29 protein-coding genes (2 of these 29 running past the window's edge) are annotated in these 57,671 nt (G+C 70.6%); 25 read left to right on the top strand and 4 right to left on the bottom strand.

The window, feature by feature from the left end:
- The 5 genes in view from rfbA to AB5L52_RS21830 are tightly spaced (at most 8 nt apart) and all read left to right on the top strand, a layout consistent with a single transcriptional unit that may run on beyond the window.
- Positions 1–440: the 3' portion of a glucose-1-phosphate thymidylyltransferase RfbA gene (gene rfbA / locus AB5L52_RS21850; RefSeq protein WP_351577070.1), read on the top strand. 433 nt of this gene lie to the left of the window's left edge; only the last 440 of its 873 coding nucleotides appear in the window; its start codon lies beyond the left edge, outside the window; it ends in the stop codon at positions 438–440.
- A gap of 8 nt (positions 441–448) precedes the next feature.
- Positions 449–1,438, top strand: a complete 990-nt coding sequence (rfbB, locus tag AB5L52_RS21845) for a dTDP-glucose 4,6-dehydratase (protein WP_351577073.1) — start codon at positions 449–451, stop codon at positions 1,436–1,438.
- The gene (locus tag AB5L52_RS21840) at positions 1,435–2,814 is read left to right on the top strand and encodes an NDP-hexose 2,3-dehydratase family protein (RefSeq protein WP_351577076.1); all 1,380 of its coding nucleotides are present in this window, start codon (positions 1,435–1,437) and stop codon (positions 2,812–2,814) included. Before rfbB ends, AB5L52_RS21840 begins: the two co-directional genes overlap by 4 nt.
- Entirely contained in the window at positions 2,781–3,851 is a 1,071-nt protein-coding gene (locus AB5L52_RS21835) for a Gfo/Idh/MocA family oxidoreductase (RefSeq protein WP_351577079.1), read from the top strand. The genes AB5L52_RS21840 and AB5L52_RS21835 overlap by 34 nt, the downstream gene beginning before the upstream one ends.
- Complete coding sequence (locus AB5L52_RS21830; protein WP_351577082.1) at positions 3,839–4,585, top strand: NAD-dependent epimerase/dehydratase family protein; 747 nt, start codon at positions 3,839–3,841, stop codon at positions 4,583–4,585. Before AB5L52_RS21835 ends, AB5L52_RS21830 begins: the two co-directional genes overlap by 13 nt.
- A 110-nt stretch (positions 4,586–4,695) precedes the next feature.
- On the opposite strand, the gene AB5L52_RS21825 is transcribed toward AB5L52_RS21830, so the two are convergent.
- Positions 4,696–6,051 carry a macrolide family glycosyltransferase gene (locus AB5L52_RS21825; RefSeq protein WP_369365726.1) on the bottom strand — a complete coding sequence of 452 codons (1,356 nt, stop codon included), beginning with the start codon at positions 6,049–6,051 and terminating at the stop codon, positions 4,696–4,698.
- A 245-nt stretch (positions 6,052–6,296) separates the two neighbouring features.
- On the opposite strand from AB5L52_RS21825, the gene AB5L52_RS21820 reads away from it, so the two are divergent.
- The 3 genes from AB5L52_RS21820 to AB5L52_RS21810 all read left to right on the top strand — a co-directional run bounded on the left by AB5L52_RS21820 (position 6,297) and on the right by AB5L52_RS21810 (position 10,327).
- A complete protein-coding gene (locus tag AB5L52_RS21820; RefSeq protein ID WP_351577086.1) occupies positions 6,297–6,578 on the top strand; it encodes a hypothetical protein in 282 nt (93 codons plus the stop codon).
- Positions 6,579–6,918: 340 nt separating this feature from the next.
- Positions 6,919–9,597, top strand: a complete 2,679-nt coding sequence (locus AB5L52_RS21815; RefSeq protein WP_351577088.1) for an AAA family ATPase — start codon at positions 6,919–6,921, stop codon at positions 9,595–9,597.
- A 76-nt stretch (positions 9,598–9,673) separates the two neighbouring features.
- Positions 9,674–10,327: a DUF1707 domain-containing protein gene (locus AB5L52_RS21810; protein ID WP_351577091.1), complete on the top strand. Its 654-nt coding sequence runs from the start codon at positions 9,674–9,676 to the stop codon at positions 10,325–10,327.
- Between the two features lie 73 nt (positions 10,328–10,400).
- Here AB5L52_RS21810 and AB5L52_RS21805 read toward each other — a convergent pair whose 3' ends face one another.
- On the bottom strand, positions 10,401–11,174 hold the full coding sequence (locus AB5L52_RS21805) for a class I SAM-dependent methyltransferase (protein WP_351577094.1): 774 nt from the start codon (positions 11,172–11,174) through the stop codon (positions 10,401–10,403).
- A 52-nt stretch (positions 11,175–11,226) separates the two neighbouring features.
- Complete coding sequence (locus AB5L52_RS21800; RefSeq protein WP_351577097.1) at positions 11,227–12,075, bottom strand: mycofactocin-coupled SDR family oxidoreductase; 849 nt, start codon at positions 12,073–12,075, stop codon at positions 11,227–11,229.
- Positions 12,076–12,377: 302 nt separating this feature from the next.
- Here AB5L52_RS21800 and AB5L52_RS21795 point away from each other — a divergent pair, with 302 nt between their 5' ends.
- The 12 genes from AB5L52_RS21795 to AB5L52_RS21740 all read left to right on the top strand — a co-directional run bounded on the left by AB5L52_RS21795 (position 12,378) and on the right by AB5L52_RS21740 (position 39,774).
- On the top strand, positions 12,378–13,871 hold the full coding sequence (locus AB5L52_RS21795; protein ID WP_369368948.1) for an AMP-binding protein: 1,494 nt from the start codon (positions 12,378–12,380) through the stop codon (positions 13,869–13,871).
- On the top strand, positions 13,868–15,115 hold the full coding sequence (locus tag AB5L52_RS21790; RefSeq protein WP_351577099.1) for a type III PLP-dependent enzyme: 1,248 nt from the start codon (positions 13,868–13,870) through the stop codon (positions 15,113–15,115). The genes AB5L52_RS21795 and AB5L52_RS21790 overlap by 4 nt, the downstream gene beginning before the upstream one ends.
- Entirely contained in the window at positions 15,112–15,606 is a 495-nt protein-coding gene (locus AB5L52_RS21785; RefSeq protein ID WP_351577102.1) for a cobalamin B12-binding domain-containing protein, read from the top strand. The genes AB5L52_RS21790 and AB5L52_RS21785 overlap by 4 nt, the downstream gene beginning before the upstream one ends.
- Positions 15,603–16,940 carry a methylaspartate mutase gene (locus tag AB5L52_RS21780; RefSeq protein ID WP_351577105.1) on the top strand — a complete coding sequence of 446 codons (1,338 nt, stop codon included), beginning with the start codon at positions 15,603–15,605 and terminating at the stop codon, positions 16,938–16,940. The genes AB5L52_RS21785 and AB5L52_RS21780 overlap by 4 nt, the downstream gene beginning before the upstream one ends.
- Before the next feature lie 134 nt (positions 16,941–17,074).
- The gene (locus AB5L52_RS21775) at positions 17,075–33,073 is read left to right on the top strand and encodes an SDR family NAD(P)-dependent oxidoreductase (protein WP_369365725.1); all 15,999 of its coding nucleotides are present in this window, start codon (positions 17,075–17,077) and stop codon (positions 33,071–33,073) included.
- Positions 33,057–34,448: a beta-ketoacyl synthase N-terminal-like domain-containing protein gene (locus tag AB5L52_RS21770; RefSeq protein WP_351577111.1), complete on the top strand. Its 1,392-nt coding sequence runs from the start codon at positions 33,057–33,059 to the stop codon at positions 34,446–34,448. Before AB5L52_RS21775 ends, AB5L52_RS21770 begins: the two co-directional genes overlap by 17 nt.
- Complete coding sequence (locus tag AB5L52_RS21765) at positions 34,445–34,972, top strand: flavin reductase family protein (protein ID WP_351577113.1); 528 nt, start codon at positions 34,445–34,447, stop codon at positions 34,970–34,972. Before AB5L52_RS21770 ends, AB5L52_RS21765 begins: the two co-directional genes overlap by 4 nt.
- A 42-nt stretch (positions 34,973–35,014) precedes the next feature.
- Positions 35,015–36,277 carry an LLM class flavin-dependent oxidoreductase gene (locus tag AB5L52_RS21760; RefSeq protein WP_351577115.1) on the top strand — a complete coding sequence of 421 codons (1,263 nt, stop codon included), beginning with the start codon at positions 35,015–35,017 and terminating at the stop codon, positions 36,275–36,277.
- Between the two features lies 1 nt (position 36,278).
- The gene (locus tag AB5L52_RS21755) at positions 36,279–37,034 is read left to right on the top strand and encodes an alpha/beta fold hydrolase (RefSeq protein ID WP_351577118.1); all 756 of its coding nucleotides are present in this window, start codon (positions 36,279–36,281) and stop codon (positions 37,032–37,034) included.
- Positions 37,035–37,132: 98 nt separating this feature from the next.
- On the top strand, positions 37,133–38,257 hold the full coding sequence (locus AB5L52_RS21750) for an NADH:flavin oxidoreductase (RefSeq protein ID WP_351577121.1): 1,125 nt from the start codon (positions 37,133–37,135) through the stop codon (positions 38,255–38,257).
- Positions 38,258–38,297: 40 nt separating this feature from the next.
- A complete protein-coding gene (locus tag AB5L52_RS21745; RefSeq protein WP_351577124.1) occupies positions 38,298–39,566 on the top strand; it encodes a cytochrome P450 in 1,269 nt (422 codons plus the stop codon).
- A 10-nt stretch (positions 39,567–39,576) separates the two neighbouring features.
- Positions 39,577–39,774: a ferredoxin gene (locus tag AB5L52_RS21740; RefSeq protein ID WP_351577127.1), complete on the top strand. Its 198-nt coding sequence runs from the start codon at positions 39,577–39,579 to the stop codon at positions 39,772–39,774.
- 101 nt (positions 39,775–39,875) lie between these two features.
- Here the strand turns inward: AB5L52_RS21740 and AB5L52_RS21735 are convergent, their stop codons facing one another.
- The gene (locus tag AB5L52_RS21735; RefSeq protein ID WP_351577129.1) at positions 39,876–40,331 is read right to left on the bottom strand and encodes an SRPBCC family protein; all 456 of its coding nucleotides are present in this window, start codon (positions 40,329–40,331) and stop codon (positions 39,876–39,878) included.
- Between the two features lie 282 nt (positions 40,332–40,613).
- Between AB5L52_RS21735 and AB5L52_RS21730 the strand changes: the two genes are divergently transcribed.
- The 5 genes from AB5L52_RS21730 to AB5L52_RS21710 form a co-directional block, all read left to right on the top strand.
- Positions 40,614–41,804 carry a DUF993 family protein gene (locus AB5L52_RS21730; protein ID WP_351577132.1) on the top strand — a complete coding sequence of 397 codons (1,191 nt, stop codon included), beginning with the start codon at positions 40,614–40,616 and terminating at the stop codon, positions 41,802–41,804.
- A 38-nt stretch (positions 41,805–41,842) separates the two neighbouring features.
- Entirely contained in the window at positions 41,843–43,255 is a 1,413-nt protein-coding gene (locus AB5L52_RS21725; protein WP_369365720.1) for an FAD-dependent oxidoreductase, read from the top strand.
- A gap of 39 nt (positions 43,256–43,294) precedes the next feature.
- Positions 43,295–50,380: an SDR family NAD(P)-dependent oxidoreductase gene (locus AB5L52_RS21720; RefSeq protein WP_369365717.1), complete on the top strand. Its 7,086-nt coding sequence runs from the start codon at positions 43,295–43,297 to the stop codon at positions 50,378–50,380.
- Between the two features lie 3 nt (positions 50,381–50,383).
- Positions 50,384–55,228: a type I polyketide synthase gene (locus tag AB5L52_RS21715; protein WP_369365714.1), complete on the top strand. Its 4,845-nt coding sequence runs from the start codon at positions 50,384–50,386 to the stop codon at positions 55,226–55,228.
- 102 nt (positions 55,229–55,330) lie between these two features.
- Positions 55,331–57,671, top strand: partial view of an SDR family NAD(P)-dependent oxidoreductase gene (locus AB5L52_RS21710; RefSeq protein ID WP_369365712.1) — the start only. 4,292 nt of this gene lie beyond the right edge of the window; only the first 2,341 of its 6,633 coding nucleotides appear in the window; the start codon lies at positions 55,331–55,333; the stop codon falls past the right edge of the window.

Raw genomic sequence — 57,671 nt, 5'->3', positions numbered from 1 at the left:
TCGGCGAGGTCGACACCGAGGGGCGCCTCCTGCACATCGAGGAGAAACCGGCCCGGCCGCGCTCGAACCTGGCGATCACGGGTCTCTACATCTACGACAACGACGTCGTCGACATCACCAAGAACCTCAGTCCGTCCGCGCGCGGGGAACTTGAGATCACGGACGTCAACATGGCCTACCTGGAGCAGGGGCGGGCGCGGCTGGTCGACCTCGGCCGTGGGTTCGCGTGGCTCGACACCGGCACCCCGGAGTCGCTGTTGCAGGCAGGGCAGTACGTCCAGGTGCTCGAACAGCGCCAAGGCGTCCGGATCGCCTGCCTGGAGGAGATAGCCCTGCGTATGGGCTACATCGATGCCGGGGCGTGCTACCGCCTGGGCGTCGCCATGGGCAAGTCGGACTACGGCTTGTACCTGATGGACCTGGCGTCCGGCCGACAGTAGGGGGAGCGATGAGGATTCTTGTGACCGGGGGGGCCGGCTTCATCGGCTCCAACTTCGTGCGTCACCTTATGAGCGGCCGGTACCCGGAACTCGCGGACGCCTCGGTGGCCGTGCTGGACAGGTTCACCTATGCCGGAAACGAGGCCAACCTCGCACCGGTGGCGGACCACCCCCGCCTCACGGTGGTGCGCGGCGACATCTGTGACGGCCCGCTGGTGGCCAGCCTGATGAGAGGCACGGACCTGGTGGTCCACTTCGCCGCCGAGTCGCACGTCGACCGATCCATCGCCAGCGCCGCGGAGTTCGTTCGTACGAACGTCCTGGGGACCCAGACCCTGCTGCAGGCCGCGTTGGAGGCCGGCACCGGGCGTTTCGTCCATGTATCGACCGACGAGGTGTACGGCACCATCGACCGGGGTGCGTGGACGGAGGACGAGCCGCTTCTGCCCAACTCGCCCTATGCGGCGTCGAAGGCGGCGTCGGACCTGCTGAGTCTGGCCTTCCACCGCACGTACGGTCTCCCGGTGTGCGTGACGCGGTGCTCGAACAACTATGGTCCGTACCAGTACCCGGAAAAGGCCATTCCCCGCTTCGTCACCCGGCTGATGTCCGGACAGACCATCCCGCTGTACGGGGATGGCCTGCATGTACGGGACTGGCTGCATGTCGACGACCACTGCCAGGGCGTCGCCCTGGTCGCCCAGAGCGGAAAGCCCGGCGAGGCCTACAACATCGGCGGCGGCACCGAGTTGAGCAACCGTGCCCTGGTCGGCAAACTGCTCGAACTGTTCGGCGCCGACGAGAGCCGGATCGAGCGGGTGCCGGACCGACCGGGACACGATCGGCGTTACTGCGTCGACATCACCAAGATCTCCAAACAGCTGGGTTACGCCCCCGCGGTCCCCTTCGAGGAGGGACTTGCCCAGACCGTGCGTTGGTACGCCGACCACCGGGGCTGGTGGGAGCCGCTGCGCGCCCGGGCGGAGGCAGGGGTATGAGCCTGCCGCTCGCGCAGAGGGTCGCGCGGTCCTCCGCGACCCTCGCCACACCGACCTCCACCCTCGACGGATTCCGCGAGTGGTGGCACTGGCAGCAGGTGGCCGACGCCTCGCGCGTGCGGAGGATCGCGTTCGACCAGCTGCGCTCGTGGTCCTTCCACGCGGAAACCGGCAACCTCGTGCACGACAGCGGTGGCTTTTACACGATCGAGGGCCTGCGCGTGCACCGGGACTCCGGTCCGGTGCACGCCTGGACCCAGCCTGTCATCCATCAGCCGGAGATCGGGATCCTGGGCCTGGTCGCCAAGGAATTCGACGGGGTACTGCACTTCCTGATGCAGGCCAAGATGGAGCCGGGCAACTTCGGCGGCCTGCAGCTGTCACCGACGGTGCAGGCCACCCGCAGCAACTACCGTAGGCTGCACAGCGGCAGGGCCGTTTCCTACATCGACTACTTCACCGGCGCGCACCGCCCCAGCGTCCTGGCGGACGCCCGCCAGTCGGAACAGGGGTCGTGGTTCTACCGTAAGCGCAATCGCAACGTCATCGTCGAGGTCACCGACGCCGTCGATGTCCTCGACGGCTTCCGTTGGCTCACTCTCGGGCAGTTGCACCATCTGCTGGAATTCGACGACCTGGTCAACATGGACTCCCGCAGCGTGCTGGCATGTCTGCCCTTCGCCTTCGCCGGTGAGCCGGCGGGACAGCGGGAGGTGAGCACCGAGCTGCTCAGCTGGATCACCGAGGCCCGAAGCCGTCACGAGGTGACCGCGGAGCGGATCGCGCTGTCGGAGGTGACGGGCTGGAAGACGCTGCCGGACCGCATCACCCACGAGGACGGCGCCTTCTTCGACATCATCGCAGTCGACGTCACCACGGAGGGACGCGAGGTCCACAGCTGGACCCAGCCCCTGCTGGCTCCACGGGGCGTGGGAGTCGCCGCCTTTCTGGTCCGGCGGACCGAGTCCGGTCCGCACGTTCTCGTCGGCACCCGGGTCGAGGCCGGTGCCGCCGATGTTCTCGAACTGGGACCCACCGTGCAGTGCACGCCGGAGAACTACGTGGTCCTGCCCGGAGGCCCGGAGGTTCCGTTCCTGTCCCACGTGCTCCAGGCCCCGAAGGCGCGGGTGCTCTTCGACACGGTGCTCTCCGAGGAGGGCGGACGTTTCCACCACGCCCGCAACCGCTACATGCTCGTCGAGGTTCCCCCGGAAGCGGAGCTGCCCGAGTCCTCCGACCACCGCTGGGTCGCGATGAGCGAGCTTGCCGGTCTGATCCGGCACAGCCACTACCTCAACGTCGAGGCCCGCACCCTCATCACCTGCCTACAGAAGGTCCTCACGTGCTCGCCCACTCCGCCACAGTACGACCTCTGACCATCGGCGTCCTCGGAACGTCCTCCTTCGCCGGCCGGCGGATGGTGCCCGCGCTGCACGGCTGCCCGGACATCCGTCTCGGGGCTGTCGCGGGTCGGGACGCCGCGCGGGCGGAGCGGACCGCTGCCGCGTGGGGCTGCTCCTTCCACGCGAGCCATGAGGAGCTCTTGGCTCGGCCGGACGTCGACGCCGTCTACGTACCTCTGCCCAACTCCCTGCACGCCGCCTGGGTCCGCCGGGCCCTGCAGAGCGGCAAACACGTGCTGGCCGAGAAGCCGCTGACCACTGATCCCCACGCCACGGCAGAGCTGTTCGACCTCGCTGCCGACAGCGGACTCGTGCTGCGGGAGAACTATGCCTTCGAGCACCACGTCCGTCACCGGACGGCCAGGGACCTCGTCGCGCAGGGATGTATCGGACAGATCCGGCACTTCAGTAGTTCGTTCTGCATTCCCCCGTTGCTCGCTGACGACATCCGCTACCGCGCGGACCTCGGGGGAGGAGCGCTCCTGGACGCCGGGGTATATCCGATCCGGGCCGCCCAGTACTTTCTGGGCGACGATCTCACGGTGGCCGGTGGCGTCCTGCGGTGGGATTCCCATCATGGCGTCGATGTCGGGGGCAGCGCGTTGTTGCGCCGGGCGGACGGTGTCACCGCGGTGCTGACGTTCGGATTCCAGCACCGCTACGGAGCGGAGTACGAGGTGTGGGGCAGTGCCGGGCGCCTGGGCACCGAACGCGCCTTCGCGGTAGGCCCTACCGAGGTGCCGACCCTGCGAGTGGAGGACGGGGACGGGACGCGGCGTACCGAACTTGACGCGCAGGACCAGTACCTGGCCGGCCTGGCCGCGTTCGCTGCGGCCGTGCGTGTGACGGAGGAGTCCGGAGCGGACCCCGACCATGACGTCACGGCGGCGCGGGCACGGCGCACGGCGGAACTCGCCGCCGAAATCGCCCGCATGGCGCGCGCGGCGAGCGGAGAGCGGGAGCCCGGGCAGGTCGGGTCCGGCAGGGCGGTGGACCGATGGAGGTCGTAGGCCGCGGTTTCCTCGCCCGCAATCTCGCCGCCGTTGCGGACCGGCATGCGTACGTGACCGTTCTGGCAGCCGGCGTGTCGACGACTCACGCCACCGCGGAAACGGAGTTCGAGCGGGAACGGAAGCTTGTGGACGAAACGGCGCGCCGCTGCCACCGCACAGGCCGGACCGTGGTGCTCTTCTCCACCGCCTCCTCGTCGATGTACGGGACGACAGATGTGCCGGCGGGCGAGGACGCCGCCGAGCTGTCCGACTCCCGTTACGGTCGGCACAAGCGCCAGGTCGAGGAGGTCGTCGCGGAGTCCGGCGCCCGCTGGCTGGTACTGCGGCCCAGCCACCTGATGGGCGCCGGCCAGCGTCCGCACCAGTTGCTGCCGGCGCTGGTGGACCAGATCAGGTCCGGTCGGGTGCGGGTACACCGGGGAGCGCACCGGGATCTGCTGGACGTCGTGGATCTCGTGACCGTACTGGACGGCCTGCTGACCGCCAACGTGCGGGACGAGATCGTGAACGTCGCCAGCGGGACACCGTCCGCGGTCGAGGACATCGTGCGGGGCGTCGAACGGCGGCTGGGCCGCACCGCCGTGCACGAGACGGTCGACGGTGTCCGGCAGCGCACCCTGGTCTCCGTGGACAAGCTGCGCAAGCTGCTGCCCGAGTTGCCCCTGATCGACGGACTGGGCGGTGACGGCCATCTCGATCGTCTCCTTGACCGGTACGTGCCCTGCTACTGACCCCGGCTCGGGCCCGTCGGCCGGCTGCGCCGCACCCGTGCGCATGGACCCGTGGCCACCACCTGCTCCGGTGGTGGCCACAGGCCCTGTCGCGTGGGTGTGGCCCGATCTCAACCGCGTGAGGCGGCGGCGGACTGCTCCAGGACATCGGCTGCGCGAACGGCGCCGCCCGCCCGGCGAACGGGGTCCTGCATCCCACGCGCCCGCGCCGACGTCTCCGTGTCGGAGAGCAGCTTGACCACAGCGTCGCGCAGTCCCTCAGCGGTGAGGTCCTCCGGCGCGATCACCTCACCGAGCCCGAGGTCGGTCACCCGGCGCCCCGTGGGACGGTCCAGGGGGCTGTGCGGAACCATGACCATGGGCACTCCGGCGCTGAGCGAGTCCATCACGCTGCCCATGCCGCCATGCGTGACGAACGCCTTGGCGTGTTCGAGGACGGCGACGTGCGACACCCAGCGGTGCGCCTCGATGTTGGACGGCAAATCGCCCAGCGCCGCCGGGTCCATGCTGCTGCCCAGGGTGAGGACGACGTGAAAGGATGCGTCGGCGAAGGCCTTGATGCAGGCGTCGAAGAAGCCGGTCGCGTCGCTGAACGTTGCACCGAGCGACACCAGGACCACGGGCATCTCACTGGTCGGCGGCTGCCATTCCCCGAGGAAGCTCCGGTCGCTGATGCACGGGCCGACGAATGAGAACCGCCCGTCGAAGCTCTCGCCGTGAATCTGGAATTCCTTGGGCAGAAAGACGAGGTTCGATTTGGCGATGCTCAGGAAGAACTCGTGAAACGGGACGTCGAGTCCGTGCTCGGCCACCAGCTTGTTGATCGCCTCCACCATGACCGGCGGAGCCGCGTAGTCGGCCACACCACCCGTGTCCGACTCGTCGAAACCGGAGGCGAAGGAGAACTTCTCGTTCTGCGCGAAAGCGGGACAGAGCTGGACGGCCGGCAGCCCCCACTTCCGCTCCAGGATGCGGCCGGCGTGAGAGGTGGCGAAGTCATAGACGACCACATCCGGACGGTCGCCGTCCAAGGCTGCCTCGACGGTGCGGAGCATGGCCGCGCTCTCGTCGATGAGCAGGGTGAGCATGCGGGAGCCCAGGTCCTCGTTGACGCTCTCGAAGTGGTTCAGCGAGCGATATTCGGACGCGTACGGCAGCACAGTGGCCCCAGCGGCGCTGACGGGTGCGGACACCTCCTCGCCGGTGACGAAGGTGACCCGGTGTCCACGACGGGTCAGTTCTTCCACGACGGCCAGATTGGGAAGGATGTGCCCATGGTCGGGAATGACCAGGAAGAGAAAGTGCTGCGCCATGCGGTGTCCAATCTCGTGGATGGGGAAGTTCGGGAACGGCGCGTAACCTCTCGAAGATGCGCCGAATGACTTGGCCCGGACTTTGCGTCCGCCTCGGTGCGGAGTGCAAGATGAATACGCGGTGAAGCTACCGGTGGGGGCAGCCGTCGCCATACCCCTAGCATGCCTTTCTGGGGTGGGTGGACGGTGGGCGGGGGCCGGCGGCGAATTTCCCCGGGACACTGTCCGGAACTCGATGTTTGTGTCGGGCTGACCCGCTAAACCGAGGAACTTGCGGACGGATTAACTTGACTGCGGGGGTAATCAAAGGGTGAGGTATTGGGTACCCACCGTAACTAGTTGCGGATCGGCCTCTGGGGGGTGGCCTTCGGCGCTGTAGCCTCGATGGAAGATTGCATATGAAAAGCGACGATCTCTGGCGGAATGTCCGCCCTGCTCCCGGTGTCGTCGCTTCCGTGGAAAGCGATGGCTCGCTGACGCTGCGCCGCGGTGAGGTGGCTTTCATCTGCGGTCCTGGTGGTGCGGTGATGTGGATCACTCTGCAATGCAACGCTTGGCGGCTCGGTGCCACGGCGCATGAGTTGGGACGCCTGTGGTCGCAGGACGCGCTCTGGGTTCGCGTCAAGCTCGGCTGCTGGGTGGAGGACCTGCTCGAAGTGGGGCTCGTCGTGGAGGTCTGACCCTCGCCCCCTTTGCTTGTAGGGAGCATCGGCCCGCCGCGGAAGTAACTCTGAGTGCGCCATAAACTTGCTGCGTGTGATGTACACTCCCAGCCGTCTGGAGGCTAGGGGTTGCCTTCCTATCAGCGGTTGAAGTGCCTGCGGGACTCCTATAGCATCGCCAGCACGCCTGGTTGGCGTAGTTGAGGTTCCAGAACATCTCTCGACTGGGGGGCTGTGAGATGGCTGTGAGGTTTGATCGGTCGATGATCCGCTACCCCGTCGAGTCAGCCTGATCGGCCCTTCTGGGGGCATTCTGACCAGATTCCCCCTGTGGAGTCGCCGAATCGTGCTGTTCTGCATGAAGATTCGTATCGAATTAACGGGGAACGGTATGGCAATTCTTGAGTTCCGTACTGGAGGTAATAAAGTTGAGGCAGCCATGGTCGATTCCCTCGCCCGGCGGGCGGGGATCGTCCTTATCGAGGGGGCCGCCGGACATGGCAAGAGCGCGTTGCTGCAGCAGGCGGAGCGTGTCGCCGCCTCGCTCGACGCGCTGGTCCTCTCCACGGTCTGCTCGGCTGCTGAACGGGACATCCCCTTCAGTACTCTGCGGCAACTGCTGGTCGGTGTGCGCGAAGGCCTGCTGGACGACTTCGCGTCCGTGGCCTCCGATCCTCAGATCCTTGCGGGCGTGCATGAGTTCTGCGCACAGATCGACGTACTGAGCCGGCGACGGCCCGTGATCTTCTGCATCGACGATATGCACCATGCCGATGAGGCGTCGCTCCAGTACCTCGGCGCTCTGACGCGTGGCGGGCGGGAGCGAGTCCTCCTGGTGATGACCAGGTCGCCCTACTTCGACAGGCCGTACCCCGCATCGATCGACAGCGCGCTCTCCAGGAGCGACATCGAGCGGATCGTCCTGGAGCAGATGAACACCGACGAGGTCGACGATCTCCTGCGGCGGAACCCCGATCTCGCCGGAATCGGCGCCATGCCACGGGAGTTGCGCGAAGCCGCCGGCGGCAACCCGCTGTTGGTCAAGACCCTTCTGGACGAACTGTGCGACGCCGACCCGGCGGCCCACTCCGATCCCGTGCCCTGGGCGGGGACGAGATTCGCGAGGGCCGTGCTGACCTGTTTGCGGCGCAGTGGCTACGCGGCGAAGGAAGTGGCCTGCGCCTATGCCGTGCTGCAGGACGTTCCGGAGCCGGAGAACGTGGCCCATCTGCTGGGGTTGCCCGTCACCACGGTCACCCAAGCGCTCGATGCGTTGAACGCGACCGGCATCATCGTGGGCCTTCGATACCGCCACCCGCGCCTGGCCCGGTTCGTCCTCGAGGCCATGGATCCCGTAGCCCAGGCTCGGTTGCACAGGGACTACGCATCGCTGCTGCACCGGACCGGCGCGCCGATCGGCGATGTCGTACGGCACCTGGAGGCGTCCTACGCGGAAGACCAGGCCTGGCCGGATCTTCCCTGGGCAGCCGACCTGCTGCGCGAGCATGCGGAGCGGCTGGTCGACGAGGACAAGCCCCGGCAGGCGGCTCGTTTCTTCGAGCTGGCGCGGAAAGCCAGTCAGGACCCGGGTCTATGCGCGGCGATAGACCTCCGGCTCGCCGCCATCACCTGGCGGTTCGCGCCCAATATCGCCGAACGACACCTGGCGGCTCCGCTGCGCATGGTCGGCGAGGGCGTGCTGTCGACGGGTCGCATGGACGTACTGGCACGCCTGCTGAAGGCACAGGGTCGCATCGCCGAAGCACGTGACGTGAGCGATCAGCTGGCCGGTCGGCTCGGCGACGCGGACGGTGCCTACGACATCGCGGCACGGCACGACGGAGCCGTGCTATGGGGTATGCCGGAGCAGATCGGCGCGGACCCTGCCGCCCACGAACGCTTCCTCGAGGCCAGCACGCTGTCGGAGTACACCGTGCTGCCCATCGTCCAGGCACTGCGTGCCCTCATGCTGTCGGACCAGTTGGACCGGGTATCCGCCTGGTGCCTGCGGCTCTCCGAGACGGCCGAGGAGCGTGACGCGCCGGGCTGGGTCGCGTTGTTCGCCACACTGCACGGTGAGGCGCTGTTGCGCCTGGGCGACCTGCCCGGGGCCGAGCGATACGCGACCCAGGCCAAGGAAGCTCTGTCCGACGGCTGCCGGTCGGTGTTCGCCGGTGCCGCGCACACGCTCCTCATCCGGGCCCGCACCAGCATGGGCAGCCACGTCGAAGTCGCCCGGATGCTCGACGCACTCGCATCAGAACTGCTGTGCGACACGGTCTTCCGGCCGGGCTACCTGTACGCCCACGGGCAGCACCTGATGGCGCTGGGACAGACGGCAGCAGCCCTGCACGAGTTCCTCGACGCCGGTCGCCTCCTCAAGGCCTGGGACATGGACCGGCCGCTCGCTCTGCCCTGGCGCACCGACGCGGCCGAGGCGCTGATCAAGCTGGGCGAGACCGCGCAGGCCGAGAGACTGATCGAGCAGCAGCTCGCCATGCCCGACGGCTGCCACCCCCGACTGCGCGGGGAGTCCCTGCGCCTCCGCGCGGCCATGGCGGCCACCCCTGAGCAGCAGCAGTCCCTGCTCGAACAGGCCGTCGAGGAACTGCAGCGCGCGGGAGACCGGCTGCAACAGGCCAGGGCCATGGCCGACCTGGGGCGTCTTCTGCAGACGCGGGGGGAGCGGGGCCGGGCCGATTCCCTCAATCGAAGTGCCTGGAACCTTGCCCAGGCGTGCGGCGCCATGGGTTTACAGGAGGAGATTCTGCCCGCTCTGGCCGTGGCGTCCCAGCCCGGTGCGCTCGTTCCCCGTCAGGTCCGGCGCGACGACCGGGGAGCGAGGTTGAGCGAGTCCGAGCAGCGGGTGGCGACGCTCGCCGCACAGGGGTATACCAACCGGGAGATATCCGCTCAGCTGTGGGTGACCGTGAGTACGGTGGAGCAGCACCTGACGAGGGTGTACCGGAAGCTGAGAATCAGCAGAAGGCAGGATCTGCCGGCTGACCTGCAGTTGAAGTGCGTGGAAGGTGCCTGATCGGAGGCGCCGAAGAGCAGTCTCCGTAGCCCAGGAAGGTACGGCGACGGCCTATCCGAGCGATTGAGGTGTGGACATGACGGTGGAGTCGTCGAAGCCGGAGGGCGAGCGTGCCCTGCGGGTGTCGGATGCCGACCGGGAGCACGTGGCGGAGCTGCTGCGGGAGGCTGTTGCCGAGGGACGGCTGGGCATGGACGAATTCGAGGAGCGGCTGGAACGGGCCTACCAGGCTCGTGTCTATGCCGATCTGAACTCGCTCACCAGCGACCTGCCCGCGCCGTGCTCCGGGGTGGTGTCCCACCGTCCGGTGAACGAGTGGGGCTCCCGGATCGGGGGCCGGCGGACGTCGTCCGGCGCCCTCGGCTTCCTCGGCGGCTTCCGCCGTGTCGGACGGTGGACCGTGGGTCGGCGCTTTCGGGCTCTGGCGTTCTGCGGTGGCGGTCAGATCGACTTGCGGGACGCCGACTTCGAGAGCCGGGAGACTGTCTTGCGCTGCTTCGCGATCATGGGAGGCATGCAGGTCATCGTCCCTCCAGGGGTGGATGTGGTGTCCCGCGGTTTCTCACTGATGGGCGGCTTCGGTACCCCGGCGCCCGCTGCTGTGGATCCGACCGCTCCCCGCGTGATCGTCACCGGCTTCACGTTCTGGGGTGGTGTGGGGATCGCGCGTCGGGCCCCTCAGCCGATTCCCGCCGAGCCCGGTACGGACCAGCCGGCGCTCGAGGCCTGAGCCGGGGCGGGCGCCCGCGGGCATTCCCGCGCCGGCGCCCGCCCGCACCTCGAAGGCTCGTGGCGTTCCGGCCTCACTCACCCCACTTCATGTAGATCACCGGCGACTCACGGGGGGCCAGCTGGCGCAGGGACCCGTAGTCGAGGCCGAGCACCTCACGCAGAGCGGTGGTTTCGCCGGGCCACTTGGGGTGGCTCAGCTCGTCGAACGCCAGGATGCTGCCCTTGGTCAGGTACGGCTTGATGGCTTCGAGGAGTTCCTTGGTCGGCTGGTAGAGGTCGAGGTCGAAGTAGGCCATCGCGATGATGGTCTCCGGGTTCTCGGCCAGGTACTGCGGCACGGTCTCCCGCACGTCGCCCTGCACCACGAAGGTACGCTGCGTGTGGCCGAAGGGCTCACCGGCTTCGTGGGCAGCGAGCACCTGGCGCAGGTGGTCCACCTCGCCGTCGGGCACCGCGAACCGGCCCGGCACCGCGCTGGTACTGACGCGGTCCACGTCCTCGATATCGGGGAATCCGGTGAACGTGTCGAAGCCGACGATGCGGCGCAGGGAGTTGTACGGCTCGTAGATGGCGCGCAACGCCGTGAGAGTGGCCAGATGACGCCCGTGCAGGACACCGAACTCCATGATCGTGCCCGGGACCTCGGGCAGCATGCGGTACAGGGCGTCCATGCTGAGCAAATCGGCGAGCTGGTGACGCCGAAGATACACGGGCAAGTTGTCGATCAGGTATTTCGGGGGAATTGGGCTCTCCGAGAACAGCTTGGTGAGCTGCTCACGGACATAACGCTCCTGCTCCGACTCGTGCGGCACAATATTCGGGTCGGTGAACTGCTTCTCGCTCATGAGGTCCTTTTCTAAATTCCGCTCGGTTGCCCGCCGTTGACGTGCTGCGATGTCACAGGCCGAGTTTGACCTGGGCGCCGCCATCTATCTTGAGATGCAGGCCGGTGACATAGCGCGATTCGTCCGAGGCCAGGTACACCACGGCGTGCGAGACGTCGTCCGGGGCGACGTAGGGGATCGGCATCGCCTGGATCCCGGTGAAGACCGGCATCGCGTCCTGCAGCGTCGGGGACTCCTTGTCGGGCAGGAACGCCTGGTACACCGCGTCGTTGAGGAGCATCTCCGTCGCGACGTTCGTCGGGTGGACGGCGTTGACCCGGATGTGCTGGGCGGCGAGCAGCTGGGAGAGCGTGTTGACGTACTCGACGAGCGAGTGCTTCGCGAAGCGGTAGCCGGCGAAACCGGGTCCGGCCTGAGACACGTCGCCGTGCCCCGGCTGGAGCCCCACGATCGAGCCGATGACGACGACGGACGCACCTTCTCCGAGGTGAGGCAGCGCCGCGTGCATCGTGTTGATGGCGCCGGACAGGTTGATGTCGACGGTCTCGGCCCAAGCCGTGATGGGGCGGCCGGCACCGATGGGAAGAATACCGGCATTGGGGATGACGATGTCGAGCCGCCCGAGTTCCGCCACGCCCGCGTCGATGGCGGCGCGCAGCGCCGCACGGTCGCGTACGTCAGCCTTGTGCGTAACGACGCGACGCCCTGCCTTCTCCACGAGACGCGCGGTCTCCTGCAGATCGTCCGCACTGGCCAGCGAATATTCCACAACGGGTATGTCCTCGCAGAGGTCGATCGCGATGATGTCCGCGCCTTCCTCCGCGAGTCGCACGGCGTGGCTGCGACCTTGACCGCGCCCCGCACCGGTTATTACTGCTACTTTTCCTGTCAGTCGGCCCATCGGCCCCCCTTTTTTTGCAGGTGCGCAGTTCGTCGATTCAAATACGTGCTCTCATTATTGGGGAGGCGAGGTCGAATGCAACATGCATCTCACCCCTAATCGTGGGATCGCGGCACCCCTGAGTGGGAGATAGGGGTGGGGGTCGGGCAGGGACTCGCATACCGTGACGCCCGGAGTTTGCGGACCTTATTTTCCCAGGACCGGCCCATGGATTTCAATCGAGGCGGAGGGTGCGAGTGGTCGGCCACGTGCATCTGACAGATGAGAATGACGGAATACGTGTCGAGTCGCCTGTGCAACTCGTGCACCATCTCCTGGACGACGCCGAGGCGGCGGCACCCGACGCCACCGCCGTCCGCGACGCGGACGGCGTCTGGAGCTACCGGCAGCTGGCCTTGTACAGCCGAGCGTTCGCACGCTGGCTGAAGGAACGCGGCGTCCGCCGCGGGGATCGCGTCGCGCTGCAGGTGCCGACCGGCCGCAAGCTGGTCGCCATGTTCTACGGCGCCTCCAGGTGCGGTGCGGTCTTCGTACCGATCAATCCGGCGATGAAGGCATTCCATCTGCGGCATGTTCTGGACAACGCCCAACCCTCCTTGATCGTCGCTGACGAGGCGAGCGCGGACAAGCTGGGCGAAGCAGGCGCCGAGACCGTCGAACAGGTAAGCGATCTGTGGGCCCGTGTCGAGGAACTGAAGTCCCTCGGGGCCGACTTCACCGACCCGGACGTACGGCCCGACGACGTGGCCACGTTCGTCTACACCTCGGGTTCGACGGCGGTGCCCAAGGCCGTCGTCTGTCCGCACGCCCAGGTGACCTTCGCCACCCGCGCGCTGACCCGGGCTCTCGGCTATCGCAGCGACGACGTCGTGCTGTGCCGCTTTCCGATGTCGTGGGACTACGGGCTCTACAAGGTGCTGATGACCTGCGCCGTCCGCTGCGAGGTCGTCCTGGCCGAGAGGGATTCGGATCTGACGATCCTGCGCCGGATGCGGGAGCTGGGCGTCACTGTCGTCCCGCTCGTTCCCTCGTTCGCCACCATGATCGTCACCCTGGCCACGCGGGAAGGGGGCGAGCAGGCGCCGGTGCGGATGTTCACCAACACGGGTGCTGCCCTGCCCAAGGCCACCATGGAAGCGCTTCGCGCACACTTCCCCGGCGCCCGAGTGGTGCGCCAGTACGGCCAGACGGAGGCCAAACGCATCACCGTCATGCCACCTGAGGAGGACACGGAACGCCCGGGTTCCGTGGGACTGCCACTGCCGGGGACCCAGGTGGTGATTCTTGACGCCGAGGGGGATCCCGTTCCCGTCGGCGAGGTGGGTGAGATCGTCGCCGCCGGACCGCACGTCATGCCCGGCTACTGGAGGACACCGGAAGCCACCGCTGGCGCCTTCCGTCCTGACCCCGTCACAGGCCGGCTTCGCCTGCATACCGGTGACTACGGCCGGTTCGACACCGACGGCTACCTCTACTTCGAGGGACGCCGCGACGACATGTTCAAGCGCAAGGGAATCCGCATGAGTACGACGGAGATCGAGGCCGCCGCGCTCGACGTGCCCGGTGTCCGCGCGGCAGCCGCGGTTCCCCCCGGCGAGACGCACGACCTGGTGCTGTTCGCGGAGTGCGACCTGGATCCCGGGGCGCTGCGCAAGGAACTGGCCCGGCGCCTGGAGCCGGCGAAGGTGCCCGCCGTCTTCCGGGTCCTCGAGACCTTCCCGCTCACCCAGCACGGCAAGAACTCCCGGCAGGAACTCCTGCGGTTGCTCGACCTGCTCGACGGAGGGGCGAAGTGAGCGGTACGCCTTTCGACCCGGACCGACTGGCCTCGGTGTACGGCACTCCGCTGTACGTGTACGACCTCGACCGGGTCCGCGCCGCACGGCGGGACCTGTTCGCCTGGCTGCCGGACGGCTTCGAGGTGTTCTACGCCTTCAAGGCCAACCCGCATCCCGACCTCGCCCGCGCGCTGCGTGACGGTGACGGACCTGCCTGCAAGGCGGAGATCAGTTCGACCGGTGAGCTGGCCGCCGCGCGTGAGGCGGGCTTCGCGGGCGCCGACATGCTCTACACCGGTCCTGGTAAGACCCCCGGCGAGTTGGCCGAGGCCCTCGCCGCCGGCGTGGGCGCCTTCTCCGCGGAATCCCCGTCCGACCTGCGTCACATCGGTGCTGCCGCGCTGGCCCAAGGCAAGGTCGCCGACTGTCTGCTGCGGATCAACAGTGCCACGGCCAGCGCCACCACCAGCATCCGGATGACCGGCACACCCACCCAGTTCGGCATCGACAGCGAGACGGTCGCCGACCTCGCCGACGAAATACGGCGCACACCGGGCACCCGGGTGATCGGTCTGCACCTCTTCTCCCAAAGCAACGCCCGCGACGAGGACGCGCTGATCAGCGAGCTCTCCCACACCCTCGCCGTGGCCGCCGCCGTTCAGAACGACCTCCAAATCCCGCTTCGACTCCTCGACATCGGGGGCGGGTTCTCGGTCCCCTACGCCCAGCACGGGGAGCGGGCACGCTATCCGAAACTGAGGGGCGAACTCGAGGCCGCCCTGGACCTGCACTTCCCGCGGTGGCGCACCGGCACCCCCCGGCTGGCCGTGGAGTCGGGCCGCTACCTGGCCGGTGACAGCGGCACGCTCATCGCCCGCGTCAGCAATGTCAAGGTCAGCCGCGGCAAGAAGTTCGTCGTCCTTGACGCGGGCATCAACACCTTCGGCGGCATGTCCGGGCTGGGCCGCCTCCTGCCGGTCTCGGTCCAGGTCGCCGGTGGCACGGCGACCGAGACGGCCACGCTGGCCGGGCCGCTGTGCACCCCCGGCGACATCCTGGGCCGACAGATCGAGGTCCCGGCCGGCCTGGCGCCGGGTGACCTGGTGCGTGTGGCGAACGCCGGCGCCTACGGTCCCACGGCCAGCCTGCTGATGTTCCTGGGACGTCCGGCACCGGCCGAGGTCACCGTCAGCGGCGGAGCGGTAGTGTCCGCGACGCGCCTCGAGCACGTGCGGCAGCCCGTGACGGAAGCGGGCCGGTGAACGCGGAAGCGGTGCCCGTGCGCGGCACGCCACCCGAGCGGAGCCGAGGAACCGTGATCGTCTCCTCGCTGGCCTCCGACGCGCACACCTGGAATCTCGTCTACCTACAGCTTCTCATCGAGGAATGCGGGTACGACGTGGTCAATCTCGGTCCCTGTGTGCCCGATGAGCTGCTGGTCGCCGAGTGCGCCGCCCTCGCCCCCGAGATGGTGGTGATCAGCAGCGTGAACGGTCACGGCTATCAGGACGGGCTCCGCGCCATCCAGTTGCTGCGTGCCTGCGAGGAACTCACGCGGGTCCCCGTCGTGATCGGAGGCAAGCTCGGCACCAACGGCTCCGAGGGCGACAACCGGGTGCGGGAGCTCATCCGAGCCGGATTCGACGCGGTCTTCGAGGACGGTCAGGACCCCATCGCCGCCTTCCGCGGTTTCCTGGCCTCCATGCCACGGGCCGGACTGCCCGATCCGAGCCCGCTCAGGATCGGCGCATGACGGACGACCTTCCGTTGCCCGACACAGGTGCCGGGTTCCCGGTCCCGGTGGACTTCGGGGCGTTCGTACGTCACAGGGGAGTCCGCGACCGCCTTGTCGTCCAGCCGCGTATGGGTTTCGGCGATCCGGTCAGTATGCGGCGTGGGTTGCTCGCGACCAAGCACGCCGCTGCCACCACGGTCGGCACCCTCACCCTCGACAGCTACACGAGGGTGGGAAACCTGGCCGCGGCGGAGAAGGCCCTGCGGGACGGTACGGACCTCAATGGCTACCCCCTGGTCAACCATCCCCCCGCCACCACGGCCGCACTGCTCGACGGCGTCCGTGACGCCGGCTTCCCGGTCCAGGTGCGCCATGGTTCCGCCGTGCCCATGGACATCTTTCGCGCCCTGACCCGGCTGGGGTTGAACGCCACCGAGGGCGGCCCGGTGTCGTACTGCCTGCCGTACGGTCGCACACCCCTGGCCGATTCCGTGGGCAACTGGCGCCAGTGCTGCGAGATGTACTCCTGGCTGCGCGAGGCAGGCGTCGAGCCGCACTTGGAAACCTTCGGCGGCTGCATGATGGGCCAGCTGTGTCCCCCCTCGCAGCTCGTCGCGATCAGCCTGCTCGAAGCGCTCTTCTTCGCCCAGCACGGCATCCGCTCCCTGTCCCTGAGCTATGCACAGCAGACCGATCCCGCGCAGGACCACGAGGCCGTACTGGCGCTGCGCCGCCTGTGCGCCGAACTGCTGCCCACGTCGAACTGGCATATCGTCGTCTACGCCTATATGGGGGTCTATCCGCAGACACCCCAAGGCGCCCGGCGCCTGCTCGGACAGGCCGCCGCGCTCGCCGTCACCACCGGTGCGCCGCGCCTGATCGTCAAGACGGTCGTCGAAGCCCACCGCATTCCGACCGTCGCGGAGAACGTGCAGGCGCTCGAGTACGCGGGCGCCGTGGCCCGGACGGTGTCCCCGGAAGTCTCGCCCGGCTGTGAACGTGCCGAGTCACAGACCTACGCGGAGGCCCGGGCACTGGTCGAGAGGGTGCTCGACCTGCACGACGACCTCGGCGCGGCTCTGTTGGCGGCGTTTCGCCGCGGCTACCTCGACGTCCCCTATTGCGTCCACCCCGACAATGCCGGCCGGGCGCGCAGCCGTATCGACCCCGACGGCCGGCTGCGCTGGAGCGAACTGGGAAATCTGCCGCTACAGGGCATCGCCGAGCCGACCAGGACCCGCGGGACCAGCTCGGCCGACCTGCTCAGGGACCTCTACCACCTGCGCTCCGTCTACGACGACCCCGCCCAGCCATGGTCCGCGGAGCCGGCCCTGAATGAAGGGCCAGGGTAGGGGCGGAATAGGGGTCGGGGAGTCTTTGTGGAGCCTTTGTGCCCGACCTAGAGTCGCAAGTCCGGTCCTGTCACCGGTCATTCACCGAGCCCAGTTTTCTGTGACGTCACCAGAACAGAGTGTGGAGTATGCCGATGAGCGGGCATGAAAGCCTTGGTTCCCACCTCGGGAGTGCCCGACTTGAGTCGCTGCCGCCGAGCGAGCAGGTACGCCGCCTGCTCGACCTGGTGTGTTCCAGTGCCGGGCGGGTGCTCAGGGATGCCGCCGGACAGACGGACCAGGAGAAGGAGGCCGCGCCGTTCGTCGCGGACCGTGCCTTCCGGGAGCAGGGTCTGGACTCACTCGCACTGGTGGCGCTGCAACAGCACCTGAGCGCCGAGACCGGGCTCGCCCTGCCGCCCACCGTCGGCTTCGACCACGCCACCCCCGCCGAACTCGCCGAGCACCTGCGCAGCGAACTGCTCGGTCCGGAGTCGCCGTCCGACCGTGGCACTCCCTCCCCCGTGCGCCGCACCGACTCCGACGAGCCGATCGCCATCGTCGGCATCGGCTGCCGCTATCCCGGCGGCGTGCGTTCCCCCCAGCAGTTGTGGCAGCTGATCGCCGACGGGCGGCACATCGTCGATCCCTTCCCCACGGACCGGGGCTGGGACCTCGATGCCCTCTACGACCCGGACCCGCAGACCCCTGGCAGCACCTACGTACGGCACGGCGGATTCCTCGCCGACGCCGGCGACTTCGACGCCGACTTCTTCGGTATCTCGCCCCGCGAGGCGCTCGCCATGGACCCCCAGCAGCGCCTCGTTCTGGAGACGGCATGGGAAGCGCTGGAGCGCGCCGGTGTCGTCCCCGACAGCCTGCGGGGCAGCCGCACCGGCGTGTTCATCGGCGCCGAGGCGCAGGAGTACGGCATCCGGCTGCACGAGGCTCCCGACGGACTCGACGGCTATCTGCTGACCGGCAACGCGCCCAGCGTCATCTCCGGCCGGGTCGCCTACACACTCGATCTCGAGGGCCCGACCCTCACCGTCGACACCGCATGCTCCTCCTCCCTCGTCGCCCTGCACCTGGCCGCGCGGTCGCTGAGGGACGGGGAGTCGGATCTCGCGCTGGCAGGAGGCGTGGCCGTCATGGGCGGCCCCGGCACCTTCACCGCCTTCAGCCGACAGCGCGGCCTGGCCCCCGACGGAATCTGCAAGCCGTTCGCGGAGGCCGCCGACGGCACCGGCTTCTCCGAAGGCGTCGGCGTCTTCGTCCTCGAACGGCTTTCCGACGCGCGTCGCAACGGCCACCAGGTGCTTGCTCTCGTCAAGGGCACCGCGATCAACCAGGACGGTGCCAGTAACGGCATCACCGCCCCCAGCGGACCTGCCCAGCAGCAGGTGGTGCGCGCCGCACTCACCGAGGCGGGACTGAGCGCGGGGGACGTGGACCTGGTCGAGGCCCATGGCACGGGTACCACGCTGGGCGATCCGATCGAGGCAAGTGCCCTGATCGCCACGTACGGTCAAGAGCACCACCCCGACCGGCCACTGCGTCTGGGCTCGGTGAAGTCGAACATCGGCCACACTCAGGCCGCCGCAGGGGCGGCCGGAGTGATCAAGGTGATCATGGCGATGCGGGCCGGGATCATGCCCCGCACCCTGCATGTGGACAGGCCTTCGCCCAACGTCGACTGGTCGGCGGGGACTGTCCGGCTGCTCACCGAAGAGCTGCCGTGGCACAGCGAGTCCGGTCCTCGCCGAGCCGGTGTCTCCTCCTTCGGCGTCAGTGGCACCAACGCGCACGTCATCCTGGAGGAGCCGCCCCAGGATCCCGAGGAGACCACCGACGGCCCCGGGCACACCGTCTCCGACGGTGCCTGGTCATCCTTGGCGTTGTCGGCACGCAGCGAGAATGCCCTGCGTGTCCAGGCCGGCCTGCTGGCGGACCTGCTGCGCGAACGTGACGAGATCACTCCGGCCGCGCTCGGCAGGGCCCTGGCCACCACGCGGGCCGTGCATCGGCATCGCGTCGCCGTCGTGACCGAGAGCCGCGACGAGCTGGTGCGCGCCCTGACCGCCGTCGCCGACGACATCACCGACCGAGCGGTCACCCGGGGGACGGCGAACTCCGGCCGGCTCGCCCTGCTCTTCACCGGCCAGGGCAGCCAGTTCCCCGCCATGGCAAGCGCGCTGTACGAGACCTATCCGGTGTTCGCGCAGGCGCTGGACGCCGCCATCGGCCACCTGGACCTTCAGCTCGAACGTTCCCTGTGGCACGTGATGTTCGCGCCCGAGGGTTCCGAGGATGCCGCGCTCCTCGATCGGACGGCGTACGCGCAGAGCGCGCTGTTCGCTCTCGAGGTCGCCCTGTTCCGGTTGGTGGAGTCGTGGGGCCTGCGTCCCGACTTCGTGGCCGGACACTCCCTGGGCGAGCTGAGTGCCGCGCATGTCGCCGGCGTACTGTCCCTCGAGGACGCCGCTACCCTGGTCGCCGCGCGCGGGCGCCTCATGCAGGCACTGCCCGCCGACGGCGCAATGGTCGCCTTGCAGGCCACAGAGGACGAGGCATGCGAGCTGCTCGGCGAGCGGGTGAGTATCGCCGCCGTCAACGGGCCCGACGCCGTCGTCGTCTCCGGCGACCAAACAGAAGTCCTGCGCATCCAGGACCACTTCCGTCAACTGGGGCGCAGAACAAAGCGGCTGCGGGTCTCGCACGCGTTCCACTCCCCGCTCATGGAACCCATGCTCGCCGAGTTCGGCCGGGTGGCGAGCGTCATCGACTACCAGCTCCCCACGATCCCGGTCGTTTCTCACGTGACCGGCCGCGTCGCCGCCGCCGAGGAACTCTGCTCTCCCGAGTACTGGGTTCGCCACGTGCGGGAGACCGTGCGCTTCGCGGACGGGACACGTGCCCTGCGCGATGCCGGTGTGACCACCTTCCTCGAACTCGGCCCGGACGCCGTGCTCTCGGCGATGGCCCGTGCCGCCGTCGCCGACGAAGGCGACACCAGTGCTCTCGCCTTCGTCGCCGGGCAGCGGCGCGGCAGGGACGCCGTCCACGTACTGCTGTCGTCTCTCGGTGAGGTGCACGTACGGGGCGCCGCCGTCGACTTCGCCGCCCTGCACCCCGCGAGCCCGCTCCGCGTCGACCTGCCTACCTACCCCTTCCAGGGACGCCGCTACTGGCTCGTGTCGCCCGCCCGGACGGGCGACGCCGCTGCGCACGGGCAGCTCGCTCTCGATCACCCGATGCTTGCCGCGGCCGTTCCGCTGGCGGACGGGGGCGGCGTCGTGCTCACGGGCCGCCTGTCCACAGCCACTCAGCCCTGGCTGGCCGACCACCGTATCGTCGGCGCCACGCTGCTGCCCGGTACCGCGTTCGTGGAACTCGCCGTGCAGGCCGCGGACCAGGTCGGCTGCGCGCAGATCGACGAACTCAACCTGCTGGCCCCGCTCGTCCTCGACCGCCCCGGCGGCGTGGTGCTGCAGGCCGTCGTCTCCGCACCCGATGCCTCCGGCCGCCGCGACCTCTCCTTCCACTCCCGCGCCGAGTCGGCCCCGGAGGACGTGCCTTGGACCCGGCACGCCACCGCCGTCATCAGCCCCGACGCGGCACTCGCTCCGGCCCCGCTGCCCGACCACGGCCGGTGGCCGCCGGCCGGGGCCCAGCCGGTCGACCTCACGGGCCTGTACGAGCGGATGGCGGACGACGGCTACGCCTACGGCCCCGCCTTCCGCGGACTGCGCGCCGTGTGGCGCTCGGAGGAGGCCGCCTACGCCGAGGTGGAGCTGCCGGCCGACGTGGCCGCCGACGCTGCCGCGTTCACCCTGCACCCCGCGCTGCTCGACGCCGTACTGCAGTCCACCGATCTGGCCGCCGACCACCCCGACGCCGCTCCCAACCGGGTGCCCTTCAGCTGGAGCGGACTCTCCCTGTACGCCAGGGGAGCGTCCGTGCTGCGGGTGCGGATCCTGTCGGACGGACCCGATGCCGCCGCGCTGCACCTGTACGACGGGACCGGTGCGCCCGTCGCCCGCGTGGACAGCGTCGTGGCACGTCCGCTGGACCAGGACGCGCTGCGTTCCGGCGAGGCGCACACCGAACTGCCGATGCGCCTCGACTGGTACGAGGTCCCGTCGGCTGCCGCCGAGGACCGGCCGCCGGCCGTCGTCCTGGAACCGGTCCAGACGCCCAGGGATGCGCAGGACATGTCCGCCACGGTTCGCGCGGTTACCGGACGGGTCCTCGATCAACTGCGGAAGCTTCTCGCCGAGGACGACGAGTCCCGCGTTCTCGTCCTCACCCGTGGCGCCGTCGCCGCGGCCGGGTCGGACGTCCTGGACCTGGCCCAGGCCCCGGTGTGGGGTCTGGTGCGCTCAGCGCAGGCCGAGCACCCGGGCCGGATCGTGCTGGCGGACCTGGACGCCGGCTCCCGTCATGACGACCCGGAGCTGAGGGCCGTCCTGACCGCCGCCGGCGAGCCTGAACTCGCTGTCAGGGGCAGCCGCCTCTACGCCCCTCGACTGGTTCCCGTTGCCGACGGTGGGGGAGCGGAGCTGCCGTGGACGGGTGCGGGCTCGGTGCTGGTGACGGGCGGTACGGGTGGTCTGGGTGCGTTGGTGGCGCGGCATCTGGTCGTGGCGCACGGGGTGCGGCGTCTGGTTCTGGTGAGCCGTAGTGGTGGGGCCGCGCCCGGCGCGGCCGAGCTGGTGGGTGAGCTGGAGGGGCTGGGTGCGCGGGTCGCGGTGGTCGCGGCCGATGTGTCGGACCGTGCGCAGGTGGCGCGGGTGCTGGCCGGGATCCCTGCCGAGCATCCGCTGACCGCGGTGGTCCACGCCGCGGGAGTCGTCGACGACGGACTGGTGACGTCCCTGACCGCCGACCGGTTCGACACCGTGCTGCGGCCCAAGGCGGACGCCGCCTGGCACCTGCACGAGCTGACCCGGGACCTCGACCTGAAGGCCTTCGTGCTGTTCTCGTCCGTCGCCGGATATCTCGACGGCGCCGGGCAGGCCAACTACGCGGTGGCCAACGTCTTTCTCGACGCGCTCGCCCACCACCGCCGGGGTCAGGGCCTGGCCGCCACCTCGCTCGCCTGGGGACTGTGGACGGGCGACCGAGGCATGGGAGCCCGTCTTGACGAGGCTGCTCTGCGGCGCATCGCCCGTCTCGGTCTCGAACCGCTCGGCCCCGACGAGAACCTCGCCCTCTTCGACGCGGCCCTGACCAGTGGCCACGCCGCGCATGTCCCGGTCCGCGTGGACCGGCGGGCTCTGGCAGCCCGGGCTGACGCGGTGCACCCGCTGCTGTCCCGGCTCGTGCGCACGCCGGTGCGCCGCGCCGCCGCCTCCACGCCGGGCGCCCCCCTGACCGAAGGGCTCGTCCAGAGCCTCGCCGGGCTCGCCGACGCGGAGCGCGCCGACGCACTCCTCGACCTCGTCCGCCGTCAGGTGGCCGTCGTGCTCGGGCACGACAGCGCCGTGGACGTGGACGCCACCCGCTCGTTCAGCGAGACCGGGTTCGACTCCCTGGCTGCCGTGGAGCTGCGCAACCAGCTCAAGGCCGCTACCGGCCTGCGGCTGCCCGCCACACTGATCTTCGACTACCCCAACCCGAAGGCGCTGGCGGAACACCTCGCCTCCCGGCTCACCGACGCCGGTCCGGCGCCCGCCCACCTGCCCGCACGGCCCGCCGCCACCCGGAACGACGAGCCGATCGCCATCATCGCCATGGCCTGCCGCTTCCCCGGTGACGTCAGCACTCCGGAGCAGCTCTGGCAGCTGGTCGCCCAGGGGCGCGACGCCATCACCCCCTGGCCCACCGACCGCGGCTGGGACCAGGGCTTGTACGACCCCGAGCCGGGCGTCTCCGGCAAGAGCTCCAGCAACAGGGGCGGGTTCCTGCACGACGCCGCCGACTTCGACCCGGAGCCGTTCGGCGTCAGCCCGCGCGAGGCCCTGGCCATGGACCCGCAGCAGCGTCTTCTGCTCGAGATCACCTGGGAGGCGTTCGAGCGTGCGGGCATCGACCCCCACGCGGTGCGCGGCAGCGACACCGGCGTCTTCGCAGGCGTCATGTACCACGACTGGGCCTCCCGCATCACGGACGTACCCGAGGAGGTCGCCGGGTATCTGGGCAACGGCAGCCTCGCCAGTGTCCTCTCCGGCCGGCTCTCCTACGTCTTCGGTCTCGAAGGACCTGCGGTCTCCGTCGACACCGCCTGCTCGTCATCGCTGGTCGCGCTGCACTGGGCGATCCAGGCGCTGCGCCGCTCCGAGTGCTCGCTGGCTCTCGCCGGCGGCGTCAGCGTGATGTCGACCCCGGACACGTTCGTCGACATGAGCCGTCAGCGGGGCCTGGCGTCGGACGGCCGCTGCAAGTCGTTCGCCGAGGCCGCCGATGGCACCGGCTGGGGCGAAGGGGCGGGCATGCTGCTCCTGGAACGTCTCTCGGACGCCCGCCGCAACGGCCACCGGGTGCTCGCCGTGGTCAGGGGTTCGGCGATCAACCAGGATGGCGCCAGCAATGGCCTGACCGCCCCCAACGGACCCTCCCAGGAACGCGTCATCCAGCAGGCCCTTGCGACCGCCGGAGTGACGCCCGACCAGGTCGACGCGGTCGAGGCGCACGGAACGGGCACCACACTCGGTGACCCCATCGAGGCACAGGCCCTGCTGAACACGTACGGCAGACAGCGCCCGGAGAACGGCTTCCCCCTGTTCCTCGGTTCCGTCAAGTCGAACCTCGGTCACACGCAGGCCGCCGCAGGAGTCGCCGGGATCATCAAGATGGTCATGGCGATGCGCGCGGGAACCCTGCCCCGGACCCTGCACGTCGACGAGCCCACTGCGAAGGTCGACTGGTCGGACGGCGCGGTGGAACTGCTGGCCAGTGCCCGGGAGTGGCCCGCCACACCCGGGCGCCCGCGCCGGGCCGGTGTCTCCGCGTTCGGTATCAGTGGCACCAACGCCCATGTCATCCTCGAGGAGGCCGGGCAGCCCCAGCCCGCGCCCGAACGCCGCTCGGCGCCGGTCCTGCCGTGGCGGATCTCGGGCAAGAGCCCGCAGGCGGTGGCCGCGCAGGCAGAGCGCCTTCGTTCCTACCTTGAGACCGTGCCCGACGACGAGCTCACCGCCGTCGGGCAGGCTCTGGCGGCCTCGCGCGCGGCACTGGACCACAGGGCGGTGGCGCTCGGCACGAGTCGCGCGGATCTCGGGCGCGCCCTTGAGGAGATCGCCTCGGGCGAGGGCATCACCGAGGCGGCCACGCGCACACGCGCCTTCCTGTTCACGGGGCAGGGCCCGCAGCGGCTGGGAATGGGCCGTGAGCTGTACGAGACGTTCCCGGTGTTCGCGCAGGCCTTCGACGCAGTACTCGCCGCGCTGGACCTGCCGTTGCGCGAGGTGGTGTGGGGGGACGACGAGCATGTCCTGAACCGCACGGAGTACACGCAGCCGGCGCTGTTCGCCGTCGAGGTGGCACTCGTCCGGCTGCTGCAGTCGTGGGGTGTCGGCCCCGACTGGGTGGCGGGGCATTCGATCGGTGAGATCGCGGCCGCGCATGTGGCCGGAGTGCTGTCCTTGGCGGACGCGGCCAGGCTCGTCTCGGCGCGCGGCCGGCTGATGCAGGCCCTGCCGGAGGGCGGGGCGATGGTGGCGTTGCAGGCGGCCGAGGACGAGGTCGTTCCGCTGCTGTCGGAAGGTGCGGGGATCGCCGCCGTCAACGGCCCGTCCGCGGTGGTCGTCTCCGGTGCCGAGGCCGAGGTGCTGCGGATCAGGGCCCACTTCGAGGAGCTGGGCCGCAAGACGACCCGGCTGAAGGTCTCGCACGCGTTTCATTCGCCGCTGATGGAGCCGATGCTCGACGAGTTCCGTTCGGTGGTGGAGGAGCTCGCGCTCGCGGAGCCGTCGCTGCCGTTCGTGTCGACGCTGACGGGGCGGATCGCGTCGGCGGAGCTGACGGATCCCGAGTACTGGGTGCGGCACGTGCGCGAGTCCGTCCGTTTCGCCGACGCCCTGCGCGTACTCGAAGCCGAGGCGGTGACCGTCTTCCTGGAGATCGGTCCGGATGCCGTGCTGACCGCGATGGGCCACCAGGTGCAGCCCGACGGCGAGTTCGTTCACTCGCTGCGCCGCAACCGGGCCGAGGCCCTCGACATTGTGTCCGCGCTCGGCCGACTGCACGAGCTGGGCACGCCGGTCGACTGGAGCGCCTACTTCGGTACCTCCGCCGCCCCCGTGCTCAGTGCCGACCTGCCGACCTACGCCTTCCAGCGCAGCCGCTACTGGCTGGACGCCACCCTCGCCCCGGTGGGCGATGTCGCCGCCGCCGGTCTGACCCCGGTCAACCATCCGGTGCTCAGCGCACTGGTCGGCGCACCCGGCCCCGACGGCGGGGCGGTCCTGACAGGGCGCCTGTCGGCAGCCGGTTCCTGGGTGGCCGACCACGTGGTGCTGGGCAGTGTGCTGCTACCGGGGACCGCCTTCGTGGAGTTGGCGGTGCGAGCGGGTGACGAGGTCGGCTGCGGCCGGCTGGAGGAGCTGACGCTGGAGGCGCCGCTCGTTCTGCCGGAACATGACGCGGTCCAGGTGCAGGTCGTGGTGGGCGGCGCGGATGCGGCCGGTGCCCGCCCGGTGACCGTGCACTCGCGGATCGAGGGCGGCTCCGGCGCCTGGCTGCGGCACGCATCCGGCTCCGTGACGGTGAGCGCCGACCGGGCTGCCGCGTTCGACCTGGCGCAGTGGCCGCCGCCCGGCGCCGAACCACTGGTCGTGGAGGGTGCGTACGAGGCCCTCGCGGGTCGTGGCTACGGCTACGGGCCGGCGTTTCGCGGACTGCGGGCTGCCTGGCGGCGGGGCGAGGATGTGTTCGCGGAAGTGTCCCTGGAGGCCGGGGCGCACACGGAGGCGGCCCGCTTCGGACTGCATCCAGCCCTCCTCGACGCCGCCATGCACGTCGATCTGCTCGGTGCGGACGGGGCGGCGGCCGGCGACACCCTGCTCCCGTTCGTCTGGAACGGGGTGACGCTCCATGCCGTCGGCGCCACCGAACTGCGTGTTCACATACGCCGGTTGAGCGGCGACGAGCGGTCCGCCATGTGGGTCGCCGACGCCGCCGGCCAGCCCGTCGCCACCGTCGAGGAACTCATCTCGCGTCCTGTCGCCCCCGGTCGGCTCGCTGCGGCCAGCGGCCGTCGCGACGCGTCTGTCTTCCGGACCTCCTGGACGCGGATCCCGCTCCCGGAGGGCGCTGACACGTCCGTAGTACGGCTGCCCGGGCTGTCCGAAGCCGACGCGCGGATACCGGAGTTCGCCGACCTCGCCGCCCTCGGCGCCGCGGTCGACCAGGGCGCACAGGTCCCGGCCACGGTCATCGCGCCGCTGCCGTCCTTCCCCGAGGGCGATGTACCGGCCGGCGTCCGCGCCCTGTCCGCCCACGTTCTGGCGACGATACGCGCATGGCTCGCGGACGAGCGGTTCGCCCGCTCCCGGCTCGTCGTCGTCACCCGGCATGCCGTCGCCGCTCGGCTCGGAGACACGCTCGACCTGGCACAGGCCCCGGTGTGGGGTCTGGTGCGGGCTGCCGAGGCCGAGCATCCGGGCCGGTTCGCGCTGCTCGACACGGACGGACGGGACGAGTCCCTCGCCGTCCTCGCCGAGGCCGCCGCGACTCATGAACCCGAACTCGCCGTCCATTGCGGTCAAGTGTCCGTGCCTCGACTGGTTCCCGTTGCCGACGGTGGGGGAGCGGAGCTGCCGTGGACGGGTGCGGGCTCGGTGCTGGTGACGGGCGGTACGGGTGGTCTGGGTGCGTTGGTGGCGCGGCATCTGGTCGTGGCGCACGGGGTGCGGCGTCTGGTTCTGGTGAGCCGTAGTGGTGGGGCCGCGCCCGGCGCGGCCGAGCTGGTGGGTGAGCTGGAGGGGCTGGGTGCGCGGGTCGCGGTGGTCGCGGCCGATGTGTCGGACCGTGCGCAGGTGGCGCGGGTGCTGGCCGGGATCCCTGCCGAGCATCCGCTGACCGCGGTGGTCCACGCCGCGGGAGTCGTCGACGACGGACTGGTGACGTCCCTGACCGCCGACCGGTTCGACACCGTGCTGCGGCCCAAGGCGGACGCCGCCTGGCACCTGCACGAGCTGACCCGGGACCTCGACCTGAAGGCCTTCGTGCTGCTCTCCTCGGCGGGCGGAACGGTACTCGCCGTCGGCCAGGGGACCTACGCGGCGGCCAACGTCTTCCTCGACGCACTCGCCCATCACCGGAAGTCCGCCGGTCTGCCGGCCACGGCGCTCGCGTTCGGGATGTGGGACGTCGATACCGGGATGGGTGCCGTCACCGATGCCGACCGGGAACGGATGCGCCGGCTCGGCCTGCCCGTCCTCGCCGCCGACGAAGCCCTCGCCCTGTTCGACGCGGGCCTCGCCACCGGCGCCCACCAGCTCACCCCGCTGCGTGTCGACCGAGCCGCGCTGAGCGCCAGGACCGACTCACTGCCCGCGCTGTTGCGGGGCCTGGTCCGCGATGCCGCGCGCCGCGCGGTCCACGCCGGTGGCGACGGTGCGAAGGACACCTTCGCCGCACGACTGGCCGGGCTGGGCGAGGCCGAACGCGACCGCGCCGTCCTGGAGCTGGTCCGCGGCCGGGTCGCCGCTATCCTCGGCCACAGCGGCATCGACTCGGTCGGCCCGGACAAGGCGTTCCGGGAACTGGGCTTCGACTCCCTCGCCGCCGTCGAACTGCGCAACGCGCTGAACGGTGCCACCGGCCTGCGACTGCCTGCCACGCTCGTCTTCGACCACCCCAACTGCCGGGCCGTCGCGGATCTGATCAAGGACAGGTCCGGTGTCGCGGCCCCGGCACTTTCCGCCCCCGCCCGGAATCCGTCCGCCACGACCCAGGGAACCGCCGACGACCCGATCGTGATCGTCGGCATCAGCTGCCGCTTCCCCGGCGGCGTCCGGGACGCCGACGGTCTGTGGCGCCTGGTCCACGAGGAGCGGACCGCCGTCACCCCCTTCCCGGAGGACCGCGGCTGGGACCCGGAGGGACTGTACGACTCCGAACCTGGCACTCCGGGGCGCACCTACACGGTCGAGGGCGGATTCCTGCACGACGCGGGCGAGTTCGACCCGGAGTTCTTCGGCATCATGCCCCGCGAGGCGCTGGCGATGGACCCGCAGCAGCGGCTGCTTCTCGAGGCCGCGTGGGAGGCTCTGGAGCGCACCGGCGTCGACCCCACCACGATGCGTGGCACTCGGACCGGCGTGTACATCGGCTCGATGTACCACGAGTATGGCACCCAGGCCGGGCGGATACCCGACGACCTGGCCGGCTACGTCGGCAACGGCAGCGCCGGCAGCATCGCCTCGGGACGCATCGCCTACACGCTCGGCCTCGAAGGCCCCGCGGTCACCGTCGACACGGCCTGCTCCTCGTCGCTGGTCGCGCTGCACATGGCCTGCCAGGCGCTGCGTCAAGGCGAGATCGACATGGCTCTCGCGGGCGGTGTCACCGTCATGCCCACGCCGGACATCTTCGTGGACTTCAGCATGCAGCGCGGTCTCGCGCCCGACGCGCGGTGCAAGTCGTTCGCCGCCGCGGCCGACGGCACCGGCTGGTCCGAGGGCATCGGGCTGCTCGCGGTGGAGCGCCTGTCCGCCGCGCGAGCCAAGGGCCACCCGGTGCTCGCCGTGATCAAGGGCTCGGCGATCAACCAGGACGGAGCCAGCAACGGCCTGACAGCGCCCAACGGCCCCTCCCAGGAACGCGTGATCGAAGACGCGCTGCGCGCGGCCGGACTCGGCACGGCGGACATCGACCTCGTCGAGGGGCATGGCACGGGAACTCGGCTCGGCGACCCGATCGAGGCCCAGGCGCTGCTCGCGACGTACGGGCAGGGCCGCCCCGCGGACCGGCCGGTGTGGCTCGGCTCGGTCAAGTCCAACATCGGGCACGCCCAGGCCGCGGCCGGTGTCAGCGGCGTGATCAAGGCGGTCATGTCGCTGCGCCATGCCTATCTGCCCAAGACCCTCCACGTCGACGAGCCTTCACCCCACGTCGACTGGTCGGCCGGTGCGGTGCGGCTGCTGACCGAGGGCATGCCATGGCCGGAAGGCACGGGACCGCGGCGGGCCGCCGTCTCCTCCTTCGGCCTGAGCGGTACCAACGCCCACATCATCCTCGAGGAGGCCCCGCAGGCTCCGGAAACTCCCGACGCGGCAGTGGACGGCTCGGTCCCGCCCGTGCTGCCGGTCCTGCTCAGCGCCAAGAACGCGCAGAGCCTGCCGGCTCAGGCCGAGCGTCTGCTCGCCCACCTGGAGGAGCGCCCCGAGCTGCGTCTGCTCGACATCGCCGCCTCTCTGGTGACCTCGCGCGCGGCCCTCGACCATCGTGTGGCCTTGACCGCTGCGGACCGCGACGAGGCCGTGCGGGCCCTCACGGCCCTGGCGCAGGGCGGCCCGTGGCCCGGCAGCGTCACGGCGCGCGACCGCTCCGACAGCCTGACGGCGTTCCTGTTCACGGGACAGGGCGCGCAGCGGCTGGGGATGGGCCGGGGACTGTACGAGGCATTCCCGGTGTTCGCGGAGGCCTTCGACGCCGTACTCGCCGAGCTGGACCTGCCGCTGCGGGAGGTGCTGTGGGGCGAGGACGAACGGATGCTCGACCGGACCGAGTTCGCCCAGCCCGCCCTGTTCGCCGTGGAGGTGGCGCTGTACCGGCTGGTGGAGTCGTGGGGTGTCCGGGCGGACTACCTGGCGGGGCACTCGATTGGTGAGATCGCGGCAGCGCAGGTGTCCGGGGTGCTTTCGACGGCGGACGCGGCGAAGCTGGTGGTGGCGCGAGGGCGGTTGATGCAGGCACTGCCCAAGGGCGGTGCGATGGTCGCCGTGCAAGCCACCGAGGACGAGGTGCGCGCGCAGCTGACCGGCGAGGTGGGCATTGCGGCGGTCAACGGCCCCACCGCGGTGGTGGTCTCCGGCGCGGAGGCCGAGGCACTGCGGATCATGGCTCACTTCTCGGCACTCGGTCGCAGGACCACGCGGTTGAAGGTGTCGCACGCCTTCCACTCGCCGCTGATGGAGCCGATGCTGGACGACTTCCGTGCGGTCGCGCAGCAGCTGACGTACGGCGAGCCATCGATCCCGATCGTCTCGGCCGTGACCGGATCCTTGGCGACCGGAGCGGAGCTGGCGGACCCGGAGTACTGGGTCCGTCACGTCCGGGAGAGCGTCCGCTTCGCCGAGGCCGTGACGGCTCTGGAGAGCGCCGGAGTCGGCACGTTCGTCGAGCTGGGCCCGGACGCGGTGCTGACCGCCATGGGGCAGCAGTGCGCCCAGGACGCCGAGTTCGTGGCCACCCTGCGGCGCGACCGGCCCGAGCCGCGCGAGGTCACCGCGGCCCTGGCCCGGCTGCAGGCGCTCGGCGTGCGGCCCGACCCGGCTGCCGTGTACCCGGGTTCGCGACGGGTCGACCTGCCGCCGTACTCCTTCGAAAAGCGCCATTTCTGGCTCACGCCACAGCAGGTCGAAGCGACCGACGCGGCCGGTCTCGGTCTCGCCGACGCCGGACACCCGCTGCTCGGAGCGGTTCTGTCGCTGCCGGACGGCGGCGCGGTACTGACCGGTCGGCTGACGGCGGCCGGCTCGTGGCTGGCCGATCACGTGGTACTGGGCGAGGTGCTGCTGCCGGGCACGGCGTTCGTGGAACTCGCCCTACGGGCGGCCGACGAGGTCGGGTGCGATCGGCTGGCGGAGCTGACGATGGAGACACCCCTGGTGCTGCCCGAGGACGGCGGCGTCCAGATTCAGGTGGTCGTGGGCGGACCCGACTCCTCCGGAACGCGCCCGGTGAGCGTTCACTCCCGGCAGGAGGGATCCGCCGGGGCCTGGGTGCGGCACGCGTCCGGGTCCGTGGCATCGGACAAGGCCGCGGCTGACTTCGATCTGGTGCAGTGGCCTCCGAGCGGCGCCGAGCCACTGGCGGTGGCGGGCGCGTATGAGGACCTCGCCGGGCGGGGATACGGCTACGGGCCCGTCTTCCAGGGGCTGACGGCGGCGTGGCGGCGTGGGGAGGACGTGTTCGCCGAGGTGGCGCCGGCGTCGCCCGTGCAGGCGGAGGCCGCCCGGTTCGGGCTGCACCCCGCGCTGCTCGACGCGGCCAGCCACGTCGACCTGCTGGACGACTCCGACACCACCGTGCTGCCGTTCGTCTGGAGCGGTGTCTCGCTGCATGCGGTCGGCGCCACCGGCCTCCGCGTCCACCTGCGCAGGCTCGGCGGCAACGTCACCGAGCTGCGGCTGGCGGATGCCACCGGACAGCCCGTCGCCACGGTCGAGCGGCTGACCTCCCGGCCCGCCACCTCGGGGACCCTCACGACGCCGGCGGAAGCGGCCTCGGTGTTCCGCTTCACCTGGGCACAGGGCCTCGCGCTCACCCCGGACGGTGTGACCCTGCCACGGTTCGAGGAGGTGCGCGACGCCACCGGCGGTACCGTCCCGCCGCACGTCCTGCTCCAGGTCGGTTCCGGCCGCGGCGACGCGGGCGAGGCGGCACGCGGCACAGTCCTCGACGTTCTCGCGGCGGTCGGGCTCTGGCTCAGCGAACCGAGGTTCGACGACTCGGCGCTCGTGATCGCCACCCGCGGCGCGGTCGCGGCCGGCGACGACGAGGATCCGGACGTCACCCAGGCACCGGTGTGGGGTCTGGTCCGAGCCGCGCAGGCGGAGAACCCCGGCCGGTTCGTCCTGCTGGACACCGACGGCACCGAGGCCTCCACGCGAGTGGTCGCCGCCGCAGCCGCCACCGGCGAGAGCGAGCTGGCACTGCGTGAGGGCCGGGCGCACGTTCAGCGGCTGGCCTCGGTGCGGCAGGTCGGCAACGCCCCGCGGCCGTGGGACGGCACCGGAACGGTGCTGATCACCGGTGGTACCGGCGGTCTGGGCGCGCTGGTGGCCCGGCACCTGGTGGCGGAACACGGGGTACGGCACCTGGTGCTGGCCGGCCGACGCGGTCCGGCGGCATCGGGCGCCGCCGCACTCCGCGCGGATCTGACCGGGATGGGTGCCGAGGTCACCGTCGCCGCCTGCGACGTGACCGACCGCGGCGCGCTGGCCGGACTCATCGCCGCCATACCCGCCGAGCACCCCCTGACCGGTGTCGTGCACGCCGCGGGCGTCGTCGACGACGGTCTCGTCACCTCGCTGACCGCCGAACGGGTGGACGGCGTCCTGCGGCCGAAGATCGACGCGGCCTGGCACCTGCACGAGCTGACCCGGGACCTGGACCTGAGGGCTTTCGTACTGTTCTCCTCCACCACGGGCTTCTTCGACAACGGCGGCCAGGCCTCCTACGCCGCGGGCAATGTGTTCCTCAACGCGCTCGCGCAGCACCGCAGGGTCCAGGGGCTCCCCGCCACGGCACTGACCTGGCACCTGTGGGCCGGCGACGGCATGGCCGCCGCGCTCGGCGACGCTGTCGTCGAGCGGCAGCGCCGGCTCGGCATCCCGGCCATGGACCCGGGTGACGGCCTCGCGCTGTTCGACGAGGCCCTCACCATCGATGAGGCGCTGCTCGCCCCTCTCCGTCTGGACCGCGAAACCCTGCGGGCCGCGGAACCGCCCGCCCTGTTCCGCGAGATCGTGGGCGTGCCGAGCGTCCCTCGGCACACGGACGCTTCGGCGCGGCCGGTCGCGCCGGCCGGGCAGGCGCCCGAGGAGCACGCTCCGAGCCTGGCCGAGACCTTGGCCGGGCTCGATGAGGCCGACCGACTGCGTACCGTGCTGGACCTCGTACGCGTCCATGTCGCACAGGTCCGGCACGACGAGCCCGCCGCGATCGACGTACGGCGGGGCTTCACCGAACAGGGGCTTGACTCACTGGCCGCCATCGAACTGCGCAACAGCCTCGCCGAGGCCTGCGGCATCCGATTGCCTGCCACGTTGATGTTCGACTACCCCAATGCCGAGTCGCTGGCCCGGTTCCTGCTGGACGAACTGGCGCCGCCGAGCCCGGAGCCGGCCGGGGGGCCGGCCGGGGCAGGAGCGGTGGCGGACGACGGCAGGCCTGACATAGGGGCCCTCAAGGACATGGCGGTGGAGGACCTGGTCCGGGCGGCACTGGGCGCCGCCACCTCCGATGGAGACGAAGGCTGAGGCGGACACCATGGAAGTCGACCAGATAGTGGATGCGCTGCGCGCCTCCATGATCGAAAACGAACGGTTGCGTAAGCAGAAGGACGAGCTCGAACGGGCGGCCGCCGAGCCGCTCGCCGTCATCGGCATGGCCTGCCGCTTCTCCGGCGGGGTCGATTCCCCCGAGGACCTGTGGCAGATGCTCCTCGACGGTCGCGACGGCGTCACCGACTTTCCCACCGACCGCGGCTGGGACGTGGAGGCGCTCTACGACCCTGAGGGCGGGCCCAAGAAGTCGATCACCCGCCGCGGTGCCTTTCTGCATGACGCCGCGGAGTTCGACGCCGACCTGTTCGGCATCTCGCCGCGCGAGGCCGAGGAGATGGACCCGCAGCAGCGTCTCCTGCTCGAAACGGCATGGGAGACCTTGGAGAACGCCCGGATCGATCCGCTGTCCCTGCACGGCAGCGACACCGGGGTCTTCGCCGGACTCATGTACCACGAGTACGAGGGGGCCAGCACCGGCGGCAGCCTGGTGAGCGGACGGATCGCCTTCACACTCGGCCTGGAGGGGCCGGCGGTCACTGTCGACACGGCCTGCTCCTCCTCGCTGGTGGCGATTCACCTGGCCGCCAGGTCCCTGCGTCAGCGCGAGTGCGCCCTCGCGCTGGCCGGAGGGGTCACGGTGATGGCCGCTCCCGAGACGTTCCAGTACTTCACCCAGCAAAAAGGCCTGTCCAGGGACGGCCGCTGCCGGTCCTACGCGGCGAGCGCCGACGGCACCGGCTGGGGCGAAGGCACCGCGATGCTGCTTCTCGAACGTCTCTCGGACGCCCGCCGCAACGGCCGCCGCATACACGCAGTCATCCGCGCCACCGCGCTCAACCAGGACGGCGCCTCCAGCGGAATCACCGCCCCCAACGGGCCCGCGCAGCAGCGCGTCATCCGCAAGGCGCTCGGGCAGGCGGGTCTTCGCTACCAGGACGTGGACGCGGTCGACGGACATGGCACGGCCACCCGGCTCGGCGACCCGATCGAGGCACAGGCACTCCTTGCGACGTACGGACAGGACCGGCCCGCGGACCGCCCGCTGTGGCTCGGCTCGGTCAAGTCGAATCTGGGGCACACCCAAGGCGCGGCCGGCGCCGCCTCGCTGATCAAGATGATCCTCGCCCTGCGCGAGGGAGTGCTGCCCAAGACGCTGCACGTCGACGAGCCGACCCCGCACGTCGACTGGGAAGCCGGCGCCGTCCGGCTGCTGACCGAGCAACGTCCCTGGCCGGACACCGGGCGCCCACGCCGGGCAGGTGTCTCCTCGTTCGGTATCAGCGGCACCAACGCGCACGTGATCCTCGAACAGGCGCCGTCCTCCGCAGACACGGCGGCTGCCGCATGACCACCCACGCCGAGGCCGCCGCACGCGACGAAGCTCGCGTCGACCCCGCACAGTTCCGGCAGGTACTGGGCCGGTTCTGCAGCGGTGTCACCGTCATCACCGGACTTGCCGAAGGCGCCACCGTGCCCGTCGGGCTGACCTGCCAGTCCTTCTTCTCGCTCTCCCTCGACCCTCCGCTGGTGGCCTTCTCCGTCTCCCGGTCCTCGCGTACCTGGCCGCGGATCGCGCCGACGAAGGCCTTCTGCGTCAACGTGCTCAGCACCGCGCAACAGCAGGTGTGCCGCGCGTTCGCGGTGAGCGGGGCCGACAAGTTCGCCGGGCAGGACTGGGCGCCCGCACCGGCCACCGGATCGCCCGCGCTGCCCGGTTCGCTCGCCTGGATCGACTGCGCCGTGGAGGCGGTGCATCCGGGCGGTGACCACTGGCTGGTGATCGGACGGGTGCTGCACCTGGAGGCGGGAGACCACGAGGCCGACCCGCTGCTGTTCTACCGCGCCGCCTTCCGCAGGCCGGCGGCGGCCTGACCGACCAATTCCTTTTCGACCACCGACTCCCAAGGAGTGGACATGCGTTTTGGACTCATCTACCACCACCAGCTTCCGCGCCCCTGGCAGCAGGACAGCGAAGAGCGGATGTTCAACGAATCCCTCGAACAGATCGAACTGGCCGACCGGCTCGGTCTGGACTACGCCTGGGTCACCGAACACCACTTCCTGGAGGAGTACTCGCACTCCGGAGCGCCCGAGGTGTTCCTCGGGGCGGCCGCCGCCCGCACCCGCGACATCCGCCTGGCACACGGCATCGTCCAGCTCCCCTCGGCCGTGAATCACCCGGTGCGGGTCGCCGAGCGCCTCGCCACGCTCGACCTGATCTCCGGCGGGCGTGTCGAGTTCGGTTCGGGTGCCGGCAGTTCGCAGCTGGAGCTGGCCGCCTTCGGCGTGGAACGGGCCACCAAGAAGGACGAGTGGGCCGAATCGCTGAAGGTCATCGCGCGCCTGATGACCGAGGAGCCGTTCGTCGGCCACAAGGGACGGTTCGTCGAAGTGCCCCCGCGCAATCTCCGGCCGAAGCCGAAGCAGACCCCGCACCCGCCGCTGTGGCTCGCCTGCTCCGCGCGTACCACCATCGAGGACGCCGCCCGCGCTGGCCTGGGCGCGCTCTCCTTCTCCTTCGTCTCCCCCGAAGAGGCCAAGAGCTGGGTCGACGCCTATTACGACATCCTCCAGTCCGAGCAGTGCGTGCCGATCGGGCAGGCCGTCAACCCCAACTTCTCGGTCGTCGTGCCGTTTATGTGCCACCAGGACGAGGAGACGGCCCTCGACCGCGGCCTCGACGGCGCCCACTTCTTCTCGTACGCGCTGATGCACTACTACATCTCCGGTGAGCACAAGCCGGGCCGCACCAGCGTGTGGGAGGAATTCCAGAAGAACCGCGCGAGCGTCGGTCTGGTCCGTGAACCCGTGGCACCCACCGGGGACGACGCGGAGCAGTCCGAGGACGTCAAGAACATGCTCGAACAGATCACCTCACTGCGCCGCGGCATCGGCACGCCCGAACAGATCACCGACATGATCCGGCGTTACGAGGCTGCCGGCGTCGACCAGATCATCTTCTCGGTGCAGATCGGCAAGAACCGCCACGAGCACATCATGGAATCGCTGGAACTCTTCGGCTCCGAGGTGCTCCCCCAGTTCGCGCCGCACCGTGACGCCGTCGACGAAGCCCGGCACGAGCGGCTCGCCTCCGCCGTCGAGGCCGCCCTGGGGCGCAGGGAGCAGCACACCGAGGACATCACCGACTACCTCATCGCACCGGAGCTGAAGGCCTGACATGACCGCGGACACCAGCGTGCAGAGCGGTGCCTGGCTCCGGCGCTTCCACGCCGCTCCCGAGGGAGCGCCGGTCTTGGTGTGCCTGCCGCATGCAGGCGGATCGGCGTCGTACTTCTTCCCGGTGTCCCGGCGGCTGTCGTGTGTGGCGGACGTCCTGGCCGTCCAGTATCCGGGCCGCCAGGACCGGCGCCACGAGCCGTGCATCGACTCGGTCCCGGCCCTCGCCGACGCGCTGGCCCGGGAACTGATGCCGCTGCGCGACCGTGCGCTGGTCCTGTTCGGGCACAGCCTCGGGGCCACCCTGGCCTTCGAGGTCGCCCTGCGTCTGGAGGGCGAAGGCGTCACGCTCCAGGCGCTGTTCGCCTCCGGACGACGAGCACCCTCGACGGTGCGGGACGAGCAGGTGCACCTGAAGGGCGACGCGGAGCTGATGGCCGACATCGTGCGGCTCGGCGGAACCGATGCACAGGTCCTCGGCGACGAGGACATCATGCGCATGCTCCTTCCGGCGATCCGCGCCGACTACCGGGCGGCGGAGACCTACCGGTACACGCCCGGCTCCGCGCTCTCCTGCCCGGTCACGGTCCTCACCGGGGATGCGGATCCGCACGTCACGAACGAGGAGGCGCAGGCCTGGCGACGGCATACCACCGGAGCTTTCGGCCTGGAGGTCTTCGCGGGCGGTCATTTCTTCCTCAACTCCCATGCGCCGGCGGTGATGACTCTCATCGAGACGGCCCTGCGCGGGAGATAGGGGGACCGGCTGCGCCGTTTAGGGGGTGGAACGCGTAGCCGCAACCACCCCTTTACGGATTCAATCGGAAGAACGCCTGTGCTGAAGGGAATTCATTCATGACCAGTGCGCCTCCCAGCTATTCCGTGGATTCGGCCTTCACATCCGTCACTCTCGGCGGGTTGCGGCTCAAAAACCGATTCGCCATGGCCCCGATGACCCGGAATTTCTCCCCCGACGGAATTCCGGGACCCGATGTGGTGGAGTACTATGCCCGCCGGGCCCGGCACGGTGTCGGTCTCATCATCACGGAGGGGGCCGTCGTCGACCATCCGGGTTCGACGTACAACCCCACCGTGCCGCACTTCTACGGCGAGAAGGCCCTCGCGGGCTGGGCCGAGGTGGTCCGCCGGGTACACGCCGAGGACGGCAGGATATTCGCCCAGCTGTGGCACGTGGGACTCGACCCGCTCGCCGGTGAGGCGGCGCTGGGCCCCGGAACCGCTCTGGTCGGGCCCTCCGGGCTCGTCACTCCGGGGCAGCAGGTCACCGAGCCGATGACCCAGCGGCAGATCGACGATGTCATCGAGGCATTCGCGTCCGCCGCCGCGGACGCCGAGCGTCTTGGCTTCGACGGGGTCGAACTGCACGGCGCGCACGGCTACTTGATCGACCAGTTCTTCTGGGCGGGCACCAACCAGCGTACGGACGTCTACGGCGGCGACCTGGCAGCACGCACCCGGTTCGCAGTGGAGATCATCGAGGCCGTACGCGCCCGGGTCAGGCCCGAATTCCCCGTGGTGCTGCGCTTTTCCCAGTGGAAGACGGTCGACTTCAGGGTGAAGCTCGCCGCTGATCCGCGGGAACTGGAAGGGTTCCTCGCCCCCTTGACCGAGGCCGGAGTCACCGCGTTCCACTGCTCGACCCGGCGCTTTTGGACCCCCGAGTTCGAGGGGTCCGACCTCACCCTGGCCGGCTGGACGAAGAAGATCACCGGCAAGCCGGTCATCACCGTCGGCTCGGTGGGCCTCGACAGTGACTACGTCACGATGTTCGCGGAAGGCACCGGTGCGGGCACCGAGAGCATCGCCGGCGTGCTGGAGCGACTGGAGCGCGAGGAGTTCGACATCGTCGCGGTGGGACGCGCTCTCCTGGGCGACCCCGAATGGGTCGCCAAGGTCCGTGACGGCCGCCTCGACGAGCTGACCCCCTTCAGCCCGCAGTCCCTGGCCACGCTCGCCTGACCACCCGCCGGCCATCCCGCCCGAGAGGACACCGCACACCATGCCCGACGCCGCCCAGGCCGAGACCGCCCCGACAACCGCCGATGCGGCTGCACCCACCGGGGACGGCGACGCTTCGCTGCCCTTTCCGTTCACCCGTACCTGCCCCCTGAGCACGCCGCGCGAGTACGGCGAGCTGCGCGCGCACAGCCCCGCGACCAAGGTCCGCCTGCGCCTGTCGGGCAAAGAGGCCTGGCTGCTCACCCGCTACGAGGACGTCAAGAAGGTCCTGGGCGATCCGGCGATGAGTTCCGACGCCAAGCTTCCCGGATACCCGCTGCAGTTCCCGGTCCCCGAGGAAGTCCTGCAGTTCATCAAGTTCCCCTTCTCCGCCCTCGACGCCCCTGAGCACACCGTCCAGCGGCGCCTGGTGATACCCGAGTTCACGGCACGCCGTATCCAGGCTCTGCGCCCTCGCATCCAGGAGATCGTCGACGAACGGATCGACGCGATGCTGGCTGCCGGTGGCCCGACCGACCTCGTCAAGGAGCTGGCCGCACCGGTCCCCTCGCTCCTGTTCTGCGAGATGCTGGGCGCCGACCCGGCGGACATCGACTACTTCCGCCGGTACTCCGAGGTCACCATGAACCGGGAGTCCACGCAGGAGGACGTTACCGCCCTGTACGCCGAGATGGACGCGTTCCTGGGGCGGCTCATCAGCGAGAAGGAGAAGGAGCCGGGCGACGACCTGCTGAGCCGCCTCGTCGCCAAGAACCGCGAGGAGGAAGCCGGCCTGGACCTGGCCGACCTGGTCTCCATCGCGCGGCTTCTGGTTGTTGCCGGATTCGACACGACCGCCAACATGATCGGCCTGGGCACCCTTGTGCTGCTGCAGAACCCCGCAGCCGCCGAAGAACTGCGCGCCGACCGGTCCCTGACCCGCAACGCCGTCGACGAACTCCTGCGCTTCCTTTCCATCGCGGACTCGGCGACCGTACGCGTCGCCACGGGCGACGTCGAGGTCGGCGGCATCACCATCCGGGCCGGCGAGGGGGTCATCGCCAGCAACGGAGCGGCGAACTGGGACGAAACGGTCTTCGAGAACCCACACGCCTTCGACATCCACCGCGATGCCAAGAACCACCTCGCGTTCAGCTACGGCGCCCATCAGTGCCTCGGCGCCAACCTCGCCCGCGTCCAGCTCGAGATCGTCTTTGACGCGCTGCTGGCCCGGATCCCCACGCTGCGCCTGGCCGTTCCGGCCGAGGAGCTGTCGTTCATGCACGGCGGCCACATCTACGGGCTGCACGAACTTCCCGTCACCTGGTGAGGGCGGATTGATGCGCGTCAGCGTCGACCGCGGCAGGTGTGTGGGCTCGGGGTCCTGCGCTCTCGCCGTCCCGGACGTCTTCGAGCAGAGCGTCCGGGACGGCCGTGTCGTCCTGGTCACTCCGACGCCGGCCCCGCACCTGCACGGCGCCACGGAGGAAGCGGCGGACTTCTGCCCGGTGTCCGCCATCACCGTGGCCGAGGGGTAGACGGCTGGTACACATGCCGACGGCCCGCACTCCCTGTCCCCAGGGAGTGCGGGCCGTCGGCATGCCTGCCGGCCGTGAGAGCGGGCAGGAGCCCGAGGGGGTCAGGCCTCCAGCACCTTCGCCAGACGCTCCAGGCCCAGGACGAGGTTGGTGCTGAGGAAGTTGCCGATGGCCTCGCCCACCTCCGCGCTCTGCGGGCCGTCGAGGACGACGGAATGCGTGATCGTCACCCCGCCCGTGCCGTTGTCGACGGCACGCAGGCTGGTGCGCATGAACGTCTCGTCACGCACACCGGACTCGGGGGTGGGCGCCATGCACTCCAGGGTGAAGCCCTCGTTCTCCACCACGTCGACAAGCGTGAACGGCACCGGCTGCGGGTGGTGGCCCTGCTCCGGGTCCTGCTCGATCACACCCTTGGCACCCGACACGAAGGGACCCTCGACCCGAATGGTGCTGACGTCGTTGTACCACTCACGCCAGGACGGCAGGTCGACGTAGCGGGCCCACACCGCCTCCGGGGCGGCCTTGGCCTCCACACTGTGCTCGAACTTCCACATGGTCACCCTCCAGGTGCGACGGTTGGAAAAGACAGACACGACCCGCCGCCACGAGTCGGCCGACCGCACATCCATGAAGTCACACCTCCCCTGCTCCGATCCAGACAGCGGCTCCCCTAAGCAGCGGCGTACAGCCCCAGTTCGGTCAAAGCCCGATACGGCGAGTCTCAAACTAGGGGGATACCCCAGGGACTTAGGGGGCCTTTCGGCTGGAGCGCCGGATGCCTTGCTGGATCTAATGAATCGCCCAGTTGAATCCCGCGAGGTCTCGGAGTTGCAGCGATGATTAATCTGCCGGAGCCGGACGGCACGCTCACGCCGTATCAGCCGAATCAGTCCCCGCGTGATTTCACCGCGGTGCACACCCCGTTCAAAGAGCGGTCCGTTCTCGCGACCGCACATGTGGTGGGTGATCCGTTCGCGCCCAACGAGCCGTTCGGGCCGCCGGTCGGCCCGCCGCCCGAGCAGCGACTCGACTGGGACGCCACCCTGGCCTTCCGGCGGCACCTGTGGGCCCACGGCTACACGGTGGCCGAGGCCCTGGACACCGCTCACCGCGGCATGGGGCTGGACTGGCCGGGCGCGGCGGAACTCATCCGGCGCAGTGGCGCCGAGGCACGCGCGGTCGGCGGCCGACTGGCCGCCGCCATCACGACCGACCAGCTCGACCCGTTCGCCGAACACACACTCAAGGACGTCGCCGCCGCCTTCGAACAGCAGCTGGAGGTGACCGAGGCGGCCGGCGCGCAGCCGATCATCATGTGCAGCCCCCAGCTCGCGGCCGTTGCCCGCGGAGCCGAGGACTACGCGGAGGTGTATGGGAACCTCCTGCGCCAGTCCAGCACTCCGGCGATCATCCACTGGATCCTGCCGGAGTGGATTCCCCTGCACGCCGGCTACTTCGGCCACCAGGACATCGACGCCGCCTTCGACGCGCTCATCGAGCTGGTCGAGGCCAACCGGGACAAGGTCGACGGCGTCAAGCTGGCCCCGCTGACCGTGGAACGCCAGGTCGAACTGCGCCGCAGGCTGCCCGCGGGCGTCCGCTTCTACACGAGTGACACCGACCGCTATCCCGAGCTCATCGTCGGCGACGAGCACGGTTTCAGTGACGGCCTCTCGCCCGTGTTCGACCCCGTGGCGCCCCTCGCCGCCGAGGCGCTGCGTGCCCTCGACGAAGGGCACGCCACCACCGCCCGCTCGCTGCTGGACGAGACGCTGGAACTGAACCGGCACGTCTTCGCCGGACCGCTGCGCAGCACCCTCTTCTTCAAGACGGGCCTGGTCTTCCTCGGCTGGCTGGCCGGTCACGCCGGCCACTTCCGGATGGTGTGGGGCGAGCAGTCGGCCCGTTCCGTGCCACACCTGGCGACCGCCTACCGGCTGGCCGACACGCTCGGCCTGTTCCCCGACCCCGCGCTGGCCGAGCGTCGCATGAAGACGTACCTCGCCACGTGCGGTATCGAGCACTGACCTCACGGGACCACGGCAGCTCAGGAAGGAAGCGGGCAATGACCAGGGCAGTAGTGCTCGGCGGCGGAATGGCGGGGTTGCTCGCCGCTGTCGCGCTGAGCGAGCACGCCGACGTCACCGTTGTGGAAAGCGATCATTACCCCGATACCCCGGCGCCCCGCCGCGGGCTGCCCCAGGGGCACCACAACCACATGTTCATGCGGGGCGGCGTCGAGGCGCTGGAATCGCTGCTGCCGGGCATCACCGACCGGCTGTACGAGGCGGGAGCCAAACGGCGTGATCTGCCTTCGGGGAACCTGACCCGCTCCGGCGAGGGCTGGTTCCGCAGGCGCCCCAGCTCCGCCTACGCACTGCTGTGCAGCCGGGACCTGACCGATCACGTGCTGCGCCGGGCGGTCCTGGCCGACGAGCGGATCACCGTCGAGCAGGGCACCCGCGTCATCGGACTGACCGGCAGCGCCGAACGCGTCACAGGGGTCCGCGTGCAGGGCGGCGGCGAAACCGAGTCGACCCTCGCCGCCGACATCGTCGTCGATGCCACCGGTCGCCGCTCCCGGGCGCCGTCCTGGCTCACCGAGATCGGTGCACCCGCTGTCCACGAAGAGGTCGTGGACGGCGGATTCGCCTACGCGAGCCGCGTGTTCGAGGCGCCGGCCGGGCTGCCCGAGGATTTCCCCGGAGTCCTCATCCAGGCCCAGGCGGGCACCGGTGAGCCGGGCCGCGGCGCGGCGCTGCTGCCCAACGAGGGAAGGCGCTGGATCGTCACCCTCTTCGGGACCCGCGGCGCCGTGCCACCCACCGACGAGGAGGGCTTCGCCCGGTTCGCCCGCGAAACCCGCCACCCCGTCATCGCCGACCTCATCGCCTCGGCCCGTCCTGTCTCCGAGATCCACCCCTATCGAGGCATGGCCAACCGTCGCCGCTACTACGAGAAGCTGCCGGTGCCCGACGGCTTCATCGCCACCGGCGACTCACTCATGGCGCCCAATCCGAACTACGGCACCGGCATGTCACAGGCGGCACTCCAGGCCGCCGCCCTGCGCGACACGGTGCGCCGTCATGCGGGGATACGCCCGGGTCTCGCGCGCAAGGGGCAGAAGACTCTGGCCAGAATCGCCACGGCGCCCTGGCAGGCCGCGATCACCCAGGACCACTTCTTCCCGGACGTGCAGTCCAACGTCAAGCGCCGTCCCGCCCCAGCCATGCAGCGTCTCAACGAGCGGGTCACCAAGGTCGCGGCGGAGAACGGCCGGGTCGCGGAGGCCGTGTTCAACGCCGCGGCACTGTCGGGCTCGCCCCTGGCCATTTTCGCCCCGGCCAACCTGCTGGCGATCCTGCGCGGGCCGCGCCTGCCACAGCTGACGGCCGACCAGGCCATGGCACAGTTCCCCGAGTTCGGTGACGTACTTGCGCAGGCCGAGAAGAGCGATCACGTCGGTTCCGGGAACTGACGAAGCGTGTCCGACTTGGGAATCGAGGGGGGTGTCCGGGTGGGCACTGAGGTGATCCCGTGGATCGTCTCGGGGAAGACCGCGAGCGCATTGCGAGCGCAGGCCGGAAAGCTGCATCAGCATGTGGTGGACCGGCCCGGCGAGCGTCCGGCCGACATCGGCCTGTCGCTCGCCACCACCCGGGCCCGGCTCGGGCACCGGGCGGTGGTGCTCGGCGCGGACCGCGACACACTGCTCGCACCGCTCGCCGCCCTCGCCGAAGGGGGCACCGGCCCTGGCCTGGTGACCGGCGCCACCATGGGCGGCGAGCCCAGAGCGGTCTTCGTCTTCCCCGGACAGGGCTCTCAGTGGGACGGCATGGCCGTCGAACTGCTCGACCAGGCCCCCGTGTTCGCGGCCCGGATGGCGGAGTGCGCCGACGCCCTCGCTCCGTTCACGGACTGGGACCTCATCGGCGTACTGCGCGCGGAGAACGGCCGGCCCGACCTGCAGGCGGTGGACGTCGTGCAGCCCGTGCTGTGGGCCGTGATGGTCTCGCTCGCCGCGCTCTGGCAGTCCCACGGGGTCGAACCCGCGGCCGTCGTCGGGCATTCCCAGGGCGAGATCGCCGCGGCCACCGTCGCCGGGGCGATCTCCCTGGAGGACGGCGCGCGCATCGTGGCCCTGCGCAGCCGTCTCATCAAGGAACGTCTCGCCGGCAAGGGCGGCATGATGTCGGTTCCGCTGCCGGCCCAGCAGCTTGCCACCCGCCTGGAACGCTGGGACGGACAGCTACAGCTGGCCGCCGTCAACGGCACGTCCTCCGCCGTCGTGTGCGGGGAGAACGGTGCGCTGGACCAGCTCTTCGCCGAACTCACCGGCGAGGAGATCCGGGTCCGCCGCATCCCGGTGGACTACGCCTCCCATTCCCACTACGTGGCCGAGATCCGCGACGAGCTGATCGACGCGCTCGCGCCCGTCGCCCCCCGTGGTGCCCGGTTGCCGTTCTATTCGACGGTCACCGGCGACGTCCTGGACACCGCCGGGCTGGACGCGGAGTACTGGTACACCAACCTGCGCCGCACCGTCCGCTTCGACGAGGCCACGCGCGCCCTGCTGCGCGACGGGTTCACCCTGTTCGTCGAGCCCACCGCGCACCCCATTCTGCGGGCCGGCGTTCAGGAGTCGGTCGACGCCGCCGACAAGTCCGCAGCGGTCGTCGGTTCCCTGCGCCGCGGCGAGGGTGGCCTGGCGCGGTTCGCCGTCTCACTCGCCGAGGCATGGGTGCACGGAGCGCCGGTGAACTGGGCTCCCTTCTTCGACGGCACCGACGCTCGCACTACCGACCTGCCCGGCTACGCATTCCAGCGCAAGCGCTACTGGCGCAAGGTGCCCATCGTCGGGGGCGGTGTGAGCGAGCTCGGCCAGGCCGGTGTCGAGCACCCGCTGCTGGCCGCAGCCGTCGACACCGCCGACGCGGGCACCCGCGTGCTGACCGGACGGCTGTCGCTGCACACCCACCCCTGGCTCGCCGATCACGAGGCGCTGGGCGCCGTGCTGCTTCCCGCGACGGCCTTTGTCGAGATGGCGCTCCACGCCGGCGACCAGGCCGGCTGCGGCGTCCTCGAAGAACTGACCCTGCAGACACCACTCGTGCTGCACGAGCGTGGCGGAGTCTCCCTGCAGGTCCTGCTGGGTGCGCCGGACGAGTCGGGCGGGCGGGCTGTCAGCATCCACTCGCGGGCCGACGGCGACGACCAGGCGTGGACGCGGCACGCCTCCGGTGTCCTCATGCCACCCTCCGCCCAGATGGCCCGGCCCACGCCGGCCGATCTGCGGCAGTGGCCGCCCGCCGGCGCCGAGCCCATAGGTCTGGACGGTGCCTATGAGCGCCTGTTCGGCCGCGGCTACGCCTACGGCCCGGTCTTCCAGGGACTCACCGCAGCCTGGCGACGCGGCGACGAACTGTTCGCCGAGGTGACCCTGCCCGCGCAGGCGCACGCCGACGCCCAGGCATTCGGCCTGCACCCGGCCCTGCTGGACGCGGCCTTGCACACCGAGCTGGTCGGAGCCGATCGCCACCCCAGCGAAGAAACGGTCCTCCCGTTCGCGTGGACCGGGGTGCGCATGTTCGCCGTCGGCGCCACGGCGCTGCGCGTCCGCCTGGTCACCGACGCCCACGGACACACCATGCTCGACGCCGCCGACCCGGCCGGCAACCCCGTCCTCAGCGTCGACTCCATCGCCGCCCGCGTGGTGTCGGCGGAACAACTGGACACCGCGTCCGGGCGCCGCGTGCTGCCGTGCCGCCTGACCTGGAGCGAACAGCCCCTCGACGGAACTGCCCCCGAGTCCACCGACGGCCCGGGGCCGGAACCGCTCACCGGCCTCGACGGGCTGGAGCATGAACAGGCGATTCCGGAAACGGTGTACGTACGGTTCGACAAGGCCCCCGGTACCGATGTTCCGCAGGCCGTTCGCGCCACCGTCCGCCGTGCCATGGACCTCGTGCAGACCTGGCTCAGGGAGGAGCGCCACGCCGACGCACACCTGGTCGTCGTCACCCGGGGCGCCGTCGCCGTGCCCGGAGACACCGCCCCCGACCTCGCTCTCGCACCCGCCTGGGGCCTGCTGAGGGCCGCGCAGGCCGAGAACCCCGGCCGGATCACCCTCGCCGACCTGGACGACACCGATGCCTCCCGGCACGCCCTCAGCGCGGCCCGCGCCGCCGGCGTGCCCGAACTGGCCCTGCGCGAAGGCAGGCTGCACGTCCCGGGAGTGGCCCGCGCCCTGGACACCGACCGGCACACCGCACCACCCACCCTCGACCCGCGGGGCACCGTACTGATCACCGGCGGCACCAGCGGCCTCGGCGCCTTGGCCGCCCGGCACCTGGTCGCCGAACACGGCGCCCGGCATCTGCTGCTGACCAGCCGCCGCGGCCACAACACCCCGGGCGCCGCCGAACTCCACGCCGAACTCGTTGCCGCCGGCGCACAAGTCACCCTCGCCTCCTGCGACGTCGCGGACCGCGCCGCACTGGCAGCGCTCCTGGAGACCGTCCCCGACGAGCACCCCCTCACGGCCGTGGTGCACGCTGCCGGCGTTCTCGACGACGGTGTCGTCGGCGCCCTCACCCCCGAACGCCTGGACACGGTCCTCGCCCCCAAGGCCGACGCCGCCTGGCACCTGCACGAGCTCACCGCCCAGCTCGACCTGGCTCTGTTCGCGCTGTTCTCCTCGGCCGCCGGCAGCCTGGGCGCCGCCGGTCAGGCCAACTACGCTGCCGCGAACGTCTTCCTTGACACCCTGGCGGCTCACCGCCGAGCCGTCGGCCTGCCCGCCACCTCCATGGCCTGGGGTCTGTGGGCCGAGGCCACCGGAATGACCGGCGGCCTCGGTGAGGCGGACATCCGGCGCCTGCGCCGCCAGGGGTTCCCCGCCATGACGACACCGCAGGGCCTGGCTCTCTTCGACGAGGCACTCGCCCTCGACGACCCGCTGCTCCTGCTGGTCGTGCTCGATCTGGCGGCGCTGCGGGCCCGCGCCGCGGAAGGCGTCGTGCACAGCGCACTGAGCGGAATCGTGCGTGCCCCCGCACGCAGAGCGGTCGGTGTGGGCACCGGCGGCAGCTCGCTGGCCGACCGCCTGACCCGCCTCCCCGAGCCTCAGCGTGCCGCGTTCCTGCTGGACCTGGTGCGTGGCCACGTCGCCGCCGTCCTGGGCCACGACTCGGCCGGCGCCGTGGAAGCGGACCGGGCCTTCAAGGAACTCGGCTTCGACTCGCTCACCGCCGTCGAACTGCGCAACAGGCTCGCTGCGGCGACAGGCCTGCGGCTGCCCGCCACGCTCGTCTTCGACCATCCCAGCGCGCGCGCCACCGCCGAGTACCTCCAGCAGACCGCACTCGGCGGCCCGACGACCGCCGCGGCACCCGTCACCGCAGCCGCCACCGACGACGACCCCATCGCCGTCGTGGCCATGGCCTGCCGCTTCCCCGGCGGTATCCGGACCCCCGCCGACCTGTGGCGGGTCGTCGCCGAGGGCACCGAGACCGTCTCCGCCTTCCCCGCGGACCGTGGCTGGGACCTCGACGGCGTCTACGACCCGGTACCGGGCACACCCGGCCGGACCTACACACGGCACGGCGGATTCCTGCACGACGCGGCCGAGTTCGACGCCGAGTTCTTCGGTATCAGCCCCAACGAGGCCCTCACGATGGATCCTCAGCAGCGGCTGCTGCTGGAGACGTCATGGGAGGTCTTCGAGCGCGCCGGCATCGACCCGGCCACGCTTAAGGGGAGCCGCACCGGCGTCTACACCGGAGCCATGTACCACGACTACGTCCGGTCCCGTGCCACCGGCTCCATCAACTCCGGCCGCATCTCCTACACCTACGGCCTGGAGGGACCCGCCGTTACCGTGGACACGGCGTGCTCCTCGTCGCTCGTGGCCCTGCACCTGGCCGTCCAGGCGCTGCGCTCGGGCGAGTGCACGCTGGCCCTCGCGGGCGGTGTCACGGTGATGGCGACCACCGAAGTCCTCGTCGAGTTCGGCCTCCAGCAGGGACTGTCCACCGACGGCCGTTGCCGTTCCTTCGCCGACGACGCCGACGGAACCGGATTCTCGGAGGGCGTGGGACTGCTGCTTGTGGAGCGGCTCTCGGACGCGCGGGCCAACGGCCATCCGGTGCTGGCGGTGGTGCGCGGTTCGGCCGTGAACCAGGACGGCGCGAGCAACGGCCTGTCCGCCCCCAACGGCCCCGCTCAGCAACGCGTCATCCAACAATCACTCGCCGACGCGGGCCTTGCCCCCGCCGACGTCGACCTCGTCGAGGCGCACGGCACCGGCACCACGCTGGGCGACCCGATCGAGGCGCAGGCGCTGCTCGCGACCTACGGACAGGACCGCCCCGCGGACCGGCCGGTCTGGCTCGGCTCGATCAAGTCCAACATCGGCCACACACAGGCCGCAGCCGGCGTCGCCGGGCTCATCAAGGCGATCGAGGCGATACGCCGCCGGGTCCTGCCGCGCACCCTGCACGCGGACACCCCCTCGTCCAAGGTGGACTGGTCCGCAGGCAACCTGCGGCTGCTGACCACGGCCCATGACTGGCCGGATTCCGGCCGGCCGCGCCGCGCCGCGGTCTCGTCGTTCGGGATCAGCGGCACCAACGCCCATGTCATCGTCGAACAGGCGCCGCCGACGGTATCCGACACCACGCCGGAGCCCGCCGCCCCCGGCCCCGACGCCCACATGAGCGGCGGCTGGCCCTGGCTGCTCTCCGGACGCACCCCGCAAGCCCTGCGCGCGCAGGCCGCGAAGCTCGCCGCGTGGCTCGGCACGAACCCGACGGCGCACGACGGTGACATCGCCCGTGCGCTCGCCGTCGAGCGCACCGCTTTCGAGCACCGCGCCGCGGTCGTGGTCCGTGATCGCGAGGAGGGCCTGCACGCGCTGACCGGCCTGGCCGAGGGCGACTTGCCGGCCGCCGCCGTGCGCGACGTCGCCCGAACCTCGGGCCCCGGACCCGCCTTCCTGTTCTCGGGGCAGGGTGCGCAGCGGGTTGGTATGGGGCGGGAGTTGTATGGGGTGTTTCCGGTGTTCGCGGAGGCTTTGGATGCGGTGCTTGATGTGGTGGATGTGCCTTTGAGGGAGGTGATGTGGGGTGAGGATGCGGATCGGTTGAGTCGTACGGAGTTTGCGCAGCCGGCGTTGTTCGCTGTTGAGGTGGCGTTGTTCCGGTTGGTGGAGTCGTGGGGTGTGCGGCCGGAGTTTTTGGTGGGGCATTCGGTTGGTGAGGTGGCGGCGGCGCATGTTGCGGGTGTGTTGTCGTTGGCTGATGCGGTGCGGTTGGTGGTGGCGCGGGGTCGTTTGATGCAGGCGTTGCCTGAGGGTGGGGCGATGGTTGCGGTGGAGGCGACCGAGAAGGAGGTGTGCGCGCAGCTGGCCGGCGGGGTGGGTGTTGCGGCGGTCAACGGTCCGGCCGCGGTGGTGGTCTCGGGTGCGGAGGCGGAGGTGCTGCGGGTGATGGCGCACTTCTCGGGGCTTGGTCGCAGGACCAGCCGGTTGAGGGTGTCGCATGCGTTTCATTCGCCGTTGATGGAGCCGATGCTGGATGAGTTCCGTGCTGTGGTGGCGGGGTTGGAGTTCGCGGAGCCGGGGGTGCCGTTCGTTTCCACGCTGACCGGGAGGTTGGTGGGTGAGGGTGAGCTGGCGGATCCGGAGTACTGGGTGCGGCATGTGCGTGAGGCGGTTCGTTTCGCCGACGCGGTGCGGGTGCTGGCGGACAAGGGTGTGACCACGTTCGTGGAGCTGGGACCGGACGCGGTACTGACCGCGATGGGCCGGCAGGCCGGGCAGGGCGGCGAGGACAGCGAGTTCATCCCGACGCTCCGCCGTGGACACGAGGAAGCCGCCGCGGTGGTCCAGGCCGTGGCGCACGCACACTGCCGCGGGACCGGCGTCGACTGGGCCGCGTTCTTCGCCGGGCGCGGCGCCCGCCGCGTTGACCTGCCCACCTACGCCTTCCAGCGGCGCCCGTACTGGCTGGCCGAGACGACCGGTGCCGACGTCGTCGTCAGCGGCATGGACACCGGGGCGAGCGACACCACCATGGAGTCGGGGCGCTGGCGGCAGATTCTCGGCCTGCCCGACGGCGAACGCGAACGAGCCGCGCTCGCTCTGGTGCGCGCCCAGGTCGCCGCCGTGCTCGGGTATGCGTCCGGCGACGCCGTGCCACCCGACCGGGCCTTCACGGACCTCGGCTTCGACTCGGTGGCCGCCGTGGAACTGCGTAAACGACTCACGGACAGCACGGGCGTCGCCCTGCCAGCAACGCTTGCCTTCGACCACCCCACGACGCGGGCCGTCGCGGCTCTCCTGCTGGCCGAGGCCGACGAGGTGGGCGACGCGGGGGCGGCCGATGCGCTTCTCGACCAGATCGAGCGGCTCGAGAACTCGCTGACAGCCGCGCCCGAGCTGAACGGAGGCACGACTCGCGTCACCGCCCGGATCGAAGCCATGCTCCGCCTCTGGCGCGACCACCGCGAGACAGGCGCCGACGGGGAAACCGGCGACGACTTCACCGACGCCACCGATGACGAACTCTTCCAGGCACTGGACGACCTTGAGATTGGTTCATGACCGATGGGGAACGAAGACAGACTCCGTGACTACCTCAAGCGGGCCACGTCCGATCTCCAGCAGACCAGGCGCCGGCTGCGCGAGGCCGAGGCCAAGGACCACGAGCCGATCGCCATCGTCTCGATGAGCTGCCGCTACCCCGGCGGTGTCGACTCCCCCGAGGCACTGTGGGAGCTGGCCCGGGGTGGGAACGACGCCATCACCCGCTTTCCCGACAACCGCGGCTGGGACATCGGCCGACTCTACGACCCGGAACCCGCGACGCCCGGCAAGACATACACCCGCGAAGGGGGATTCCTGCACGACGCCGGGTACTTCGACGCGGACTTCTTCCGGATGAGCCCCAGGGAAGCGAAGGAGACCGATCCGCAGCAGCGCCTCCTGCTGGAGACCGCCTGGGAAGCGCTGGAAGGCGCGGGCATCGACCCGTTCGGCCTCAAGGAGACCCGTACCGGCGTCTTCGTCGGTGTCGTCTACCACGACTATCTCGTGGGCGGCGGCACCGGCAGCCTTGCCAGCGTCGCCTCCGGCCGCATCGCCTACACCCTGGGCCTGGAGGGACCCGCCGTCACCGTGGACACGGCGTGCTCCTCGTCGCTCGTGGCCCTGCACCTGGCCGTCCAGGCGCTGCGCTCGGGCGAGTGCACGCTGGCCCTTGCGGGCGGCGCCACGGTCATGACCCACCCGCACTCCTTCGTCGGCTTCAGCCAGGACCGCGGCCTGTCGGCCGACGGCCGCTGCAAGTCGTTCGCCACGGCCGCCGACGGTACGGGGTGGGGGGAGGGCGTGGGGCTGCTGCTTGTGGAGCGGCTCTCGGACGCGCGGGCCAACGGCCATCCGGTGCTGGCGGTGGTGCGCGGTTCGGCCGTGAACCAGGACGGCGCGAGCAACGGCCTGTCCGCCCCCAACGGCCCCGCTCAGCAACGCGTCATCCGGCAGGCTCTGGAAGCCGCCCAGCTGACGGCCGACCAGGTCGATGCCGTGGAGGCGCACGGTACGGGTACCACCCTCGGCGACCCGATCGAGGCGCAGGCGCTGCTGGCGACCTACGGACAGGACCGCCCCGCGGACCGGCCGCTGTGGCTGGGCTCCCTGAAGTCGAACATCGGGCACGCCCAGGCGGCGGCCGGTGTCGGCGGCATCATCAAGATGGTCGAGGCCATGCGACACGAGGTGCTGCCGCGCACGCTGCACGTGGATGAGCCGAGCGACAACGTCGACTGGTCCAGCGGCGCGGTGCGACTGCTGACCGAGCCCCGCGACTGGCCCCGCACCCCCGGCCGCCCCCGCAGGGCCGGGGTCTCCTCCTTCGGGCTGAGCGGGACCAACGGCCATGTGATCCTCGAAGAGGCACCGAGCGCCGGGGAACCGGAGGACATCGCGGCTGTGCCGGCAACGACCGGCGCCGTTCCGGTGGTGCTGTCGGGCAAGGGCGCGGACGGCCTGCGCGCCCAGGCGGGCCGTCTTCTCGACCACGTCCGGGCCGATGACACGCTCACGCCCCTCGACCTCGCTTTCTCCCTCGCTACGACGCGTGCCGCACTGCCGGACCGAGCCGCCATCATCGCCGAAGACCGTGCCGCCCTGCTCCAGCGGCTTGAGGTACTGACGCGGGAGGGCTCCACACCCGGCGTCGTGCCCAGCACCGCCGCTCGCCAGGACGGGCTGACGGCGTTTCTGTTCTCGGGGCAGGGTGCGCAGCGGTTGGGGATGGGGCGTGAGCTGTATGAGGCGTTCCCGGTGTTCGCGGAGGCCTTCGATGCGGTTCTGGCTGAGCTGGATCTGCCGCTGCGGGGTGTGGTGTGGGGTGAGGACGCGGAGCGGTTGAGCCGTACTGAGTTCACTCAGCCTGCGCTGTTTGCGGTCGAGGTGGCGCTGTTTCGGCTGGTGGAGTCGTGGGGTATCAAGCCCGATTATCTGGCCGGGCATTCGATCGGTGAGTTCGCGGCCGCGCATGTGTCCGGGGTGCTCTCCCTGGCGGACGCGGCGAAGCTGGTGGTGGCGCGTGGCCGGTTGATGCAGGCATTGCCGGGGGGCGGTGCGATGGTGGCCGTGGAGGCGACCGAGGACGAGGTGCGTCCGTTGCTGGCCGAGGGTATCGGTATCGCGGCGGTCAACGGGCCCGGCTCGGTGGTTGTCTCGGGTCTCGAGTCGGAGGCTGTGCGGATCAAGGCGTATTTCGGGGCTGAGGGTCGTAAGGCGACCCGCCTGACGGTCTCGCACGCTTTCCACTCGCCGTTGATGGAGCCGATGCTCGACGGATTCCGTGCGGTGGCGCGGGAGGTGTCGTATGGCGCCCCGTCTGTGCCGATCGTCTCGACTCTTACCGGCACTGTGGTGAGTGGCGAGCTGTCCGATCCGGAGTACTGGGTGCGGCATGTGCGTGAGGCGGTTCGTTTCGCCGACGCGGTGCGGGTGCTGGCGGACAAGGGTGTGACCACGTTCGTGGAGCTGGGACCGGACGCGGTACTGACCGCGATGGGCCGGCAGGCCGGGCAGGGCGGCGAGGACAGCGAGTTCATCCCGACGCTCCGCCGTGGACACGAGGAAGCCGCCGCGGTGGTCCAGGCCGTGGCGCACGCACACTGCCGCGGGACCGGCGTCGACTGGGCCGCGTTCTTCGCCGGGCGCGGCGCCCGCCGCGTTGACCTGCCCACCTACGCCTTCCAGCGAAGCTGGTTCTGGAGGGATCCGGAGGGAACCGTGACGTCCGTGATCGCGCCCGTCACTCCTGACGCCGCGGACACCGCCGCATGGAACGCCCTGGAACACACGGACGCCGACACCCTGGCGGCGAGGCTCGGCGTGCCGGCGCCCGCCTTGGGCGATGTACTGCCCGCGCTCGCCCACTGGCGCAGGCGGCAGCGCGAGGAGATCCGCACGGACACCTGGTGCTACCGCGTCGACTGGCAGCCCGTGCCGGTCGACACCGACCACCGGCCGACGGCAGAGGGGACCTGGCTGCTCGCCGTACCCGCGACGCACGCCGACGATCCGCGGGTGCGAGTCCTCGCGGAGGAGCTCGCAGCCAGAGGACAGGAGACCGTACGGCTCGAGGTCGCCGAACCGGACCGCGCCGCGCTCGCGGACAGGCTCCGGACCTACACCCGCGTAACGGGAGTGCTGTCGCTGCTGGCCCTCGACGACCGCCCCCACCCCGTGCTGCGCTCCGTGTCGTACGGGACCGCCTGCACGGCCACGCTGGCGCAGGCGCTCAATGACGCCGAGACGCCCGCCCCTCTGTGGTGTGTCACCTTCCGGGCCGCGGCGGTCGGCGACGGTGAGACGGCCGAGCCCGCCCAGGCCGCCGTCTGGGGCATGGGCGCCGCGCTCGCACTGGAGACGCCCGAAACCTGGGGCGGCGTCGTCGACGTGCCGGACACGGTCGACGCGCAGACGGCACGCTTGCTGTGCGCCGCTCTCACCACCGACGGCGAAGACCAGCTCGCCGTCCGCGACGGGCGCGTACTGGCCCGTCGTATGGTCCGGAGCCCGCTCGCCGAACACCCCGCCGTACGGGACTGGCAGCCGCGCGGCACGATCCTGGTCACGGGAGGCACCGGCGGGATCGGTGCGCAGGTCGCTCGGGTGCTCTCGTCCCGGGGGGTCGGCCATCTGTTGCTCACCAGCCGTCGCGGACCGGACGCCGAAGGAACCGCGGAACTGGTCGCCGAGCTGGCCGCCCAGGGCACCCCTGTCACCGTCGAGGCATGCGACATCGCGGACCGCGACGCGGTGCGCCGGCTCCTCGCGTCGGTCCCCGCCGACCGGCCTGTCACCGCCGTCGTGCACGCCGCCGGAGTCATGCAGCGCATCGCCCCGCTGCCGGAGCTGAGCCTGGCGGAGTTCGCCGCCGTGGCCGACGCGAAGGTGGCCGGCGCCCGGCACCTGGACGAACTGCTCGGCGACCGCTCACTGGATGCCTTCGTCCTGTTCTCCTCGGGGGCCGCCGTGTGGGGCAGCACGGGACAGGCCGCCTACGGCAGTGCCAACGCCGCGCTGGACGCGCTGGCCCACGCCCGCCGAGCCCGTGGCGCCACCGCCACGTCCATCGCCTGGGGCCCCTGGGACACCGGCATGGTCGACGCCGAACTCGCCGACGCCCTGGACCGCATCGGCACCCCGCCCATGGCATCCAGCCCCGCCCTCGAGGCGCTGTGCCGGATTCTCGACCGGGACCTCACCCACCTCGTCGTCGCCGATCTCGACTGGGCCCGCTTCGCGCCCGTCTACGCCATGGCACGTCCCCGCCCGCTCATCGCCGCGCTGCCCGAGGCGCGTGCCGCCGTCGCTCCCCGTGCGTCCGCGACGGGGCCGGGCCAGGACCACACCGATCTGGCGCAGCGGCTCAAGGCCATGCCGCGAGCCCAGCAGGACCGCACCACTCTCGAACTGGTCCGTACCCACGTTGCGCAGTTGCTCGGCTACGACAGCCCCACCGCCCTGGACCCGGCGCGCACCTTCACCGACCTCGGCTTCGACTCAGTGGCGGCCGTCGACCTGAAGACCGTCCTCTCCGCCGCCACCGGCCTGGAACTCCCGGCCAGCGTGGTCTTCGACCATGCGACCCCGGCACTGCTTGCCGTCCATGTGCGGGAGCGGCTGTGCCCGCAGGACGCCGGCGACAGCGCACTCATGGCCGCCCTCCATCAGCTGGACTGGCTCGGGGAAGCGTTGACGGCGCTGCGGCCCGAGGACGTCGAGCGGCACCGGATCCCGGGACGGCTGCAGGCGCTCACGGTCAAGCTCCCCGGTACGCGCCAGTCGGCTCCGGACGAGCAGCTCGCCGACGACGCGTCCCTCGGTGACGTACTCGACTTCATCGACAAGGAACTCGGGCTGAGTTGATCCGCTCGGACCACGCCACCAGCGAACACGCACCACGCAGGACTCATAGACCCGGAGCCACCGAAACCATGCGGATTGCACAGAATGTTGCGAGGCGGACAGATGGCTGACGACCAGAAGCTCGTCGGATATCTCAAGCGAGTCACGGCCGACCTCGCGCAGACCCGTCGCAGGCTCCGGGAGTACGAGGCCAGGGAACAGGACCCGATCGCGATCGTGGCCATGAGCTGCCGCTACCCGGGCGGAGTCACCTCGCCCGAGGAACTATGGAGGCTGGTGGCCGACGGTGTCGACGCGGTCGGCCCCTTCCCGGCCGACCGCGGCTGGAACCTCGACTCCGTCGACGACCTCGACTTCGCGCGCCGCGGCGGTTTCATCGATGGTGCGGCCGAGTTCGACCCGGCCTTCTTCGGTATCTCGCCGCGCGAGGCCGTGGCAATGGACCCCCAGCAGCGGCTGATGCTGGAACTGTCCTGGGAGGCGCTGGAACGGGCGGGCATCCCCGCCGACAAGGTGCGCGGCGGCCAGGTGGCGGTCTTCGCCGGATCCGGCTTCCAGGACTACGGAGACTGGCTCAACACCGCACCCGAGGCGGCCGGCCCCTTCATGGGCACCGCCGCCGTGGCCGCCGTCATCGCCGGCCGGGTCTCCTACACCCTCGGCCTGGAGGGCCCCGCGGTGACCGTGGACACCGCCTGCTCCTCCTCCCTCGTGGCCGTTCACCTCGCCGCCCAGGCGCTGCGCGAACGCGAGTGCACCCTCGCGCTGGCCGGCGGTGTCATGGTGATGTCCACACCCGGCCCCTTCATCGGCATGGCCCGGCAGGGCGGCCTCGCCGCCGACGGCCGTGCCAAGGCGTACGCGGACGCCGCCGACGGCACCGGCTGGGCCGAGGGTGCCGGCATCCTCGTACTGGAGCGTCTCTCCGACGCTCGCGCCAACGGGCACCCTGTTCTCGCCGTCGTCAAGGGTTCGGCGATCAACCAGGACGGCGCCAGCAACGGCCTCACTGCCCCCAACGGGCCCTCCCAGCAGCGTGTCATCCGCGAGGCGCTCAGCGCTGCCGGGGTCTCCGCCACCCAGCTCGACCTGGTCGAGGGCCATGGCACCGGTACCACCCTCGGCGATCCGATCGAGGCGCAGGCGCTGCTGGCGACCTACGGTCAGGGCCGGCCCGAGGACCGTCCGCTGTGGCTGGGCTCCCTGAAGTCGAACATCGGGCACGCCCAGGCGGCGGCCGGTGTCGGCGGCATCATCAAGATGGTCATGGCGATGCGGCACGAGACCATGCCGCGCACCCTGCACGTCGACCGGCCCTCCACCCACGTCGACTGGAGGGCGGGCAACGTCCAACTCCTCACCGACGCTCGCCCCTGGCCCCGCGGCGAGCACCCGCGCCGGGCCGCCGTCTCGGCGTTCGGCGTCAGCGGTACCAACGCCCACCTCATCCTCGAGGAGGCACCCGTACCCGAGCCCGTCGAGGACGAGGCCGAGGCGACCGCACCCGCTCCGGCCGCCTGGCCGGCCGGCGCCCCGCTGCCCTGGCTCGTCTCCGCCCGCAGCGCCGACGCCCTGCGCGCCCAGGCCGAGCGCATCGGCACCCATGTCGCGGAGCGCACCGACCTCAGCCCCCTCGATCTGAGCCACTCCCTCGCGACCACTCGTGCCGCGCTGGAACACCGCGCGGTCGTCCTGGCCGACGACCGCGAGTCGGCCGTCAGGGCCCTCGCTTCCGTCGCCGCCGACGAAACCCGCTCCGAGCTGCTGCGCGGCACGGTCTCCGACGGGCTGACGGCGTTTCTGTTCTCGGGGCAGGGTGCGCAGCGGTTGGGGATGGGGCGTGAGCTGTATGAGGCGTTCCCGGTGTTCGCGGAGGCCTTCGATGCGGTTCTGGCTGAGCTGGATCTGCCGCTGCGGGGTGTGGTGTGGGGTGAGGACGCGGAGCGGTTGAGCCGTACTGAGTTCACTCAGCCTGCGCTGTTTGCGGTCGAGGTGGCGCTGTTTCGGCTGGTGGAGTCGTGGGGTATCAAGCCCGATTATCTGGCCGGGCATTCGATCGGTGAGTTCGCGGCCGCGCATGTGTCCGGGGTGCTCTCCCTGGCGGACGCGGCGAAGCTGGTGGTGGCGCGTGGCCGGTTGATGCAGGCATTGCCGGGGGGCGGTGCGATGGTGGCCGTGGAGGCGACCGAGGACGAGGTGCGTCCGTTGCTGGCCGAGGGTATCGGTATCGCGGCGGTCAACGGGCCCGGCTCGGTGGTTGTCTCGGGTCTCGAGTCGGAGGCTGTGCGGATCAAGGCGTATTTCGGGGCTGAGGGTCGTAAGGCGACCCGCCTGAAGGTCTCGCACGCTTTCCACTCGCCGTTGATGGAGCCGATGCTCGACGGATTCCGTGCGGTGGCGCGGGAGGTGTCGTATGGCGCCCCGTCTGTGCCGATCGTCTCGA

Source organism: Streptomyces sp. CG4 (genome assembly GCF_041080655.1).
Taxonomy (GTDB): Bacteria; Actinomycetota; Actinomycetes; order Streptomycetales; family Streptomycetaceae; genus Streptomyces.
Note: the sequence above shows the minus strand (reverse complement) of the source record. Positions and strands in the feature narration are given on the sequence as shown.

Coding starts and splice junctions, on each gene's coding strand:
- AB5L52_RS21825 (WP_369365726.1), bottom strand. CDS start 6,051: ATGGCGACGGCTGCCCCCACCGGTAGCTTCACCGCGTATTCATCTTGC.
- AB5L52_RS21775 (WP_369365725.1), top strand. CDS start 17,075: ATGAGCGGGCATGAAAGCCTTGGTTCCCACCTCGGGAGTGCCCGACTT.
- rfbB (WP_351577073.1), top strand. CDS start 449: ATGAGGATTCTTGTGACCGGGGGGGCCGGCTTCATCGGCTCCAACTTC.
- AB5L52_RS21760 (WP_351577115.1), top strand. CDS start 35,015: ATGCGTTTTGGACTCATCTACCACCACCAGCTTCCGCGCCCCTGGCAG.
- AB5L52_RS21840 (WP_351577076.1), top strand. CDS start 1,435: ATGAGCCTGCCGCTCGCGCAGAGGGTCGCGCGGTCCTCCGCGACCCTC.
- AB5L52_RS21715 (WP_369365714.1), top strand. CDS start 50,384: ATGGGGAACGAAGACAGACTCCGTGACTACCTCAAGCGGGCCACGTCC.
- AB5L52_RS21735 (WP_351577129.1), bottom strand. CDS start 40,331: ATGTGGAAGTTCGAGCACAGTGTGGAGGCCAAGGCCGCCCCGGAGGCG.
- AB5L52_RS21800 (WP_351577097.1), bottom strand. CDS start 12,075: ATGGGCCGACTGACAGGAAAAGTAGCAGTAATAACCGGTGCGGGGCGC.
- AB5L52_RS21730 (WP_351577132.1), top strand. CDS start 40,614: ATGATTAATCTGCCGGAGCCGGACGGCACGCTCACGCCGTATCAGCCG.
- AB5L52_RS21745 (WP_351577124.1), top strand. CDS start 38,298: ATGCCCGACGCCGCCCAGGCCGAGACCGCCCCGACAACCGCCGATGCG.
- AB5L52_RS21810 (WP_351577091.1), top strand. CDS start 9,674: ATGACGGTGGAGTCGTCGAAGCCGGAGGGCGAGCGTGCCCTGCGGGTG.
- AB5L52_RS21780 (WP_351577105.1), top strand. CDS start 15,603: ATGACGGACGACCTTCCGTTGCCCGACACAGGTGCCGGGTTCCCGGTC.
- AB5L52_RS21750 (WP_351577121.1), top strand. CDS start 37,133: ATGACCAGTGCGCCTCCCAGCTATTCCGTGGATTCGGCCTTCACATCC.
- AB5L52_RS21755 (WP_351577118.1), top strand. CDS start 36,279: ATGACCGCGGACACCAGCGTGCAGAGCGGTGCCTGGCTCCGGCGCTTC.
- AB5L52_RS21765 (WP_351577113.1), top strand. CDS start 34,445: ATGACCACCCACGCCGAGGCCGCCGCACGCGACGAAGCTCGCGTCGAC.
- AB5L52_RS21740 (WP_351577127.1), top strand. CDS start 39,577: ATGCGCGTCAGCGTCGACCGCGGCAGGTGTGTGGGCTCGGGGTCCTGC.
- AB5L52_RS21725 (WP_369365720.1), top strand. CDS start 41,843: ATGACCAGGGCAGTAGTGCTCGGCGGCGGAATGGCGGGGTTGCTCGCC.
- AB5L52_RS21820 (WP_351577086.1), top strand. CDS start 6,297: ATGAAAAGCGACGATCTCTGGCGGAATGTCCGCCCTGCTCCCGGTGTC.
- AB5L52_RS21805 (WP_351577094.1), bottom strand. CDS start 11,174: ATGAGCGAGAAGCAGTTCACCGACCCGAATATTGTGCCGCACGAGTCG.
- AB5L52_RS21815 (WP_351577088.1), top strand. CDS start 6,919: ATGAAGATTCGTATCGAATTAACGGGGAACGGTATGGCAATTCTTGAG.
- AB5L52_RS21830 (WP_351577082.1), top strand. CDS start 3,839: ATGGAGGTCGTAGGCCGCGGTTTCCTCGCCCGCAATCTCGCCGCCGTT.
- AB5L52_RS21770 (WP_351577111.1), top strand. CDS start 33,057: ATGGAGACGAAGGCTGAGGCGGACACCATGGAAGTCGACCAGATAGTG.